Annotated in this window: 52 protein-coding genes, 1 tRNA gene, 1 pseudogene and 2 riboswitches (1 of these 56 only partly in view); of the genes and pseudogenes, 37 read left to right on the top strand and 17 right to left on the bottom strand. The window is 69.3% G+C overall.

What is annotated here, in order from left to right:
- Positions 1–172: 172 nt before the first annotated feature.
- A complete protein-coding gene (locus M3U25_RS18270) occupies positions 173–556 on the bottom strand; it encodes a MerC domain-containing protein (protein WP_242160123.1) in 384 nt (127 codons plus the stop codon).
- A gap of 75 nt (positions 557–631) precedes the next feature.
- On the opposite strand from M3U25_RS18270, the gene M3U25_RS18275 reads away from it, so the two are divergent.
- A complete protein-coding gene (locus M3U25_RS18275; RefSeq protein WP_355503211.1) occupies positions 632–1,957 on the top strand; it encodes a GTP-binding protein in 1,326 nt (441 codons plus the stop codon).
- Between the two features lie 176 nt (positions 1,958–2,133).
- Here M3U25_RS18275 and M3U25_RS18280 read toward each other — a convergent pair whose 3' ends face one another.
- Entirely contained in the window at positions 2,134–2,997 is an 864-nt protein-coding gene (locus M3U25_RS18280; protein ID WP_355503209.1) for an EamA/RhaT family transporter, read from the bottom strand.
- An 86-nt stretch (positions 2,998–3,083) separates the two neighbouring features.
- On the opposite strand from M3U25_RS18280, the gene M3U25_RS18285 reads away from it, so the two are divergent.
- Positions 3,084–3,749, top strand: coding sequence for an alpha/beta family hydrolase (locus M3U25_RS18285; protein WP_355503207.1), 666 nt, complete (start codon positions 3,084–3,086; stop codon positions 3,747–3,749).
- Positions 3,746–4,843 (top strand): cell division protein ZapE, encoded by a 1,098-nt coding sequence (gene zapE, locus M3U25_RS18290; RefSeq protein ID WP_242160126.1) that lies wholly within the window; start codon positions 3,746–3,748, stop codon positions 4,841–4,843. The genes M3U25_RS18285 and zapE overlap by 4 nt, the downstream gene beginning before the upstream one ends.
- A gap of 22 nt (positions 4,844–4,865) precedes the next feature.
- Here the strand turns inward: zapE and M3U25_RS18295 are convergent, their stop codons facing one another.
- On the bottom strand, positions 4,866–5,252 hold the full coding sequence (locus M3U25_RS18295; protein WP_355503204.1) for a hypothetical protein: 387 nt from the start codon (positions 5,250–5,252) through the stop codon (positions 4,866–4,868).
- 144 nt (positions 5,253–5,396) lie between these two features.
- Here M3U25_RS18295 and M3U25_RS18300 point away from each other — a divergent pair, with 144 nt between their 5' ends.
- The 3 genes from M3U25_RS18300 to M3U25_RS18310 all read left to right on the top strand — a co-directional run bounded on the left by M3U25_RS18300 (position 5,397) and on the right by M3U25_RS18310 (position 7,307).
- A complete protein-coding gene (locus M3U25_RS18300) occupies positions 5,397–5,855 on the top strand; it encodes a MarR family transcriptional regulator (RefSeq protein WP_355503202.1) in 459 nt (152 codons plus the stop codon).
- An 87-nt stretch (positions 5,856–5,942) separates the two neighbouring features.
- Positions 5,943–6,374: an organic hydroperoxide resistance protein gene (locus M3U25_RS18305; RefSeq protein ID WP_019800967.1), complete on the top strand. Its 432-nt coding sequence runs from the start codon at positions 5,943–5,945 to the stop codon at positions 6,372–6,374.
- 162 nt (positions 6,375–6,536) lie between these two features.
- On the top strand, positions 6,537–7,307 hold the full coding sequence (locus M3U25_RS18310; protein ID WP_355503199.1) for an NAD-dependent deacylase: 771 nt from the start codon (positions 6,537–6,539) through the stop codon (positions 7,305–7,307).
- A 30-nt stretch (positions 7,308–7,337) separates the two neighbouring features.
- Here the strand turns inward: M3U25_RS18310 and M3U25_RS18315 are convergent, their stop codons facing one another.
- The 3 genes from M3U25_RS18315 to ompR form a co-directional block, all read right to left on the bottom strand.
- A complete protein-coding gene (locus M3U25_RS18315; RefSeq protein WP_355503197.1) occupies positions 7,338–8,261 on the bottom strand; it encodes an alpha/beta hydrolase in 924 nt (307 codons plus the stop codon).
- Between the two features lie 76 nt (positions 8,262–8,337).
- Entirely contained in the window at positions 8,338–9,606 is a 1,269-nt protein-coding gene (locus M3U25_RS18320) for an ATP-binding protein (RefSeq protein WP_355503195.1), read from the bottom strand.
- Positions 9,603–10,331 (bottom strand): two-component system response regulator OmpR, encoded by a 729-nt coding sequence (ompR, locus tag M3U25_RS18325; RefSeq protein WP_242160132.1) that lies wholly within the window; start codon positions 10,329–10,331, stop codon positions 9,603–9,605. Before ompR ends, M3U25_RS18320 begins: the two co-directional genes overlap by 4 nt.
- A gap of 177 nt (positions 10,332–10,508) precedes the next feature.
- Between ompR and M3U25_RS18330 the strand changes: the two genes are divergently transcribed.
- From M3U25_RS18330 to M3U25_RS18350, 5 genes are all read left to right on the top strand, one after another.
- Positions 10,509–11,036, top strand: a complete 528-nt coding sequence (locus tag M3U25_RS18330) for a hypothetical protein (RefSeq protein WP_355503192.1) — start codon at positions 10,509–10,511, stop codon at positions 11,034–11,036.
- Between the two features lie 186 nt (positions 11,037–11,222).
- Positions 11,223–11,444: riboswitch (cobalamin riboswitch) on the top strand.
- Positions 11,445–11,624: 180 nt separating this feature from the next.
- The gene (locus tag M3U25_RS18335) at positions 11,625–14,036 is read left to right on the top strand and encodes a ribonucleoside-diphosphate reductase subunit alpha (protein ID WP_355503190.1); all 2,412 of its coding nucleotides are present in this window, start codon (positions 11,625–11,627) and stop codon (positions 14,034–14,036) included.
- A 108-nt stretch (positions 14,037–14,144) separates the two neighbouring features.
- Positions 14,145–15,185, top strand: a complete 1,041-nt coding sequence (locus M3U25_RS18340) for a ribonucleotide-diphosphate reductase subunit beta (protein WP_010340146.1) — start codon at positions 14,145–14,147, stop codon at positions 15,183–15,185.
- An 87-nt stretch (positions 15,186–15,272) separates the two neighbouring features.
- Positions 15,273–15,833, top strand: a complete 561-nt coding sequence (locus M3U25_RS18345; protein ID WP_355503187.1) for a flavodoxin — start codon at positions 15,273–15,275, stop codon at positions 15,831–15,833.
- 85 nt (positions 15,834–15,918) lie between these two features.
- Positions 15,919–16,251, top strand: a complete 333-nt coding sequence (locus M3U25_RS18350) for a thioredoxin family protein (RefSeq protein WP_019798422.1) — start codon at positions 15,919–15,921, stop codon at positions 16,249–16,251.
- A 210-nt stretch (positions 16,252–16,461) separates the two neighbouring features.
- Here M3U25_RS18350 and M3U25_RS18355 read toward each other — a convergent pair whose 3' ends face one another.
- The gene (locus M3U25_RS18355; protein WP_355503185.1) at positions 16,462–17,367 is read right to left on the bottom strand and encodes a LysR family transcriptional regulator; all 906 of its coding nucleotides are present in this window, start codon (positions 17,365–17,367) and stop codon (positions 16,462–16,464) included.
- A gap of 99 nt (positions 17,368–17,466) precedes the next feature.
- On the opposite strand from M3U25_RS18355, the gene M3U25_RS18360 reads away from it, so the two are divergent.
- A complete protein-coding gene (locus M3U25_RS18360) occupies positions 17,467–18,720 on the top strand; it encodes an MFS transporter (RefSeq protein WP_355503183.1) in 1,254 nt (417 codons plus the stop codon).
- 34 nt (positions 18,721–18,754) lie between these two features.
- Positions 18,755–19,135: a VOC family protein gene (locus M3U25_RS18365; RefSeq protein ID WP_355503181.1), complete on the top strand. Its 381-nt coding sequence runs from the start codon at positions 18,755–18,757 to the stop codon at positions 19,133–19,135.
- A gap of 31 nt (positions 19,136–19,166) precedes the next feature.
- Here the strand turns inward: M3U25_RS18365 and M3U25_RS18370 are convergent, their stop codons facing one another.
- Together M3U25_RS18370 and M3U25_RS18375 are read right to left on the bottom strand one after the other, a co-directional pair.
- Positions 19,167–21,119, bottom strand: a complete 1,953-nt coding sequence (locus M3U25_RS18370; RefSeq protein ID WP_355503179.1) for a S8 family peptidase — start codon at positions 21,117–21,119, stop codon at positions 19,167–19,169.
- 66 nt (positions 21,120–21,185) lie between these two features.
- On the bottom strand, positions 21,186–23,537 hold the full coding sequence (locus tag M3U25_RS18375) for a YadA-like family protein (protein WP_355503177.1): 2,352 nt from the start codon (positions 23,535–23,537) through the stop codon (positions 21,186–21,188).
- Between the two features lie 137 nt (positions 23,538–23,674).
- Here M3U25_RS18375 and M3U25_RS18380 point away from each other — a divergent pair, with 137 nt between their 5' ends.
- Positions 23,675–25,075 (top strand): ATP-binding protein, encoded by a 1,401-nt coding sequence (locus M3U25_RS18380; RefSeq protein WP_355503175.1) that lies wholly within the window; start codon positions 23,675–23,677, stop codon positions 25,073–25,075.
- Here the strand turns inward: M3U25_RS18380 and M3U25_RS18385 are convergent.
- Positions 25,056–25,796, bottom strand: coding sequence for a response regulator transcription factor (locus tag M3U25_RS18385; RefSeq protein ID WP_355503173.1), 741 nt, complete (start codon positions 25,794–25,796; stop codon positions 25,056–25,058). The two genes, M3U25_RS18380 and M3U25_RS18385, sit on opposite strands and share 20 nt — an antisense overlap.
- Positions 25,797–26,037: 241 nt before the next feature.
- On the opposite strand from M3U25_RS18385, the gene M3U25_RS18390 reads away from it, so the two are divergent.
- The 5 genes from M3U25_RS18390 (at position 26,038) to purU (ending at position 30,907) form a co-directional block, all read left to right on the top strand.
- The gene (locus M3U25_RS18390) at positions 26,038–26,919 is read left to right on the top strand and encodes an NAD-dependent protein deacetylase (protein WP_355503171.1); all 882 of its coding nucleotides are present in this window, start codon (positions 26,038–26,040) and stop codon (positions 26,917–26,919) included.
- Between the two features lie 87 nt (positions 26,920–27,006).
- Positions 27,007–28,104 carry an NADH:flavin oxidoreductase/NADH oxidase gene (locus M3U25_RS18395; RefSeq protein WP_355503169.1) on the top strand — a complete coding sequence of 366 codons (1,098 nt, stop codon included), beginning with the start codon at positions 27,007–27,009 and terminating at the stop codon, positions 28,102–28,104.
- Positions 28,105–28,158: 54 nt separating this feature from the next.
- Entirely contained in the window at positions 28,159–29,037 is an 879-nt protein-coding gene (locus M3U25_RS18400) for an NAD(P)-dependent oxidoreductase (RefSeq protein ID WP_355503167.1), read from the top strand.
- A gap of 123 nt (positions 29,038–29,160) precedes the next feature.
- Positions 29,161–29,601, top strand: a complete 441-nt coding sequence (locus tag M3U25_RS18405) for an XVIPCD domain-containing protein (protein WP_043093636.1) — start codon at positions 29,161–29,163, stop codon at positions 29,599–29,601.
- Between the two features lie 454 nt (positions 29,602–30,055).
- Entirely contained in the window at positions 30,056–30,907 is an 852-nt protein-coding gene (gene purU / locus M3U25_RS18410; RefSeq protein WP_355503164.1) for a formyltetrahydrofolate deformylase, read from the top strand.
- A gap of 122 nt (positions 30,908–31,029) precedes the next feature.
- Here the strand turns inward: purU and M3U25_RS18415 are convergent, their stop codons facing one another.
- The gene (locus tag M3U25_RS18415; RefSeq protein ID WP_355503162.1) at positions 31,030–33,024 is read right to left on the bottom strand and encodes a choice-of-anchor X domain-containing protein; all 1,995 of its coding nucleotides are present in this window, start codon (positions 33,022–33,024) and stop codon (positions 31,030–31,032) included.
- A 245-nt stretch (positions 33,025–33,269) separates the two neighbouring features.
- Between M3U25_RS18415 and M3U25_RS18420 the strand changes: the two genes are divergently transcribed.
- Entirely contained in the window at positions 33,270–34,379 is a 1,110-nt protein-coding gene (locus M3U25_RS18420; RefSeq protein WP_355503160.1) for a PDZ domain-containing protein, read from the top strand.
- 369 nt (positions 34,380–34,748) lie between these two features.
- Here M3U25_RS18420 and metE read toward each other — a convergent pair whose 3' ends face one another.
- The gene (gene metE, locus M3U25_RS18425; RefSeq protein WP_355503158.1) at positions 34,749–37,040 is read right to left on the bottom strand and encodes a 5-methyltetrahydropteroyltriglutamate--homocysteine S-methyltransferase; all 2,292 of its coding nucleotides are present in this window, start codon (positions 37,038–37,040) and stop codon (positions 34,749–34,751) included.
- 210 nt (positions 37,041–37,250) lie between these two features.
- Positions 37,251–37,504: riboswitch (cobalamin riboswitch) on the bottom strand.
- Positions 37,505–37,852: 348 nt separating this feature from the next.
- On the opposite strand from metE, the gene M3U25_RS18430 reads away from it, so the two are divergent.
- From M3U25_RS18430 to M3U25_RS18465, 8 genes are all read left to right on the top strand, one after another.
- Entirely contained in the window at positions 37,853–38,176 is a 324-nt protein-coding gene (locus M3U25_RS18430) for a hypothetical protein (RefSeq protein WP_355503156.1), read from the top strand.
- 280 nt (positions 38,177–38,456) lie between these two features.
- Positions 38,457–39,320, top strand: a complete 864-nt coding sequence (locus M3U25_RS18435; protein WP_355503154.1) for a hypothetical protein — start codon at positions 38,457–38,459, stop codon at positions 39,318–39,320.
- Positions 39,321–39,950: 630 nt separating this feature from the next.
- The gene (gene dusA, locus M3U25_RS18440; protein WP_355503152.1) at positions 39,951–40,964 is read left to right on the top strand and encodes a tRNA dihydrouridine(20/20a) synthase DusA; all 1,014 of its coding nucleotides are present in this window, start codon (positions 39,951–39,953) and stop codon (positions 40,962–40,964) included.
- A 537-nt stretch (positions 40,965–41,501) separates the two neighbouring features.
- Complete coding sequence (locus M3U25_RS18445) at positions 41,502–41,762, top strand: hypothetical protein (protein WP_355503216.1); 261 nt, start codon at positions 41,502–41,504, stop codon at positions 41,760–41,762.
- Positions 41,763–41,835: 73 nt separating this feature from the next.
- Positions 41,836–42,519: a response regulator transcription factor gene (locus M3U25_RS18450; RefSeq protein WP_003469280.1), complete on the top strand. Its 684-nt coding sequence runs from the start codon at positions 41,836–41,838 to the stop codon at positions 42,517–42,519.
- Between the two features lie 82 nt (positions 42,520–42,601).
- A complete protein-coding gene (locus M3U25_RS18455; protein WP_184502808.1) occupies positions 42,602–43,972 on the top strand; it encodes a sensor histidine kinase in 1,371 nt (456 codons plus the stop codon).
- Between the two features lie 212 nt (positions 43,973–44,184).
- Positions 44,185–45,771, top strand: a complete 1,587-nt coding sequence (locus tag M3U25_RS18460; RefSeq protein ID WP_355503149.1) for a DUF1800 domain-containing protein — start codon at positions 44,185–44,187, stop codon at positions 45,769–45,771.
- Between the two features lie 29 nt (positions 45,772–45,800).
- On the top strand, positions 45,801–46,991 hold the full coding sequence (locus M3U25_RS18465) for a DUF1501 domain-containing protein (RefSeq protein ID WP_355503147.1): 1,191 nt from the start codon (positions 45,801–45,803) through the stop codon (positions 46,989–46,991).
- 337 nt (positions 46,992–47,328) lie between these two features.
- Here the strand turns inward: M3U25_RS18465 and M3U25_RS18470 are convergent, their stop codons facing one another.
- Positions 47,329–48,117, bottom strand: a complete 789-nt coding sequence (locus M3U25_RS18470; RefSeq protein WP_355503145.1) for a M90 family metallopeptidase — start codon at positions 48,115–48,117, stop codon at positions 47,329–47,331.
- The gene (locus M3U25_RS18475; RefSeq protein ID WP_242160154.1) at positions 48,084–48,365 is read right to left on the bottom strand and encodes a hypothetical protein; all 282 of its coding nucleotides are present in this window, start codon (positions 48,363–48,365) and stop codon (positions 48,084–48,086) included. Before M3U25_RS18475 ends, M3U25_RS18470 begins: the two co-directional genes overlap by 34 nt.
- 155 nt (positions 48,366–48,520) lie before the next feature.
- On the opposite strand from M3U25_RS18475, the gene birA reads away from it, so the two are divergent.
- From birA to M3U25_RS18495, 4 genes are all read left to right on the top strand, one after another.
- Positions 48,521–49,486 (top strand): bifunctional biotin--[acetyl-CoA-carboxylase] ligase/biotin operon repressor BirA, encoded by a 966-nt coding sequence (gene birA / locus M3U25_RS18480; RefSeq protein ID WP_355503214.1) that lies wholly within the window; start codon positions 48,521–48,523, stop codon positions 49,484–49,486.
- Positions 49,483–50,220 carry a type III pantothenate kinase gene (locus tag M3U25_RS18485; protein WP_355503142.1) on the top strand — a complete coding sequence of 246 codons (738 nt, stop codon included), beginning with the start codon at positions 49,483–49,485 and terminating at the stop codon, positions 50,218–50,220. Before birA ends, M3U25_RS18485 begins: the two co-directional genes overlap by 4 nt.
- A gap of 97 nt (positions 50,221–50,317) precedes the next feature.
- The gene (locus tag M3U25_RS18490) at positions 50,318–51,160 is read left to right on the top strand and encodes an SPOR domain-containing protein (protein ID WP_355503140.1); all 843 of its coding nucleotides are present in this window, start codon (positions 50,318–50,320) and stop codon (positions 51,158–51,160) included.
- Between the two features lie 102 nt (positions 51,161–51,262).
- Positions 51,263–51,338: transfer RNA gene (locus tag M3U25_RS18495), tRNA-Thr, on the top strand.
- 59 nt (positions 51,339–51,397) lie between these two features.
- On the opposite strand, the pseudogene M3U25_RS18500 reads toward M3U25_RS18495, so the two are convergent.
- Together M3U25_RS18500 and M3U25_RS18505 are read right to left on the bottom strand one after the other, a co-directional pair.
- A pseudogene (locus M3U25_RS18500) lies at positions 51,398–51,547 on the bottom strand (IS5/IS1182 family transposase); the annotation flags it as partial.
- A 60-nt stretch (positions 51,548–51,607) separates the two neighbouring features.
- Entirely contained in the window at positions 51,608–52,666 is a 1,059-nt protein-coding gene (locus M3U25_RS18505) for an alpha/beta hydrolase family protein (protein ID WP_355503138.1), read from the bottom strand.
- A 134-nt stretch (positions 52,667–52,800) separates the two neighbouring features.
- Between M3U25_RS18505 and M3U25_RS18510 the strand changes: the two genes are divergently transcribed.
- From M3U25_RS18510 to M3U25_RS18530, 5 genes are all read left to right on the top strand, one after another.
- Complete coding sequence (locus M3U25_RS18510) at positions 52,801–53,400, top strand: TetR/AcrR family transcriptional regulator (protein ID WP_355503136.1); 600 nt, start codon at positions 52,801–52,803, stop codon at positions 53,398–53,400.
- Between the two features lie 346 nt (positions 53,401–53,746).
- On the top strand, positions 53,747–54,670 hold the full coding sequence (gene rocF, locus M3U25_RS18515; protein ID WP_355503134.1) for an arginase: 924 nt from the start codon (positions 53,747–53,749) through the stop codon (positions 54,668–54,670).
- 141 nt (positions 54,671–54,811) lie between these two features.
- A complete protein-coding gene (locus tag M3U25_RS18520) occupies positions 54,812–54,964 on the top strand; it encodes an entericidin A/B family lipoprotein (RefSeq protein ID WP_010341023.1) in 153 nt (50 codons plus the stop codon).
- Positions 54,965–55,017: 53 nt separating this feature from the next.
- Positions 55,018–55,152 (top strand): entericidin A/B family lipoprotein, encoded by a 135-nt coding sequence (locus M3U25_RS18525; protein ID WP_010341024.1) that lies wholly within the window; start codon positions 55,018–55,020, stop codon positions 55,150–55,152.
- A 185-nt stretch (positions 55,153–55,337) separates the two neighbouring features.
- A complete protein-coding gene (locus M3U25_RS18530) occupies positions 55,338–55,553 on the top strand; it encodes a CsbD family protein (RefSeq protein ID WP_010341025.1) in 216 nt (71 codons plus the stop codon).
- 71 nt (positions 55,554–55,624) lie between these two features.
- Here M3U25_RS18530 and M3U25_RS18535 read toward each other — a convergent pair whose 3' ends face one another.
- On the bottom strand, positions 55,625–56,145 hold the 3' portion of the coding sequence (locus tag M3U25_RS18535; protein ID WP_355503131.1) for a hypothetical protein. Its footprint extends 424 nt past the window's final position; only the last 521 of its 945 coding nucleotides appear in the window; its start codon lies off the right edge, out of view — the gene reads right to left on this strand; it ends in the stop codon at positions 55,625–55,627.

Genomic DNA, 56,145 nt, shown 5'->3' on the forward strand with positions numbered 1-56,145 from the left:
ATCAAAAGCCCGAGCAACAGCAACAGCAGAAGCAGCGGCAACTGCCAAAGCGTCAGCAACAGCAGAGGCAACGGCAACTGCCAAGGCGACAGCGACAGCAAGCTGCGCCTCGACCCTACTTGCCGCTCGGCGACCGCACGCTATGCAGCATGTCCCGCGCCCGCGCCTGCACTCAATGCTGGCAACGCTGCCGATGCCGCCGCCAGTTCCACAGGTGCGCACTGGCCAGGGCCAGACTGCCGCTGACCGTCATCGCGGTTTCGCTGGCCTCGTCGGGAATGCCGAAGGCGCCGGCCAACAGACCGAGCAGCCCCAGCGCCGCCAGCGTCCACAGCGGCCAGGGCAGCGCATCGCGCTGGTGCCCGCGCCACAGCGCCAACCCCGCCAACGGCGCGGCGATCGCCACGAACACCACGTGCACCCACTCGGCCTCGGCCCAGACGCCGAACAGCGGCAACGCCGCGGCCAGCAACGGCAAGGCCAGGCAGTGCAGCAGGCACAGCCCGGACAACACCATCGCCGAGGCGTCGAAGAAGGATTGCGGCAGGGATTTCATGGGCGGTCGCTCCAATGCATCAAGTGTTATATAGTAACATTTATAGCCCGCCACGCCTCCGCGCCGATGCCCGCCATGCCTACTGCCGCCGTTTCCGATCGCCGCCTCCCCGTCACCGTCCTGTCCGGCTTCCTTGGCGCCGGCAAGACCACCCTGCTCAACCGCGTGCTGCACAACCGCGATGGCCGCCGGGTGGCGGTGATCGTCAACGACATGAGCGAGGTCAACATCGACGCGGCGCTGATCCGCGACGGCGGCGCCGCGCTCAGCCGTACCGAAGAGACGCTGGTCGAGTTCAGCAACGGCTGCATCTGCTGCACGCTGCGCGACGACCTGCGCCAGGAGGTGCAGCGCCTGGCCGAGAGCGGGCGCTACGACTACCTGCTGATCGAATCCACCGGCATCTCCGAGCCGATGCCGGTGGCGGCGACCTTCGCCGTCCGCGATGCCGACGGCCGCGGCCTGGCCGATGTCGCGCGCCTGGACACCATGCTCACCGTGGTCGACGGGGTCAGCTTCCTGCGCGACTTCGGCTCGGCCGAGCGCCTGGCCGACCGCGGCCTGCAGGCCGGGGCCGACGACGAGCGCGGGTTGGTCAACCTGCTGGTGGAGCAGATCGAGTTCGCCGACGTGATCGTGATCAGCAAGGCCGACCTGGCCGATGCGGCCACCCTCGACCGCACCCGCGCGGTGCTGCGCGCGCTCAACCGCGATGCGCGCATCGTCGAGGCCAGCCGCGGCGACGTGCCGCTGGAGCTGGTGCTGGATACCGGCCGCTTCGACTTCGTGCGCGCGCAGCTGGCGCCGGGCTGGATGCAGGCGCTGCGCGGCGAACATGCACCGGAGACCGAGCAGTTCGGCATCGGCAGCTTCGTCTATCGCGCGCGCCGGCCGTTCCACCCGTTGCGCTTCGCGCGGCTGGCGCAGCGCGGCCTGCGCGACGTGATCCGCAGCAAGGGCTTCTTCTGGCTGGCCAGCCGCATGGACTGGGTCGGCGAACTGTCCATCGTTGGCGCGGCCACTCAGACCCAGGCGGCCGGCTTCTGGTACGCGGCACGCGAGCGCGTGGACCGCGGCCTGCTGGAGACGCCGCTGGTATTGCCGCCGTCGCCGCTGCCGTACACCGAGCTGGGCTGGCAGCGCCAGCAGACCGCGTGCTGGAACGCGCCGCCGCCGCAGGCCGAGGAGGTCGGCGATGCGCGCGAGTACGCGGCGTTGCGCGCGATGTGGCATCCGCTGTGGGGCGACCGCCGCCAGGAACTGGCGGTGATCGGCGTCGGTCTGGACGAGGCGCGGGTGCGCGCCGAACTCGATGCCTGCCTGCTCGACGATACCGAGCTGCGGCAGGGGCCGGTGGCGTGGCAGGGGTTGGAGGATCCGTTTCCGGTGTGGAGGCGTTGAGGGGCCGGGAATCGGGAATCGGGAGTGGGGAATCGTAAGAGCGGGCTGCGGGCGCCGAGGGATGGTTGCCAGCGCCAGGGCCGACGATTCGCGGTGAGCGGTGTCCAGAGCGGATAGGCGTTGAGCGGCCTGGAATTCGGGAGTCGGACCTGGGACGCGCAGGCGCGCGCTGCAGGTTAGCCGCGCGCACCCAGCGCGATCAGCACGATCGCCGGCACCGCCAGCAGCAGGCCGAGGCGGTTCCAGCGGTTGGTGCGTTCGCCGAAGACGGCCACGCCGAGCAGGGTGCCCAGGCCGATCACGCCCAGGTTCATCGCCGCGAACACGCTGGCCGGGCTGTCCGGCAGGGCCTGGTGCGCGCGCACGTAGAACAGGATGTTGCCGAAGTTGAGCGCGCCCAGCAGCAGGCCGGCGCCGAGGTTGCGCCAGGCCAGCGGCGCGGTGCCGCGCAGGTGGCGGCACAGCTGCACGCCCAGCAGCAGCACGAAGGCCAGCGCGAAGGCGACCAGCAGCGAGGCGGCGAACGGCGTGCCGGCCTGGGCGATGCGCTTGAGCAGCACGTCGATCGTGGCGAAGCCGACCCACACCAGCAGCAGCCACGGCGCGGTGCGTGCGGCGCCGTGCGGTGCCGGCGCAGGCCGCCGCACGATGCCGGCGATCGCCAGCAGGCCCAGCGCCAGGCCGGCCAGTTTGGCGGCGTTGCCGCGTTCGCCGAACCAGAGGAAGGCCGCCGCCAGCGACAGCAGCAGCGACAGCCGTTGCGCGGCGTCGGTGCGCACGATGCCCGCGCTGGCCACCGCGCGGCCCAGCACCAGGAAGATGCCCGGCAGCAGCACGCCCAGGGCCAGCAGCGCCGCCCATGGCGTATGCGCGTCTTTCAGCGCGGCCAGCGGCGGGTGCAGCAGGGCCGCGCACAGCGCCAGCGCCGCCAGGTAATTCCAGGTCACCGCCTGGGCCAGGTCGATGCGCCGCTGCGGCGCCAGCTTCAGCAGCGCCGAGACCAGCACGCTGCACACCACACTCAACAGGACGAAGACCACGCGCAGCATCCGGATCGGGAGGAAAAAGAACGCTGCGTGCACCGCTTCGGCATGTGGCCGCGACCCAGCCCCGGTATTATGACCGCATGACCTCTCCCGCTTTCCCCACCGCCTCCGGCGCGTTGACGCTGCAAGGCCCCGCCGGCCCGATCGAGGCCGCGGTCGATCTGCCCGACGCCGACGTGGCCGCGCTGCCGGTCACCGCCATCGTCTGCCATCCGCTGTCCACCGAGGGTGGCAGCATGCACAACAAGGTGGTGACCATGGTCGCGCGCGCGCTGCGCGAACTGGGCGTGCGCGTGGTGCGCTTCAATTTCCGCAGCGTCGGCGCCTCCGCCGGCAGCTTCGACCACGGCGACGGCGAGCAGCAGGACCTGGCCGCGGTGGCCGCCTGGGTGCGCGCGCAACGTCCGCACGACGCGCTGTGGCTGGCCGGTTTCAGCTTCGGCGCCTACGTCTCGCTGCGGGCCAGCGCGGCGCTGCAGCCGCAGGTGCTGATCTCGATCGCGCCACCGGCCGGGCGCTGGGATTTTTCCGACATGGCGCCGCCGCCGCAGTGGCTGGTGATCCAGGGCGAGGCCGACGAGATCGTCGATCCGCAGGCCGTGTATGACTGGCTCGAAACCCTGGAGACGCAACCGCAACTGGTGCGCATGCCCGACACCAGCCACTTCTTCCATCGCAAGCTGATCGACCTGCGCGGCGCGCTGCAGCACGCGGTCAAGGCCTGGCTGCCGGCGGCGCAGGCGTGAGCGCGGCGACATTGCCGTCGCAGCGCTACGCCGAGGGCGTGGCGCGCGGCGACTGGCGCGACGATCCGGCCCAGCATGCGGCGCTGGCCGAACTGGACCGCATCCACGTCGCCATCGTCGATGGCGACCAGGAGGGCTGGCTGGACCGCCTGTCGGCGTTCTGGAAGAAGCCCGAGCCGGTGCGCGGCCTGTACTTCTGGGGCGGGGTCGGCCGCGGCAAGACCTTCCTGGTCGATCTGTTCTACGACGGCCTGCCGATCACGCGGAAGTACCGCACGCATTTCCACCGTTTCATGCGCGGCGTGCACGAGCGTCTGCGCGAGCATGCCGGGCAGAGCGATCCGCTGGCGAAGATCGCGCAGGAGTGGCGCAGCCGGCTGCGCGTGCTGGTGCTGGACGAGTTCTTTGTCACCGACATCGGCGATGCGATGCTGCTCTCGCGCCTGCTCGAGCGCCTGTTCGCCGAGGGCGTGACCCTGGTCACCACCTCCAACACCGCGCCGCAGAACCTGTACCTCAACGGCCTGCAGCGCGACAGCTTCCTGCCGGCGATCGCGCTGCTGCAGACCTACTGCGTGGAGCTGTACGCCGAGGGCACCGAGGACTACCGCATGCGCGCGCTGACCCGTTCGCCGGTGTACCGCGCGCCGCTGGCCGAGGACAGCGACGCCTGGCTGGGGGAACGCTGGGGCGCGCTGACCGGCAAGGCCGAGGCGCGCCGCGGCAACATCGAGATCGAAGGGCGCAAGATCCCGGTGCGTGCGCGCGGCAAGAGCATCGTCTGGTTCGATTTCGTCGCCTTGTGCGAAGGCCCGCGCGGTCCCAGCGACTACATCGAGATCGCGCACGAGTTCACCACCGTGCTGCTCGGCGGCATCCCGCACTTCGACCGCATGAACGAGGATGCGGCGCGGCGCTTCGTCAACCTGATCGACGAGCTGTACGACCGCCACGTCAACCTGGTCTGCACCGCACAGGATCCGCCGCCGCTGCTCTACACCGGCGAGCGCCTGGCCGGGGCCTTCGAGCGCACCGCCTCGCGGCTGATCGAGATGCAGAGCGCCGAGTACCTGTCGGCCGCGCATCGGGTCTGAGCGCGACAGCGGCCACGCGCGCTCAGCGCACCGCGCCGGGCCGGCACAGCCCGGCGACGAAGCGCGGCATCAGGCCCGCGCCTGCAATCTCTTCCAGATAGGTGGCCGCCAGGCAACTGGCGCCGCCCTCGCGGTGTGCGCAGCGGGCCGGCCCGGACGCGCCGTCCTGCGGCAACTGCCGATCCATCGCCTGGCGCTGCGCCGCGGCCAATCCGTCGCGAAAGCGCTCCTCGGCATCGAGCAGGTCGGCGGGGGTCAAGCGGTCGGTCGGCACGTCGGGGCACTGGCGGCGGGTTTCGCGGGCCAGTGCGTCGGCGCCGGCACCGACCAGCACCGGGCCGTGGGGCAGGATGTTGGGCACGATGGGGGCAGCGCCGAGCGCGGCCAGCAGCAGGAACGATGCGCGCATGCGGAAGCTCCTCGGGGATGCGCGGCAGCGTAGTCCTGCGCCGGCGGCGGCAGGTGGCAGGACGCGGCGCTCGCTTCAGCAGGGAGTTAGTGCGGGGCAAAATATCGCTTGCTATTGAATAGCGCACGATGTAATTTACCACCCATGGACCGCACCTCTCCCCCTGACGCCACCGCCCTGCTGAAGCTGGACACCCAGCTGTGCTTCGCGCTGTATTCGGCCAACCTGGCGATGCACAAGCTCTACCGCGGGCTGCTGCGCGACCTCGGCCTGACCTATCCGCAGTACCTGGTGATGCTGGTGCTGTGGGAGCAGGACCAGCGCAGCGTCTCGGACATCGGCGAGCGCCTGTTCCTGGACTCGGCCACGCTGACCCCGCTGCTCAAGCGCCTGGAGGCGGTCGGCCTGCTGACCCGCAGTCGCGCCGCCGACGACGAGCGCCGCGTGCTGATCGCGCTGACCGCCGAGGGCCAGGCCCTGCGTGCGCGTGCGCAGGCGGTGCCGGAAGGCGTGCTGTGCGCGGTCGCCTGCGACCTGCAGCAACTGACCCGGCTCAAGCACGACCTGGAAGAGGTCCGCGGCAAGTTGCAGGCTGCGGCCTGAGCGAATCCCGCCCGATCGCGCATTCCCTCTATCCCCATTCCCCTCTACCCCATGGCGCCGCGGCGCCGCCCTGCTAGGAGAACCACCATGGCTTCACCGACCACCATCGTCTACACCGCCACTGCCACCGCCACCGGGGGCCGCGACGGCCGCGCCGCCACCCCGGACAAGGCGCTGGACGTCAAGCTGTCGACCCCGCGCGAGCTGGGCGGCGCCGGCGGCGACGGCACCAATCCGGAGCAGCTGTTCGCGGCCGGCTACTCGGCCTGCTTCATCGGCGCGCTGAAGTTCGTCGCCGGGCAGGAGAAGGTGAAGCTGCCGGCCGAGCCGAGCATCGAAGGCCATGTCGGCATCGGCCAGATCCCGGGCGGCTTCGGCATCGCCGTGGAACTGCGCATCGCGGTGCCGGGCCTGGAGCGCGCCACGCTCGAATCGCTGGTGGAGAAGGCGCACCAGGTGTGCCCGTACTCCAACGCCACCCGCGGCAACATCGACGTCAAGCTGGTCGTGCTCGACTGAGCCAGCGGGATGTCCGGGCCGGCGCCTGCGCCGGTCCATGGCGACACGCGACGGGCGGCCACTGGCCGCCCGTTCGCGTTGCAGGCCCGCGCGTGTTGCCGCGCACATTGAGGCTGCCTTGCGTCAATGCAATAGTGTGCGCTTCATCAAAGCGGGCGCGCCATGCTCAGTTCCGCCTACAACGCCGAGACCGTCGCCGCCTTCCTGCAGGGCGCGCGCCGCGTGCTGGTGCTGACCGGCGCCGGCATGTCCGCCGAGAGCGGGGTGCCGACCTTCCGCGGCCAGGACGACAGCCTGTGGTCGCGCTTCGATCCCGAGCAACTGGCCACCGAGGACGCCTGGCGCGCCGACCCGGCCCTGGTCTGGGGCTGGTACCGCTGGCGCATGGCGATCGTGGCGCAGGCGCAGCCGCATGCCGGGCACCTGGCGCTGGCGCGCCTGGCCGAGATCCGCCACACCACCCTGGTGACCCAGAACGTGGACGATCTGCACCAGCGTGCCGGCAGCGAGGTCGCCGCGCACGTGCACGGCCGCCTGTCGGCGCTGCGCTGCAGCGACTGCGGCCAGCCCTGGCGCGGGCTGCTGCCGCCGATCGACGTGCAGACGCCCAGCCAACGGTTGCCGCCGCCGGTGTGCGCGGCCTGCGGCGGCACGGTGCGCCCAGGCGTGGTGTGGTTCGGCGAAGCGCTGCCGCCGGCGGAGTGGGCGCGGGCGCAGACCGCGGCGGACGCCGCCGACCTGGTGCTGGTGATCGGCAGTTCCGGCCTGGTCTATCCGGCCGCCGGCCTGCCGCTGCAGGCCAAGGAGCGCGGCGCCTGCGTGGTCGAGATCAATCCCGAACCCAGCGCGCTGTCGGCGCGCGCCGACCTGCACTGGCGCGACAGCGCCGCGATGGCGCTGCCGTTGCTGCTGCAGCAGTGCATGGTGACCTGAGCCCGGTGTCGCGGGGGCCGTGCGCCGCGCTCAGCGCAGCGTGCGCAGGAACGCGTCCACCGCCGCGGTATAGGCCGAGGGCAGGCCCAGGTCGCGGTTGAGTTCGGCGTGGCTTGCATCCTGCGGCAGCACCTCGACACGGATGCCGCGGGCGTTGGCCTTGGTGGCCAGGCGCCGCGCCTGTGCGCAGGCATCGGCGCGGCGACTGGAGCACACCGCCAGCAGCGGCGGCGCGCTGGCGCCCATGACGTGGTACGGCGAGTCGGCGATCCAGTCGCTGGGTGCGCTGCCGAACGCGCGGTCGTACAGCGGCAGATGCCGTTGCTGCATCACCTGCTCCACGTCCATCGCGGCGCTGTCCAGCGCCACCGTGCCCAGCGGTCGGCGCGCCCCGGCCTGCGCCAGCAGGTCCGGCGACAGGTCCAGCAGGCTCACCAGGTGCGCGCCGGCCGAGTGCCCCATCAGCACCAGCCGCGCCGGATCGGCGCCCCACTGCGGCGCCAGGTGCTGGATCCGCGCCACCGCGCGCGCCACGTCCTGCGCCTGCTGCAGTGGCGTCGCCTGCGGCAGCAGGCGGTAGTTCACCGACACCAGCGCTTGGCCTTGCGGCAGCCAGTGCGCGACCTTGTTGGCGGCCACGCCCGGGTTGTCCTTGTCGCCATCGGCCCAGCCGCCGCCGTGCACCATCACGATCAGCGGGGCCTGGCGCGCGCCGGCCGGCAGGTACACGTCCATGCGTTGCGCCGGGTCCGGGCCGTAGGCGACGTCGCGCAGCACCTGCGCCCCGGCTGGCAGTGGCGCAGGCGCGGTGTGGGCGCGGTCGCCCTGCAGGCGCTGCAGCAGGCGTGTGCGCAGGCGCCCGTCCTGGGCTTGGCCGGGGGCGGCGGCGAGCAAGGGCAGCAGCAGCGCCAGGGCGAGCAGGCCATGGGCGGGCGAGGGGCGGGACAGGCGCATGGGCGGAGCACTCCTTGAAGGACGGCGAGCGAGGTCGTGGCGCGGCCGGCCCATGTGGGCGCCGGCACGCGCCGGGTCATGCCGGGCGCAGGTGCAGGGTGGCGCACAAGCCGTGCGGGGCGATGGGCTGCAGCAGCAACTGGCCGCGATGCTGGCGCGCGACCCGCTCGACGATCGCCAGGCCCAGTCCGCTGCCGCCGTGGCCGCCGTGCACGAACGGCTGCAGTGCACGCGCGGCCAGCGCCGGGTCCAGGCCGGGGCCGTGATCGCGCACCTCGATGCGCCAGCCATCGCCGCCGTCGCCGTGCAGGCGCAGCTGGAACGGCGCGGCGCCGTGCCGCTCGGCATTGCCGATGAGATTGCCGAGCGCGCGCTGCAGCGCCAGCGGCCGCCCGTGCAGCGGCGCCTGTGCGGGCAGTTCGCAGTCCCAGCCGGGCTGCGCCGCGGCCAGCGCCTGCCGGCAGAGGTCGGCCAGGTCCAGGGCCACGGCGGGTTCGTCGCGGCCGTCGCGGGCGTAGGCGATGAATTGCGCCAGGATCGCGTCGATCTCGCCGATGTCGCGCTCCATGCCCTCGCGCAACGCCGGCTCCACCTGCGGCAGCAGTGCCAGCGCGTACTGCAGCCGGGTCAGCGGGGTGCGCAGGTCGTGGGAGATGCCGGCCAGCAGCAGCGCACGCTCGGCCGCGGCGTGGCGCACCTCGGCGCTGGCTTCGGTGAGCGCCTGCGCCAGCGCGGCGACTTCGCGCGGGCCGCCGGTGGCGATCGGGCCGGCCTGTTCGCCGCGCACCAGGTGCGGCGCGGCTTGCGCCAGTTGCCGCAGCGGTCGCACCAGCCGCCGCGCGACCAGCGCAGCGGCGAGCCAGACCAGCAGCGTGCAGGCGGCCAGCATCGCCACCGAGAATCGGCGCAGGCCGTGTCCGCGCGGCTGGCTGGAGAACGCGATCCACAGCGGCGTGGGCGTGGCCAGCTGCAGCCACAGGGTGCCGTCGGCGTCGCGGCGCAGCGCGCGCCCGGGGCCGAGCTGGTCGGCCGCGCGGCGCTGCACGGCGTCGGCCAGCGGGCCGACGGCGCTGGCCGTGGGCGGCGCGGTGCGCACCTGCTGGCCGGCCTCGCGCAACGCCGGCGCCAGCGCGGCGGCGGCCGGCGAACGCTGCAGCGCCTCGGCGACATTGGCGAAGCCGTGCAAGACCCGCAGTTGCTGCTGCGCCGCCGGCCGCAACGCCAGTTCGCGGCCGAGCAGCAGCGCCAGCAGGCCGGCGCCGGCCAGCACCAGCGCGATCACCAGGGCCAGTTGCCCGAACAGACTGCGTGGCCAGCCGGCGGCGCGGGAGGCAGGCGCGCTCATGCCTGCGGTTCCGGCGGCACATACACGTAGCCCACGCCCCACACGGTCTGGATCAGCCGTGGCGTGCGCACGTCGTCCTCCAGCAGCTTGCGCAGGCGCGCGACGATCACGTCGATGCTGCGGCCCAGCGGCTCGTGCTCGCGGCCGTGCGCCAGGCTGGACAGGCGGTCGCGGCTCAGCGGCTGCTGCGGGTGCCGCAGCAGCACCGACAGCACCGCGAATTCGGCGGTGGTCAGCTTCAGCGGTGCGTCGTCGCGGCGCAGTTCGCGCCGTCCCAGGTGCAGGCGAAAGCGGCCGAAGCCGATCTCGCCGCCGTCCGGCTGCGGCGCGCCGGCGCCGCCCGGGCGGGTGCGGCGCAGCACCGCGCGGATCCGCGCCAGCAACTCGCGCGGGTTGACCGGCTTGGGCAGGTAGTCGTCGGCGCCGATCTCCAGGCCGACGATGCGGTCGATCTCGTCGCCCTTGGCGGTCAGCATCACGATCGGGGTGGCGTCGCCCTGGCCGCGCAGGCGTCGGCAGATCTCCAGGCCGTTCTCGCCGGGCAGCATCAGGTCCAGCACCACCAGGTCGTAGTGGCCGCGCGCCAGCGCCTGCTGCAGTTGCACGCCGTCGGCCACCGCCTTGACCGCGAAGCCCTGGCTCTCCAGGTAGCGGCACAGCAGGGCGCGCAGGCGGTCGTCGTCGTCGACCAGCAGCAGGCGGGGAGCGGGCGCGGCATCGTGCATGGATGCCACTATCGGCTGCGCCGGCGCCCTACGGCAACGGCGGCCGCGGCGCAACTGTAAGCGGATGTTTCCGCCGCGGGCTGCGGCAACATCTGCTGGCCGATGCGGTGCCCCGCGCGCCGGCGCCGTGGCTACGGTGACCTCGGCAGCATGCCGCTGCCGTCACCGGAGAACGCCATGTCGCTGTCCCCTCGCACCACCTGCTTGCTGCTGGCGCTGGCCGCCGGCGTCCTGGCCGCGCCCATCGCCCACGCGCGCGAGCACACCCGCACACGCAGCGCCGGCGCCACCGATGGCATCCGCCACGCCGCCGTTCAGGCCAGCGCCAGCGGCGCCCACGGCAGCGTGCAGCGGGCCCGGCAGTGGCAGGCCGACGGCCAGGGCAACGCCAGCGCAAGCAGTGCCGCCACCCGCGCGACGACCGCCGGCGGCAGCGCCACGCGCCAGGGCAGTGCGTACCGCGATGCCGACGGCAGCGCCAGCCGCCAGGGCAGTGCCAGCGTGCAGCGCGCCGACGGCGCCAGTGCCAGCAGCAGCGGCAGTCTGGTCCGGGCCGCCGACGGCACCCTCAGCGGCAGCCGCCAGAGCAGTGTCGACGGCGCGCAGGGGAGCTACCAGGGCAGTACCAGCGTGCAGGACGGCAGTGTCGTCCACACCGGCACCTGCACCGACGCGGGCGGCACGGTGGGGCCGTGCCGCCCGTAAGCATCGGCGCGGCGCGAGGTGTCGGCGGGGGCGGAAGGTCTCCGCCAGCGGCCGGCTTCACAGCCCGATCACGGCCGAGAATGGCCTACGCGGACGGGCCGGCGCTGCCGGAAATCGGCAAACCGTTGCCAGGCTTAGGTTTTCGTAATTTGACCCATATTTAGCGTTGACGCCGTTGGCCGACCACACTATCTTGGGGTGGTCGGTTCCTGCGGCCCCAAGCCGCGGGATCAAAAGGGAAGCCGGTGCGGCGTGCCAACGCCAATTCCGGCGCTGCCCCGCAGCGGTAATTGGGAACGAACCCGTCATCCGCACTGAGGCGCCCGCCTTGGGAAGCGACGGGCTAGGAACCGGCCACGCGGCCGTCGCCCATCAGCCCGAAGACCTGCCGACAGCCGCGCGAAGCACACCGCGCGGCGCCGACCGTGCGATCTCCGGGGGGAGAGGGTCGGTGCAGCGTGGACCGCCCGCAGGCCTGGTGCCTGCGCCGTTTGCAGTCTTCGCGACACCGCCTGCCCACCCGCCGATCCGGTCGGACCGCTGCCTGCGAGGGTCGGGCGGCCGCGTGCACCACGCTTGGAGACCTTCATGAGCCAGACCCACAGCCTGCCGGCCACCGCGTCCGTCGACGCCGCCGTCGACCCCACGACCGCTGCCGCCACTGCCCAGCCGGAACCGGCCAGCAGCGAGCCGAGCAACGACCAGCGCGCCGTGACCTGGATCGTCAAGGACGGCGGCAACCGCCGCATGGCCTTCGACCGCTCGCGCCTGCAGCGCACCCTGGACCGGATCCACGCCGAGTTCCCGCAGCTGGACGTGAGCGACTACGAGCGCAAGGCCTTCGCCTTCATCGAGAAGAAGGAAAGCCTGTCGGCCGACGACATGGTCGACTACCTGATCCGCGAGGCCGAGTCGCGCGTGGACATCGCCACGCCGGAGTGGGAGTACTTCGCCGCGCGCCTGTACCTGGACCGCCTGTACAAGCGCGCCAGCAAGAACCGCTTCTACGATGCCGGCGAGAAGTACGGCTCCTACGTCGGCCTGCAGGAAAGCCTGGCCGACCGCGGCGTGTACTCGATCGACATCCTCAAGAACTACTCCAAGGACGAACTGGCCGAAGCCGGCCGCATGATCGATCCGGAGCGCGACAAGCTGTTCGCCTACAACGGCCTGTACCTGCTGGCCACGCGCTACCTGGCCACCGACAACTCGCGCAAGGTGTACGAACTGCCGCAGGAGCGCTGGCTGACCATCGCCCTGTACCTGATGCAGGACGAGAAGCCGCGCGAGCGCCGCATGCAGCTGGTCGGCGAGGCCTACTGGGCGCTGTCCAACCTGTACATGACCGTCGCCACGCCGACCCTGGCCAACGCCGGCAAGATCGGCGGGCAGCTGTCGAGCTGCTTCATCGACACCGTCGACGACAGTCTGCAGGGCATCTACGACTCCAACACCGACGTGGCGCGCGTGTCCAAGCACGGCGGCGGCGTCGGCGCCTACCTGGGCTACGTGCGTTCCTCCGGTTCGGCGATCCGCGGGGTGAAGAACTCCAGCGGCGGCGTGGTGCCGTGGATCAAGCAGCTCAACAACACCGCCGTGTCGGTGGACCAGCTCGGCCAGCGCAAGGGCGCCATTGCCGTGTACCTGGACATCTGGCACCGCGACATCGAGGCGTTCCTGGACCTGCGCCTGAACAACGGCGACCAGCGCCTGCGCGCGCACGACGTGTTCACCGCGGTGTGCGTGCCGGACATCTTCATGGAAGCGGTGGAACGCCGCGGCGAGTGGTACCTGTTCGACCCGCACGAGGTGAAGGAGGTCAAGGGCTGGTACCTGCAGGACTTCTTCGACGAGAAGCGCGGCGAAGGCAGCTTCCGCGCCCGCTACGAGGAAGTGGTGGCCGACGAGCGCATCGGCCGCAAGGTGGTCAAGGCCATCGACATGTTCAAGCGCATCATGGTCAGCCAGCTGGAGACCGGCAACCCGTTCATGTTCTATCGCGACGAAGTCAATCGCATGAACCCGAACAAGCACCAGGGCATGGTCTATTCCAGCAACCTGTGCACCGAGATCCTGCAGAACATGAGCCCGACCCGGGTCATCCAGGAGATGATCAGCGGCGATCAGATCGTCACCACCAAGCAGGCCGGCGACTTCGTCGTGTGCAACCTGTCCTCGGTGAACCTGGGCCGTGCGGTGACCGCGCAGCCGGACCTGCTGTCGCCGGACATCCTGGAGCGGCTGATCCGCGTCCAGGTGCGCATGCTCGACAACGTCATCGACCTCAACGAACTGCCGGTGCCGCAGGCCACCATCACCAACCAGAAGTACCGCGCGATCGGTCTGGGCACCTTCGGCTGGCACCACCTGCTGGCGCAGAAGGGCATCGACTGGAATTCGCCGGACGCCGAGGCGTACAGCGATTCGCTGTACGAACGCATCAACTACCTGACCATCCAGGCGAGCCTGGCGCTGGCCAAGGAGAAGGGCGCGTACAAGGTGTTCAAGGGCAGCGACTGGCAGAACGGCGAGTACTTCACCAAGCGCGGCTACGACAGCGCCGAGTGGCAGGAACTGGCCGCGCAGGTGAGCGTGCACGGCGTGCGCAACGCCTGGATGGTGGCGGTGGCGCCGAACATGAGCACCGCGCAGATCGCCGGCTCCACCGCGTCGATCGACCCGATCTACAGCGCGTTCTACTACGAAGAGAAGAAGGACTTCCGCCGCCCAGTGGTGGCGCCAGGGCTGACCGTGGACACCTATCCGTACTACGAGAAGGGCGCCTACAAGGTCGACCAGTTCGCCAGCGTGCGCCAGAACGCGCGCCGCCAGCGTCACGTCGACCAGTCGATCAGCTTCAACTTCTACGTGCCCAGCGGCATCCGCGCCAGCACCCTGCTGGACCTGCACATGACCGCGTGGAGGGAAGGCCTGAAGACCACGTACTACGTGCGCTCCAACGACATCGACATCAGCGAGTGCGAGTGGTGCTCGAGCTGATCGCGGGCGCCTGAGCCCAGCGCCGCGCGGCAGGCCGCTCCTGCCGCGCGCTTCCCGCATTCCCGCGCCGTCCGCCGGCGCCGTTCACCCGACTACCGAAGCACATCCATGGCCATCGCGCTCGACCGCATCAAGATCCTCGAACCGCTGCACCCCAACCGCTCCACCGGCATCATCAACGGCACCACCAGCGGCATCCTCAACTGGAACGACATCCCGTACCCGTCCTTCTACCGGGCGTACAAGGAGCTGTCGACCAACTTCTGGATCCCCGACGAAGTGGACATGAAGGGCGATGCCAAGCAGTACGGGGAGCTGTCGGCGCGCGAGAAGAACGCCTACGACTCGATCATCGGCCTGCTGGCCACGCTGGATTCGCCGCAGACGCGTTTCATCTACAACGTCGCCGAATACATCACCGACCCGGCCGCGCACGCCAACGCCGCGATCATCGGCCAGCAGGAAGTGATCCACAACGAGAGCTACTCGTACGTGCTGGCGTCGATCGCCGGCCTGGCCGACCAGAACCGCGTGTTCGAGATCGCCCGGACGCATCCGACCATCATCGCGCGCAACCAGCCGATCATGCAGGCCTACGACGACTTCATGCGCGAGAAGACCGCAGAGACCCTGCTGCGCTCGCTGATCCAGTCCTCGATCCTGGAAGGCATCAACTTCTATTCCGGCTTCGCGTATTTCTACAACCTGGTGCGGCAGAACCGCATGACCGGCACCGGCAAGATCATCAGCTTCATCAACCGCGACGAGCTGGCCCACACCAAGTTCATCAGCGAGCTGATCCGCGCCATCATCGGCGAGAACGCCGAGCTGCAGACCAACGAGCTGACCGACTACGTGCACCAGGCCTTCGAACACGCGATCCGCCTGGAGACCGAGTGGTCCTCGGAAGTGCTCGACGGCATCGAGGGCATCGACGTGGACGAAATGATCCAGTACGTGAAGTACCGCGCCAACAAGATGTCCGGCATGCTCGGCATCGAGAAGCTGTACAGCGGCGCCAGCGACAACGTGATGCCGTGGATCAAGGCCTACGCCGACAACTTCACCGAGACCAAGACCGACTTCTTCGAGATGCGCAACGCCAGCTACAAGAAGACCAACTCGGACAACGGCTTCGACGATCTCTGAAGAGCCGGGATTGGGGAATCGGGAATGGGGATTGGTAAAGGCAAGTCTCCGCGCTCTGACGAATCCCCAATCCCGAATCCCCGCCTCATGAAAATCTTGCTCGCCTACGCTTCGCTCAGCGGCAATACCCGCGACGTCGCCCGCCGCGTGCATGCGCAGTGCGAGGCGGCGGGGCACGCGGTGACCTGGATCCATACCGACCTGCAGACGTTGCGGGGTGCGCTCGGCGATGCCGCGAACGCGGCGCAGTTCGATCTGCATCTGCTCGGCAGCTGGACCGACAACGCCGGGCGCACGCCGGCGGAGATGAAGCGCTACATCGCCGAACTGGTCGAGGCGGTGGGCAAGACGATCGAGGTGGCGGCGTTCGGCACCGGCGAGACGCAGTGGGGCTTGGAGTATTACTGCGGTGCGGTCAAGCGCATCGCACGGTTCTTCGACAGCGTCTATCCGTTGCTGGAGATCGAGCAGATGCCGCATGGCGACCGCGACAACGCGGCGATCGACGCCTGGTGTGCGCAGGTGCTGGCGTTGCGCGCGGCGCGGGCGTCTTCGGCAGGCGCATCGGCAGCGGCCGCTACCGAGCCCCCGTCCGCCGGTGCGGGCGGGTTCGCTGCGATGGGGTTGCCGCTGCATGGCAGCGGCTGACGCCGTCGTCCATCCGTTTTCCTGGTAGCACCGGCGTCGTCATCACACGCCGTGTTTCCTCCGACATCAGACAAGGTTCCGTCCCATGCTCACCACCATCACCGTCTCCAGCGCCGAACAGTTCGCCGATGCGCTTGCCGCGCACCCGCGCGTGCTGGCCGATTTCAACAAGGACAACTGCCCCGGTTGCCGCATGCTCGACAAGTCGCTGGAGCGCTTCGCCGAGAGCGACACGGCGCAGGGCGTGACCCTGCTCAAGGTGAAGATGGAGGACGTGGGCGAGGACTTCTTCCGCGCTCAGGGCCTGCGCCAGACGCCGACGCTGATGCTGTTCCGCCAGGGCGAGGAAGTGGCGCGCGTGCCCGGCTTCGTGCCGCCAGCCAAGATCGACGAAGCGGTCCGCACGCATCTGGGTTGAGCGCTCGCGTTCCTCGTATCTCGTATCTCGTAGGAGCGGCTTCAGCCGCGACGGGCTTTCCCGATAGAGCCTGTCGCGGCCGAAGCCGCTCCTACGGTTCTTCGTCTCGTCCGACAGGCAAATCTCAAGCGAAAGCCTTTGCTCTCGTCTACCGGGAAAAGCTCGCGGCTAAAGCCGCTCCTACATTGCAGCTAGGGAAGTGCAGCACCCCTACCCACGCCCGCCCGCCGCATGCCCCTGCGCCAGCTGCCACAGGTGGCGCACGATCGGCATCGCCTGCGCGGTAGCCGGCAGCGCGGCCAGCGCCAGGCGCGCCATCGGCACGCGGCCGTCGATGTCCAGGTAGCGCACGCCGGGCAACTGCACCTGCGCGGTGGAGGCCGGGACCACCGATACGCCCAGTTCGGCGGCGACCAGGTTGACGATGGAGGACATCTGCGGCGCTTCCTGTTCGATCTTCAGTTCGAAGCCGGCCTGGCGGCAGGCATCGAGGATCTCGTCGTACAGGCTGGTGCCGAAGCTGCGCGGGAACAGGATGAAGGGTTCGCCGGCCAAGGCCGACAGTGGCGCGCGGCGCCGCTTGGCCAGGCGGTGCGCGGCCGGCACCGCGATCTTCATCGGCTCGTCGGGCAACTTGAGCAACTGCAATTCCGAGGGCGTGGCCACGCTGTAGCGGATGAAGGCCGCATCCAGCCGTCCCTGCAGCAGCGCGGCGAGCAGGCCGGCGGTGTTGGTCTCCTCCAGCGCCAGCGTCACCGCCGGCCAACCGCGGCGGAAGCCGCGCACCAGGGTCGGCACGATCGGGTTGAACGCGGCCGAGGCGGTGAAGCCGAGCCGCAGCACGCCGCTCTCGCCGCGCGCGGCGCGGCGCGCGGCGTCGCCGGCGCGTTCCAGGTCGGCGAGCACGCGCCGCGCTTCGGTGCGGAAGGCGCGGCCGGCATCGGTGAGCTCGGCACCGCGCGGCGTGCGCACGAACAGCGGCGTGCCCAGTTCCTCCTCCAGCGCGCGGATCTGCTGGCTCAGCGGCGGTTGCTGGATGCCCAACTGCGCGGCGGCGCGGGTGAAGTGTCCGGCCTCGGCCACGGCCAGGAAGTAGCGCAGATGGCGCAGTTCCATGTCATATCCAGAACATATGGAAGGTCGGTCGATCATATATTGGACGCCGGGTGATGACAGGCGAATACTGACCCTCCGTTTCCCGCCACCCCCCACACCGTGAACGCCTCCAGCCAATGCCCGCCGGTGCACGCCGTGGACGATGCGCCGCTGTTGCGCATCCGCCTGGCGCTGTTCCTGGCCGGCTTCGCCACCTTCTCGCTGCTGTACAGCGTGCAGCCGCTGCTGCCCGCGTTTGCGCGCGAATTCGGGGTCAGCGCCGCCGCCAGCTCGCTGCCGCTGTCGCTGGCCACCGGCGGCCTGGCGATCGCGATCTTCTGCGCCGGCGCCGTGTCGGAAACGCTGGGCCGACGTGGGCTGATGTTCGTGTCGATCGCGCTGGCGGCGCTGCTCAATTTGCTGGCGGCCTGCCTGCCGCACTGGGGCGCGCTGGTGGCGGTACGCGCGCTGTCGGGCATCGCCTTGGGCGGCGTGCCGGCGGTGGCGATGGTGTACCTGGCCGAGGAACTGCCGGTGAGCCGGCTCGGCGCGGCGACCGGGCTGTACGTGGCCGGCAACGCGTTCGGCGGCATGATCGGCCGCATCGGCATGAGTCTGCTCACCGACCACTTCGACTGGCGCATCGCGCTGGCCACGCTGAGCGCGGTCGATCTGCTGGTCGCGGTGGGCTTCGTATGGCTGCTGCCGCCGTCGCGGCACTTCGTGCGCCGCCAGGGAGTGAACCTGCGCTTCCACCTGCGTGCCTGGGGTGGGCATCTGCGCGATCGCCATCTGCCGTGGCTGTTCGCGATCCCGTTCCTGGCGATGGGCGTGTTCGTCAGCGTCTACAACTACGCCGGCTTCCGCCTGGGCGGCCCGGAGTTCGGGCTGAGCCAGAGCCAGCTCGGCATGATCTTCAGCGCCTACGTGTTCGGCATCGTGTCCTCTTCGGTCGCCGGCGCCGCTTCGGACCGCTTCGGCCGCGGCCCGGTGGTACTGGCCGGCATCGCCACCGCGGCATTCGGCGTGGCGCTGACCCTGGCGCACGCGCTGGTGACGGTCATCGCCGGCATCGTGCTGCTGACCATCGGCTTCTTCGTCGCGCACTCGGCGGCCAGCGCCTGGGTCGGGCGCCTGGGCGGCCAGCACAAGAGCCATGCCGCCTCGCTGTACCTGCTGGCCTACTACGCCGGTGCCAGCCTGATCGGCTCGCTCAGCGGGGCGGCCTGGCAGCACGGCGGCTGGAACGCGCTGGTGGCCTGCTGCCTGGTCCTGCTGGGCATCGGCCTGGTCGCCGCGCAGGTGCTGCGCCGCGGTGCCGACGACAGCCGTCCCTACGGCCGCTTCGGGCCGCATCCGCCGCGCGGCGAGTGAGCCGCACGCCGTCATCCAACGGGAGCGTCTCGCGATGCAGATCGACCACCTCGACCATCTGGTCCTCACCGTCGCCGACATCGACGCCACCTGCGCGTTCTATGCGCAGGTGTTGGGCATGCGCGTGGTCACCTTCGGCGAAGGCCGCAAGGCGCTGGCGTTCGGCGCGCAGAAGATCAACCTGCACCGGCATGGCCACGAGTTCGAGCCGAAGGCGCGGGTGCCCACGCCGGGCTCGGCCGACCTATGCTTTCTCACTGCCACGCCGCTGGGGCAGGTGGTCGAGGAACTGCGTGCCGCCGCCGTGCCGATTGAGCAGGGCCCAGTTCAACGCACCGGCGCCCGCGGCCCGATCCTGTCGGTGTACATCCGCGATCCCGACGGCAACCTGATCGAGATCGCCAACCCCTTGTGAGCGCAGGCGCCGTAGCGCCTGCACGGCGCGGTCATTCCGAGTAGCTGACCGACAGGGTGACGTTGGCGTAGCCGCCGCTGCCGCCGACCAGGCGGAAGAAGTAGCTGCCCGTGGCCGGCAGCGCCATCTGCACGTTCTGCGTGGTGCCGTTGCGCAGCGAACTGTAGTCGGCATTGCTGCCGTCGGCGCCGGGCGCGCGCACCGCACGCACGTACAGCTTGAGCTGGCCGCTGCCGCCGAGGGTGCGCAGTTGCAGGTTGCGGGCGTTGACCGGCACGTCCAGGCGGTACAGCGCCCCCTGGCCGGCCGCGGCCGACAGCTTGGCGATGGTGCCGCGGCCCACGCTGATCGCCGTGGCCTCGTCGCCGCCGCCGCTGGCGCCGGCGGCACGGGCGACGGCCTTGGCGGCGTTGAGGATGCCGGCGCCGATGTACGGCGTCTGCTTGCTCGGGAAGGGGTTGGAGGTCTGGGTCAGGATGTCGCGCAACTGCGCCTGCGAGGGCATCGGGCGGTTGGCGTTGAGCGCGGCGCTGATCGCCAGCGCAACCACGCCGGCCACGTGCGGCGAGGCCATCGAGGTGCCCGCATAGCCGGCGTAGGCCGGCTGGTCCGGGCCCTTTTCGCCGGTGTTGAGCGTGGACCAGATCAGGCCGGTGCGCACCGAGCCCGATCCGCTCGCGGCATCGTTGGCATAGACGCCGCCGCCCGGGGCCGACAGGGTGATGGTGGTGCCGTAGTTGGAGTAGTAGGCGCGGCCGCCGGTGATGCCATTGGCCGCCACGTTGATCACGCCCGGGCAACTGGCCGGCGAATAGCCCGCGGCGTCGGCGTTGTCGTTGCCGGCGGCCACCACCACCACGCTGCCGCGCGCGATCGCGCTGGCGATCGCGTTGGAGGTCACCGAGTCCTGCGCGCACGCGCCGCCGCCGCCCAGGCTCATGTTGATGACTTCGGCCGGGTTCGGATTGTCCGGCACGCCGTCGACGTGGCCGCCGGACGCCCAGACGATGGCATCGGCGATGTCGGCGGTGGTGCCGCCGCAGTGGCCGAGCGCGCGGATCGGCAGGATCTTCGCATCCGGCGCCACGCCGGCCATGCCGATGCCGTTGTTGGTGCGCGCGGCGATGGTGCCGGCGACGTGGGTGCCGTGCCAGGAACTGGTTTTCTGCTCCTCCGGCTGCGCGCAGCCGCCATTGGCCACCAGGTACTTGTCGTCGGTGGTCCAGTCGCCGGTATCCCAGCCGCCGGCCACGCGCCCGTTGCTGGCACGGCCGGACAGCAGCGCATCGCTGATGAAGTCGTAGCCGGCGTCGGCCAGCGTGGTGTCCAGATCCGGATGCGCGGTGATGCCGGTATCGATGACCGCCACCACCACGCCCTGGCCGGTGCCGTACTGCCAGGCCGGCACCAGGTCGATGCCGCCGCGGTTGGGATAGCCGGTGGTGTCCGGCGCCAGCGTTTCCAGGTGGCCATCGGGCGTGCGCAGGTGCCACTGCACGGAATAACCCGGATCGTTCGGCGCGGTCGCCGTGGCCGTGGCATGGGCGGTGCTGCGCACCGGCTTGAGCAGCAGATTGGGTTCGACGTGCGCGATGGCGGGGTCGGCCTTCAGGCTGGCGATCAGCATCTGCAGTTGCGACGGTGTCAGCGCACGGCTGGGCCGCACCAGGTCGGCGCCGATGGCGAGCCGGCGTACCCGGTTCAAGGCCGGGGCGGCCTGCCGGTAGGTGCTGGTCCAGGTGCTGGCGGTGCTGCGCGCGGCCATGATCTGGTTGAGCGTGGCGCTGGCCGCGCGCGCATCACGGACGGCGCTGCTGCCGTCGCGGTAGGTCACGATCAGGCCGTCGTAGACGGTGGCTTGCCCAGGCGCGGCCTGGCCCAGGACCGAGAAGCGCGGGGCGCTCTGCGCCTGTGCGGTGCCGGCGAGCGCCAGGCCCAGCGACAGGGCGAGCAGGTTGCGGGACAGCGGGGTGGCATGGGTCATGGCGATGTCTCTGGAAAGATCGATGAGGGCGTGGAACGCACGAAAGGGGCGGCCGCGGCGGCCGTGTCACCAACTGAAGCCGGCGCCGGCGGACACGCTCTTCTCGTTGCCGGAGAAGGCGCCGCCGAGCGAGACGCTGGCGCGGTTGCCGATCGCGCGTTGGTAGCCGACCGCCAGCGCGCTTTCGCCGCCCTGCGAACCGACACCGACGCCGATCCGGTTGGCTCCGGCCAGGCCGGAGGTGTTGGTCGCCATGCCGGCGTAGGCGGCGCTGACCGCGCCCATCCGGTCGATGCGCCGGTCCAGGTGCTGGAAGCGCTGGTCGGTGTCGTTGCGCAGGCGGGTCAGGTTGTCGTCCCAGCCGGCCATGCGGCTGTCGGTGTAGGCCTTGGCGTTGCTCAGCGTGGCGCTGTCGCCGGCCTGCATCTGCGCGACGTTGACCGCATCGGTGGCGGCGCTGCCGGCGGCGACATTGCTGATCTGGCGTTCGTTGCCGGCGCTGCCCACCGAGACGGTGTTGGCGCGGGTGGCGGACGAACCCCGGCCGATCGCCACGGCGTTGTTCGCCGAGACCGAGGCGCCCTGGCCGACGGCGGTGCCGGACGCGGCGGTGACCGTGGCGCTTTCGCCCACCGCCACGGCATTGGTGGCGCTGGCACTGATGCTGGCGTTGGCGCCGACCGCGGTGCTGCCGTCGGCGTTGACCTGCGCGTTGCCGCCCAGCGCCGTGTCGTTGGGCCCGTAGGCCAGCGCATTGGAACCGATCGCCGTGCCGTTCTGGCCGTTGGCGGTGGCCTGCGCGCCGACCGCCACCGCATTGGTGCCAGTGCCGACAGTGGGACCGCCAGTGGCGCCGCTGCCCACCGCCACACCTCCGCCACCGCTCTGCACCAGGTTGCCGACCCGGGCATCCAGCGCCGAAAACGCGCCGTCCAGCGCCGACAGCGCCGAGCCGACGTTGCCGTAGCTGCGGCCCTGAATCAGGTAGCTGCCGCCATTGAAGCTGCCATCGCCGCCCACCGCACTGCCGGCACCGAGCGCACTGGCGATGCTGCGCAACTGCAGCACGTTGACCGCGTCGGTGTCGGCGGTGCCGGCGGCCACGTAGGTGAGCTGGCGCAGCGCGCCGTCGTTGCCGAAGGCGACCGCGTTGTCGCGGTCGGCCATCGCACCTGCACCGATCGCCACGCTGTTGGCGCCGGTGGCGGCGCTGTTGTAGCCGAGTGCGACGGTGCTCGCGCCCATCGCGGTCGCACCGCTGCCCAGTGCAGTGGCGCCGTTGCCGTTGGCGCTGGCGATGCTGCCGAAGGCGCTGGCATCGACACCGTCGGCGTAGGCCTGACCGCCCACCGCCATGGCGTTCTCGCTGGTCGCCAGCGCCTGCGCGCCCAGCGCCACGCTGTGGATCGCATCGGCATGGCTGTCGAAGCCCAGCGCCACGCCGTAATCCGACAGCGCCCAGCTGCCGGCGCCCACGTTCACCGCGCCCAGGCCGTTGGCTTGGGTGGGAACGCCGCTGTTGCTGGCGCCGATGCTCACGCTCTGCTGGCCGGAGGCCGAGGCGCCTTCGCCGATCGCCACACTGCCGTCGCCGCTGGCGGTGGCGGTGTAGCCCATCGCGGTGCCGAAATAGCCGGAGGCGGTGCTGTAGCCGCCGGCCGCGGTGGCACCGACGTTGGACGCCAGGGCGGCGTAGCCGACGGCGCTGGCCTGTTCGCTCTCGGCACGCGACGAACCGCCGACGGCGGTCGCATAGATCCCGCTGGCCGCGGAGGTGGACCCCACCGCGGTGGCGCTGTCGCCATCGGCGCTGGCGTTCCAGCCCAGCGCGCTGGCGTTGCCGGCGGTGGCGGCGGCGGCCGTGCCGATCGCCAGCGCACCGAAGCCGGTGCTCTGCGCGCCGGCGGAATCGCCGTTGGCGCTGCCGAAGAAGCTGCCGCCGATCGCGATGGCCGAGGTGCCGCTGGCCACCGCACCGTCGCCCATGGCGATGGCGGCGCTGTCCGATGCCACGGTGTGGTGGCCGATGGCGATGGCGAAGGCGCCGGAGGCATCGGCGCGTGCGCCCATCGCCACCGCGCGCAGGCCGGCGGCGCTGGCGTAGTCGCTGCCGTCGTTCAGCCCTTCGGCCAGGAAGTAGTGGGTGGTGTTCTGGCTGCCCGGTTGCACGTCCTGGGCGGTGGCGTCCTGCGGCGTGGTGTCGGCGGTGTCGGCGGTGTCGGCGCTGTCGGTCTCGGCGCCGGTATCGCGTTGTGGCGTCTGCGCGGCCGCGGCCGCGGCGGCGAAGGCGCTGGCGGGCAGGCTCAGCGCGAGCAGCAACGCGGCGGTCAACAATCGGTCAGACGCCTGCGGGAGGATGGACGAGGACGACGACAGCGGGCGCGCACCGGCGCGCAGGGCGTTGGGCAGAAAAGGCATGGTCGGTTCCGGGGCTGGGGCCGGGAGCGTCGTCCCGACAACGAGTCAGGCCCGATTAAGGCCGTAAGCCCTGCGGCCCTTCAATGCACGCAGATTCACCGCTTCCTCACGGTAGACTCACCGTCATGGGAGTCCGGGTGAGATGGGGTGCGCACGCTCCGCCGGTCGCGCTCGCCGCGCGGCTGTGGCGGCGCCTCTCGCTGTGGCTGCGCCGGGTGCCGATCGCCGACCCGCTGGACCGGCGCAACGCGCCGGCGCTGCAGGTGCTGTTCGTGTTCCTGGGCAGCGAGATTCCGCTCAACAAGCTCTATCACCTGCTGACCGCACCGCGCATCGAGATGGGCACGGTGCAACTGGCGGTGGACGTCGGCACCGATGCGGCGATCGCCGCGGCGGCCTGGGCCGCGGTCTGGATGATCCGCCGCGGCCTGCTGAAACAGGCCACGGCCATGTTCATCGCGGTGGTGCTGTGCTCGGCGGTCGCCGCCAACCTGGCGTTCGGCTACCAGCTGCAGGCCTTCGATCCGTATCCGATGATGATGCTGACCCTGGCCGCGCTGGTGATCGGGCGCCGTGCGCTGTGGCTGGTCTACCTGTGCATCCCGCTGATCTTCTGGCTGGGCATGGAAAGCCCCTGGGGCCAGGACCCGCACGGCACCCGCAGCCCGTTCCAGAACCTGCCCTCGCTGGCGCTGAGCTACCTGATGATCACCCTGGTGCTGGACCGCACCGTCGCGGCGCTGCGCGAGAGCCTGTGGCGTGCGCGGCGCAGCGCCGCGCGCCTGCGCGTGGAGATGCGCGAACGCGCCCAGGCGCAGCAGCGCCTGCTGCATCTGCAGAAGATCGAGCTGGTGGAACAGCTGGCCAGCGGTGTGTCGCACGACTTCAACAACATCCTCAGTGCGATCCTCGGCTACACCGAGCAACGCCACTGCGTGCACGAACTGGACTATCACCCGCCGCGCGATGCGCTGGTGCTGGCCGAGGCGCTGGAAGGCGTGGCGCTGGCCGCGCACCGCGGCGTGGCGGTCAGCCGCAAGCTGCTCAGCTTCAGTCGCCGCGAGGCCAGCGTGCCCGAGCGCTTCGATGCCGGCGAAGCGCTGCGCAGCCTGCAGCCGATGCTGCGGCAACTGTTGGGCGCCACCGTGCAGGTGCGGCTGGACCTCACCGCCGACCCGGCACCGGTGTTCCTGGACCGCAGCCGCTTCGACCTGGCGCTGCTCAACTTCGCCGCCAACGCGCGCGATGCGATGCCTGGCGGCGGCGGTTTTTCGCTGCAGCTGCGCCGCGACGGCGAGGCCATCGCCATCGCCATCGCCGATACCGGCGTGGGCATGAGCGAGGCGGTGCAACGGCACATCTTCGAGCCGTTCTTCACCACCAAGCCGGCCGGGCAGGGCACCGGGCTGGGCCTGGCGGTGGCCTTGGAGATGGCGCAACAGGCGCAGGGCAGCCTGCAGGTGCGCAGCACGCCCGGCGCCGGCACCTGCTTCGTGCTGCGCCTGCCGCTGGCCGGGCTCAGCGCTCCTGCGGCATGAGCAGATAGCCTTCGCCGCGCACCGCGCGCAATGGCAGCGCGCCGCCGGTGCGCTCGTGCACTTTCTGCCGCAAGCGGTGCAGCAACGCGTCCAGCCGGTGCGGGTCGATCTCCAGCCCGGCATTGCCGCCGAGCATGCCGATCAGCGCATCGCGGCTGACCAGCCGCCCGCGCGCCTGCCACAGGCTCTGCAGCACCTTGCGCTCGGAGGCGGTCAACGGCACCGCCTGCCCGTCCGGCGCGAACAGGCACCAACCGTCGTCCTGCAGCTGCCATTCCTCGCTGGCCGGCACCGCCGGCCGCTGCATGCGCCGGGCCACGCTGAACAGGGTGGCGGCGAGGATCTCGATCTGCACGGGTTTGATCAGGTAGGCATCGGCGCCCTGGACCAGCCCGCGCACCAGATCCGGCTGCTCGCCGCGGCCGCTGAGGATGACGATGCCCAGCCCGGGGCGGCGTGCCTGCAGTTGCTGGGTCAGGGTGAAGCCGTCGCTGTCGGGCAGGCCGATGTCGAGCACGATCAGGTCGAAACGCTGCGCCTCCAGCGCCGCCCACAGGGCTTGCGCGGTGCGCAGCGGTGTCGCCTCGAAACCGTGCCGCAGCAAGCCCGGCAGCAGCACGCGGTCGCGCAGCACATCGTCGTCCTCCAGCAACGCCACCCGCAGCGGGGTGTTGGCGGCGGCGGCGAACGGGGGCGGGGTGGGATCGGGAACGCGGCTCACGAGGCGGAATCGGCGAAGGGACGGCATTCCTCACGGAGCAGCGTGCGGCGCGCAGGACGCCGTGATCGCTGAGCATCCTGCCGCGTCCCGGACAGTAGCCAGTTTCCTGCGGGCTTTCAATGCGCGCGGCAACGCTTCAGCGGCCGCGTCGGCCCGGGCTTGCGTTGCCGTCGCACGCGCCCAAGATAGGAGGGCGTCGCGCCATCGTGCGCGCGTCTCCACCACGACCGGGATCTTCACGATGTCGCAGTTGCTGCAGGATCACGCCGCGTCCGCGCAGGCCGCGTCTTCCGCGCTGGAAGCGTTCGTCGAGCGCCATCGGCGCCTGTTCGTGCTGACCGGCGCCGGCTGCAGCACCGACTCGGGCATTCCCGACTACCGCGATGCCGCCGGCGACTGGAAGCGTGCGCAGCCGGTGACCTACCAGGCCTTCATGGGCGAGTTGGCGACGCGGCAGCGCTACTGGGCGCGCAGCCTGCTCGGCTGGCCGCGCTTCGGCCACGCCCGGCCCAATCCCACCCATGCCGCGCTGGCGCAGCTGGAAGCGCGCGGCCAGGTCGACGTGCTGCTGACCCAGAACGTGGACGGCCTGCACCAGGCCGCCGGCAGCCGCGCCACCATCGACCTGCACGGGCGCCTGGACGTGGTGCGCTGCATGGGCTGCGAGCGGCGCATGCCGCGCGAGGCGTTCCAGCAGCACCTGCTGCAGCACAACCCGCAGTGGACGACGCTGCAGGCCGCGCCGGCGCCCGACGGCGACGCCGACCTGGAGGGCGAGGATTTCGCCAGCTTCGTGGTGCCGGCCTGCGCGCACTGCGGCGGCGTGCTGAAGCCGGACGTGGTGTTCTTCGGCGAGAACGTGCCGCGCGAGCGCGTGGCCAGCGCGTTCGCGCATCTGCAACGCGCCGACGCGGTGCTGGTGGTCGGTTCGTCGCTGATGGTCTATTCCGGTTTTCGCTTCGTGCAGGCGGCGGCCAAGGCCGGCCTGCCGATCGCCGCGGTCAACCTGGGCCGCACCCGCGGCGACGACCTGCTGAGCCTGAAGGTGGAGCAGCCCTGCGCGCAGGCGCTGGCGTTCCTGCTGCCGGCAGCCGCGCGCGTTCCGAATCCCGGCACGAACTGATCCACCGGTAGTGGTTGATCGCGCTGCGTGGCAGGAGTGCAATGGCTGCCTCCCGCGCCGCGCGCGGCGTTTCCACGGATCCGCATCGTGAGTCAGTTGTTCTCGCCCCTCGCACTGGGGCCGCTGTCGTTGTCCAACCGCATCGTGATCGCGCCGATGTGCCAGTACTCGGCCGAGGACGGCCGTGCCAGCGATTGGCACACCCAGCACCTGGGCCAACTGGCCCAATCCGGCGCTGGTTTGCTGATCCTGGAAGCGACGGCGGTGGAGCCGCGCGGGCGCATCAGCTACGGCGACCTGGGCCTGTGGGACGACGCCACCGAGGCGGCGCTGGACACAGTGCTGCGCGCCGTGCGGCGCTGGTCGCCGATGCCGCTGGGCATCCAGCTCGCGCATGCCGGGCGCAAGGCGTCCACGCACAAGCCCTGGGACGGCGGCGGCGCGATCGCGCCCGACCAGCCGAACGGCTGGCAGACCGTGGCGCCGTCGGCGCAGCCGTTCGCCGCCGACGGCGTGCCGCCGCAGGCGCTGGACCAGGCCGGCATCGACGCCATCGTCGAGGCGTTCGTGGCGTCGGCGCGGCGCGCCGAGCGCCTTGGCATCGAACTGATCGAACTGCATGCCGCGCACGGCTACCTGCTGCACCAGTTCCTGTCGCCGCTGAGCAACCAGCGCGACGATGCCTACGGCGGCAGCCTGGAGAACCGCATGCGCCTGCTGCTGCGCGTGCATGCGGCGGTGCGCGCGGCGGTGGCACCGAGCATCGCGGTGGGCGTGCGTATCTCCGCCACCGACTGGGTCGACGGCGGTTGGGATCTGGCGCAGAGCGAAGCGCTGGCGCAGGCGCTGCAGGCGCAGGGTTGCGATTATCTGCACGTGTCCAGCGGCGGGCTCGACCGGCGCCAGCGCATCCCGGTGGCGCCCGGCTACCAGGTGCCGTTCGCCGAGGCCTTGCACCGCGCGGTGCGGATGCCGGTGATCGCGGTCGGCCTGATCACCGAGCCGCAGCAGGCCGAGGCCATCCTCGCCGAGGACCGCGCCGATGCCATCGCGCTGGCCCGCGGCATCCTCTACGATCCACGCTGGCCGTGGCACGCGGCCGCCGCGCTGGGCGCGCGGTTGCGCCCGTCGCCGCAATACCTGCGTTGCGAGCCGCATGCGGCGCGCGGCGTGTTCGACGCCTGACCGACGCGCCGCACGGTTGGCGGCCTCCACTTCGATTTCTTCAGGGAGCATGCAATGACGACGATTGGATTTCTCGGCCTGGGCACGATGGGCCAGCCGATCGCGCTCAACCTGCTGCGCGCCGGCCACGCACTGACAGTGTGGAACCGCAGCGCCGCGGCGGCGCAGCCCCTGCTCGAGGCCGGCGCACAGCAGGCCGCGCAACCGGCCGATGCGGTGCGCGGGCCGGTGTTGTTCTCGATGCTGGCCGACGACACCGCGGTGCGCGAGACCCTGCTCGAGCGCGGCGCACTGGACGCGCTCACCGCCGGCAGCGTGCACGTCAACATGGCCACGATTTCGGTGGCGTTGGCGCGTGAGCTGCACGCGCTGCATGCCGAGCGCGGCGTCGCCTACCTGGCGATGCCGGTGCTGGGGCGAATCGAGGTGGCCGCGGCTGGCCAGCTCAACCTGCTTGCCGCCGGCGACGCCGCGGCCCTGGCGCGGGTCCAGCCCTTGCTCGATGTCATCGGGCGCAAGACCTGGTACTTCGGTACTGCGCCGGAACAGGCCAACGCGGTCAAGCTCGCCGCCAACCTGTGCCTGGCCAGCGCCATCGGCACCATGGCCGAGGCGTCGGCGCTGGTGCGCGGGCACGGCGTGGACGCGGCCGATTTCCTCGACATGCTCACCAGCACCGTGTTCGCCGCACCGGCCTACCAGACCTACGGCGGCATGATCGCCGAGCAGCGCTACAGCCCGGCCGGCTTCAAGGCCACACTGGGCCTGAAGGACGTGCGCCTGGCGCTGAATGCCGGCGAGACCCGGCACGTGCCGATGCCGCTGGCGGCGGTACTGCGCGACGCCTTCATCGAGGCGATCGCGCACGGCGACGGCGAACTGGACTGGGCGGCGCTGGCCAAGGTCGCCGCGCGCCGCGCCGGCCAGGCCTGAGCGGCGCCGGCGGATCTTCAGCGGACCTTGGCGGCACCTGCGGCACACTGCGTGCCCGCTTGAGCCTGGCGCGCGCTTGCCGCTAAGGTGCGGCGATTTGCTGGCGCATCACAGGAGGATGCCATGAGTCCGAATTCGTCCGATCCCGGCGACAGAGCGCCGATCCAGCCGCCGCGCGCGGTGGTGCGCGAGGCCGTGCCGGGGCCCGATCATCCGGACCATCCCGACCACCTGCTGTACGCGCAGATCCGCGAGGGCGTGCATGCGTTGGACGCGGCCTGCGGCCGCGCGCCGGACGCGATCAGCGAGCGCATGGTGGCGCGGCTGCTGCCGCTGGCGAAGGAATACGGCTTCGACCAAGTCGACCACGTGGTGCTCAGCCGCGAGATCGGCGACGTGGAGGATGGCGAGAACGTGTTCCTGGTGCGCGGCGACCTGGACGATCCGGCGCACCTGCGCGCGCACATCACCACCCACGAAGCGGTCGGCATGTCGGTGGAGGATTCATTGGCGCGCTTGGAAAAGGTCAATCGCCGCCTCGCCCTGCGCCTGCGCCCGGAGTGAACGCAGGCGAGTGAGCAACGTCCTGGATGCGGCGTCAGCCGCGACCGGATTCCAATACGGACATGGCCGAGCCCCTCTCCCCCCGGGAGAGGGGTTGGGGTGAGGGTACGGGCGCATAGCGCACCCGGCGTGTTTCGACTGCACGAGGCTTCGCCCGCACCCTCATCCGCCCCTTCGGGGCACCTTCTCCCGAGGGGAGAAGGGGAAGCCCGCTTCGGCTGGATGGCTCTAGCCCCTCTCCCCCCGGGAGAGGGGTTGGGGTGAGGGTACGGGCGCGCAGCGCACCCGGTGTGTTTCGACCGCGCGAGGCTTCGCCCGCACCCTCATCCGCCCCTTCGGTGCACCTTCTCCCGAGGGGAGAAGGATCGGTCGTCGCTGCATGACATTGGCTGTCCCCAATCCCCAATCCCCAATCCCCAATCCCCAATCCCAGCCTTTCCTCTATCATCGGCGGATGCGCCCCGACTACATCCTGACCCTGTCCTGCCCGGACCGTACCGGCATCGTCTACCGCGTCAGCGGCCTGCTCTTCGAGCACGGCTGCAACATCCTCGATGCGCAGCAGTTCGGCGACGAGGAAAGCGGCCGCTTCTTCCTGCGCGTGCACTTCGACGTGCCTGCCGACGGCGTCGTCGCCGCGGTGAAGCTGCAATTGGAACCCCTGGCCGCCGACTACGCGATGGACTGGCAATTGCACGACGCACGTCGTCGTGCGCGCCTGCTGGTGCTGGTCAGCAAACAAGGCCACTGCCTCAACGACCTGCTGTTCCGCGCGCACAGCCGGCAGCTGCGGGTGGACATCGCCGCGGTGGCCTCCAACCATCCCGATTTCGCCGCGCTGGCCGGCTCTTACGGCGTGCCGTTCCATCACCTGCCGGTGAGCGGCGCCAACCGTGCCGAACAGGAAGCGCAGCTGCTGGCGTTGGTCGAACGCGAACACATCGACCTGGTGGTGCTGGCCCGTTACATGCAGATCCTGTCGCCGACGCTGTGCGCGGCGCTGGCCGGCCGCGCGATCAACATCCACCACAGCTTCCTGCCCAGCTTCAAGGGCGCGCAGCCGTACCACCAGGCACACGCACGCGGGGTCAAGATCATCGGCGCCACCGCGCACTACGTCACCGGCGACCTGGACGAAGGCCCGATCATCGAGCAGGACGTGGCCCGCGTGGACCACGCCATGACCCCGCGCGAGCTGGTGCGCCTGGGCAGCGACACCGAGTCGCAGGTGCTGGCCCGCGCCGTGCGCCGCCACGTCGAGCATCGCATCCTGCTCAACGGGCATCGCACGGTCGTGTTCCGGTAAGGGGGGAGTGGGGAGCCGGGAACCGGGAATGGGCAAAAGCAAGAGCAGCGCACCGCTTTTCCAAATCCCCAATCCCGACTCCCCGGCTTTTCAGCAGCCGAATGGCTGATCATCCCGGCCCCTCAGCGCGCCGCGTTGGCGTTCATCGTCGCGTTGCGGCTGGCGTCCAGGTACTGCGCCGGATCGCGCATGCCGGTGGTGTGGCACTCGCCGGTGGTGTGGCCGCGGTTGACGCCGCCGGGCAGCTGGCCATTGACCTGCTCCACGGTGCCGTCCTCCGGGTCGCTCAGCACCAGGTCCGAGGCCGCATTGCAGTAGTCGTTGGTGTACCAGTTGGTCTTGGCGAAGGAGGTGGTGTAGTAGTTCACCAGCGCCCGCGCCGAGTTGGGGATGCCGGCCAGCCAGGCCTTGGCGCCGTCGTAGGTGAGGTCGTTGTTGGTGCCGCAGCCCACGCCGAACCACGAGCCCACCGCGGCCAGGATGCCGGCCAGGTTGGTGCCCTGGTACGGGGTGCCCACCGACTGCATCACGCGCCCGCCGCTGGCGTTGTCCAGGCCGCTCCAGTAGTACACGTACAGGTGCAGCGCGGCCATGCCGCCCTGGCTGTGCGCCACGGTGCCGAACGAGTTCCACTGGCTGCCGAACTGCGCCAGGCGCTGCGCGAACTGGTCGTTGCTGCGGTTCTGGTTGACGTCCAGGAACGCGGAGGCGTTGGTGAACTGCGCCACCGGCCACACCCCGCCCGAGCAGTAGCCGTGCACCAGCACCAGGCGCTTGCCGGTGGCCTGCGCCTGCATGTCGGTGGTGGCGGCTGCGCTCAGCTGCGCCGGGCGCTCGCCCATGCGCATGCTCTCGTCGATCGCGCCGGTGCTGCGCGCCACGCTGCTGCGGCGCAATGCCGGCAGGCTCAGCGGCAGCGTCGCGCGCGTGGCCAGCGGCACGAAGTTGTCCGGATCCTCCACGCGCAGGTTGCGCAGGGTGAACGGCGCGCGGGCGCCAGCGCGGACGATCCAGCGTTCGTCCACGCTCAGCGGCAGGCGCCCGTCCTGCGGCGCAAGCATGCCGCCGAGCCAGGCCACCGGCACCGCGCTGCCGTCGCGGCCGGTGCCCCACAGTTCGCCGAGCACGCGGTAATGCGCCGGCGCCTGGCCGCCGCCGATGCGCACCGGGATCGGCAGGGTCAGGCGGGTGCCGGGCTGGGCGCTGGCGGCGACCGCATCGGCGTTGATGCGCAAGGTGGTGTCCAGTACCGGCAGCACGTGCTCGCTGGTGCGCACGAAGGCCTGGCCGCCGGCGTCGTGGCCGTGCACCACCACCTGCGCGATGTAGGTCCCGGTGGCGGTCGCCGGGAAGTCGCCGGCATACACGCCGTCGCCCGCGGCGCCGTCGCCGTGGCGGCCGTCGTCGGCCATCGGCCACTGGCGGATGGAGCCGTCCGGCGCGATCACCCGCAGCTGCGCGGTGTCGATGCGGCCGCTGCCGGTGCTGCGTGCCAGGCTCACGTTGCCCTGCGCATCGATGCCGCCGAGCATTGCGGTCAGGCCGATGCGCTGGCCGCGCTGCAGTTGTGCGCGGTCGCTGGGATAGGACGCCAGTTGCGTGCGCGGATCGCCTTCCATCAGGACGTAGCCACGTTGCGGCGTGCGGCTGCCGTCTGCCTGCAGGGTCAGGGTCCAGTCGCCGTTGGCGGCGCTGTCCACGCGGTACTCGCGGGCCGGCAGTGCGGCGCCGCCGGCGCCCAACTGGGTGGCCTTAGCGCTGGGCGCGAGCATCGGCGTCGCGGCGGCGGTGCCCGCGCGTGCGCTGGCCGTGGCCGGTGCGCTCAGGCGCGGCTGCCAGTCGTGCTCGCCGGACAGCACCACGAAGCGCAGCTTGCCGTTCTCCACCGGCAGCGTGGTCTGCCATTGTGCCGGGCCGCCGCTGCGCGCGGCGGAGAATTCCACCGGCAGCAGCGCGCTCTTGGACAGGATCGCCGCTTCCGCCGGGGCGGGTGCGCGCATCTGCGCGAACTCCTCCGGCGGTCCTGCCAGTTGTTTCGGTACCAATTCGGCCGCCTGCGCGAGCAGCGGCGACAGCAGCAGCGTGGACAGCAGGGACAATGTCGGCAGCGTGGACATGACGGCTCTCTCCTTGAACAGCGGAAGCCGAACAGGCAAGCCATCGCGGCGGCTGCCTGACCAGCGGATGCAGCGCCCCCTCGCTACGACGTGCCTGCGTTATACCCCGCTGCGATGACAGTTCCACTCTGCGTTGCAGCACCGCTGCCTGCGGCAGGCTGCGGCCAGCCAGTAGATGGGATAGTGTGCACAGTGGGGCGGCGCCGTGGCGCCGATGGCAGTACCGAGTACAAAGGGGATTCCAGATGCTGCGCAATGCGGTGTATCTCGCTGTGGTCTTTTTCGCCGGCCTGGCGCCGGTCGCGGTTCGCGCGCAATCGCTTGCGCCGAGCCAGCCCGGATTCGCCTTCTGTAGCGTGACCGATACCGGCAGCGTGCCGGCCAAGATCTGGGCCTCGCCGGTGTTCGCGCTGTCCTATCCCGTCGACGTCAGCGAGCAGATGCAGCGCAGCAACACGTTGGCCAGCGCGTTCCTGCGCCACGTGGGCGCCCTGGGCGGTGCCGGCGACAAGAGCTGCTTGCTCGCTGCCGGACGCGACGAAGTGCAGGCGTTCCGCGAACAACAGCTTGCGATATGGAGCAAGCGCCTGTTGTTGATGAAGGCAGGCAGCTGGCGCGACGTGGACTGGACCCCGTCGGCCGAGGATGCCGTCAGCCAGGCGCCGGCGCAGCGCACGGGCTATTTCTACTGCTACGCCACCCAGGTGGACATTCCCGACCGCAGCGACCGCGCGCGCACCGTCGTCAGTCAGGTCTTTGCCATGCCGGTGGGCGCCGATCCGATGGCGGTCTATGCCCAGAACCAGGCCTATGCCGAGGCGTTCAAACAAGTCGTTCGCGCGCACGGGCAGCCGGAGGACGGCACACTGTGCACGGCGTACGACAGCCAGGGCGAGGCGGACAAGGCCAGTCGCGACTATCGGAAGCTGATGGGCGGCTTCAACACGAAGTTCGTCGAGGTGCCATGGCGGCCGAGCGAGGCGGCGCCTGTCGCGCTCGCAACTACGCTGGCATTGCCGGCGATGCCTGCCGCAGCGCCTGCGGCGCCCAGGCTGCTGGGCGTGCGCATCGTGCCGGTCACGGCGGAACTGGTGCTGGCAGCGGGATTGCCGTCGCCGCGCGGAGCGTGGGTGGTGGAAGTGTTCGATGGCAGCGTCGGCGCCCGCGCCGGCATCAAGCCGATGGACGTGTTGCTGGAGATCGCCGGCCAACCGGTTGCCGGTTTTGAGGACGTGCCGCGGCTGGTCGCTGCAGCGGCTGCGGATGTTCCCGTGCCGGTGACACTATGGCGCGATCGCCGCGCGCAGGAACTCAGCGTGGTATTCCCGGCAGGTGCGGCGCCGGCTGCCCAGTAGACGTGTTGCCACCCATGGCGTCCGCGGCAACAGCACAGGTCTTTCATCGCTGCAGCGCCTCGCCGGAGGGGGCGCTGCACGCGTGGCCTCATGTCGCCGGCAGGCGTGGCAAAGCACACCCATGCCGCGCGAGCCTGGGGATTCACGATCGGCTGCGATGCTGCGACCCGTAGCGGACGGCGTGCAATCGCATTCTGTAGGAGCGGCTTCAGCCGCGATGAACGCAGCGGTGGCCCCGACGCGTGCAAACCGCGTCGGGGGCGATGTCCTCCACCACGCAGCCAGCCTGACGGCGTGCACCTGCATGGCCCTCTTGCAATAGCGATGCCCGGCTGTTCATGCCGGGCATCGCGTGCGCAACCGGCTTGATTACGCCGCCTGCGCCTGCTGCGTGCGCAATTGCCGCGCCGCGGCGACCATCGCTTCCAAGGCGCTGCGCGTCTCCGCCCAGCCGCGGGTCTTCAGCCCGCAATCCGGATTGACCCACAGTTGCTGCGGATCCAGCACCGCACGCGCCTTCTCCAGCAACTCCACCATCTCCTGCGTGCTGGGCACGCGCGGCGAGTGGATGTCGTACACGCCTGGCCCGATCGCGTTCGGGTAGCGGAAGCGCACGAAGGCATCGAGCAGTTCCATGCGCGAGCGCGAGGTCTCGATCGAGATCACGTCCGCGTCCATCGCCGCCACCGCCTCGATGATGTCGTTGAACTCCGAGTAGCACATGTGGGTGTGGATCTGCGTGGCATCGCGCACGCCGGCCGCGGCGATGCGGAAGCACTGTACCGCCCAGTCCAGGTACGCCTGCCAGTCGGCGCGGCGCAGCGGCAGGCCTTCGCGGATCGCCGGCTCGTCGATCTGGATCACGCCGATGCCGGCCGCCTCCAGGTCGCGCACCTCGTCGCGCAGCGCCAGCGCGATCTGCCGGCAGGTCTGCGCGCGTTCCTGGTCGTCGCGCACGAACGACCACTGCAGCACCGTCACCGGCCCGGTCAGCATGCCCTTCATGGGCCGCTCGGTCAGCGACTGCGCGTACTGGGTCCAGCGCAGCGTCATCGGCGCTGGGCGCTGCACGTCGCCGTAGATGATCGGCGGCTTCACGCAGCGCGAGCCGTAGCTCTGCACCCAGCCGTGCCGGGTGAAGGCGAAGCCGTCGAGCTGCTCGCCGAAGTACTCGACCATGTCGTTGCGTTCGAACTCGCCGTGCACCAGCACGTCCAGCCCCAGTTGCTCCTGCGCACGCACGCAGCGTTCGGTCTCGGCAGCCAGGAACGCGTCGTAGGCGGCGTCGTCGAGCTTGCCGGCCTTGTGCTGCGCGCGCGCCTGCCGCACCTGCTCGGTCTGCGGGAACGAGCCGATGGTGGTGGTCGGATACAGCGGCAGCCGCAGCGCCGCCTGCTGTGCCTGGCGACGCTGCGCATACGGCGACTGCCGGCGGCCGGCGTCGTCGGTCAGCGCTTCCACCCGCCGCGCCACCTCGGCGCGGTGCACGCGGGCCGAGGCGCGCCGGCTGGCCAGCGCATCGCGCGCCGCATCCAGCCCCGCCTGCGCCTGCGGCTGATCGTCCAACGCATCGGCCAGGGTGCGCAGTTCCTGCAGCTTCTGCCTGGCGAACGCCAGCCAGCCCACCAGTTCGCGATCCAGCTTGGTCTCCTGCTGCAGATCCACCGGCACGTGCAGCAGCGAGCACGAGGGTGCCAGCCACAGCCGCTCGCGGCCGACATGGCCGGCGGCGTAGCGGGCCAGGGTCAGCGCGTTGTCCAGCGGCGTGCGCCACACGTTGCGGCCGTTGACCAGGCCCGCCGAGAGCACGCGCCCGGCCGGGAGGGCCTGCAGCACCGCGTCCAGTTGCGCCACGCCGCGCACCAGGTCCACGTGCACGCCATCCACCGGCAGCGCCATCGCCAGCTCCAGGTTGTCGCCCAACTCGCCGAAGTAGCTGGTCAGCAGCAGCTTCGGCCGCGGCGCCTGTGCCAGGACGTCATAGGCGCGGCGATAGGCGGCGCGTGCGGCCTCGTCCAGATCCAGCACCAGCGCCGGTTCGTCGAGTTGCACCCAGCCGGCGCCGGCCGCATGCAGGCGCTGCAGCAGTTCGGCGTACACCGGCAGCAGGCTGTCCAGCAGGGCCCAGCGGTCGCTGCCGTCCACGGTCTTGGACAGCGCCAGGAAGGTCACCGGCCCGATCAGCACCGGCCGGGTCTGGATGCCCTGCGCCTTGGCTTCCAGGAACTCCACCACCGGCTTGTCGCCGCGCAGGCGGAAGTGCTGGCGCCGCGCCAGCTCCGGCACCAGGTAGTGGTAGTTGGTGTCGAACCACTTGGTCATTTCCAGCGCGTGCAGGTCCAGGCCGTGTTCCTGCGTGCCGCGCGCCATCGCGAAATAGCCGGCCAGTGGATCGGCATCGGCCAGCGCGCGATAACGTTGCGGGATGGCATCGAACAGGAACGCGGTGTCGAGCATCGCGTCGTACAGGCTGAAGTCGTTGCTGGGCGGCACGTCCACCCCGGCGTCGCGTTGCAGTTGCCAGTGGCGCAGGCGCAGGTCGCGTGCGGTGTCCTGCAGTTGCGCGCCGTCGATGTCGCGGCGCCAGTAGCGTTCCAGCGCCTGCTTGAGCTCGCGCCGCGCACCGATGCGCGGGAAGCCCAGGTTGGTCACGATCGTCATGTTGCGTTTCCTCATTGCGTTCAAGGGCATTGAGGAACGAAGGAACCGCGCGCCGCGCGTCCCGTTCGCACGGACCGCCCGCCACGCCAGCGACCTTCGCCCCCGCGGGCGAACCGGTACCGCGCGGGCAGGCGGACGGCGCGGCGCGGCGCAAGGCCGGGTCGCGGTCCGGCCGCCTCCCCGCGGAGGCGCCAGGTCGAATCGGAGGACGCACGGTCCTCCGGCCGGGGCCGGTATTCGGGCTGATGGACACGCGCACCGTGCCGGCTGCGCACCTACTGTCCGTCGCTTCCCAGGCCGGCATGCGCCGGCCCAGTGCCATTGACGGAGGTCGTTTCCATTCACCGCTGCGGGGCAGCTCCGGAATGGGCAGGCGCTTGTGGCGCCGGCCGTCACCGGATTCCCGTTTAAATTCATCCCTTCATCCGAATGAAGCGATGAATACCTTCGGCGAGCGCACGATAGGCCGGATGCGGTGGCGGGTCAAGCGCCAGGGCGATGCGCCGCGGTGCGTTTCACATCACGGGTGCGCCGGCGTTCCTGGTCACCGGCATCGGCAAATACGGATACGCCTGATTGCGCCGCGGCGTGGCGTGGCGGCGTAGTGCGTCAGCGCCGATCCCACTCCCATCCAGCCAAGGACATCGTCATGCCCATCTACAACCACAACGGCACCTTCGGTCATCCAGTGAACATCAGCCGCTTTGTCACGGACGTGCAGAACGGCGTCGTGGCCGGTCTTTTGCCTTATCTGGCCGGGGGCCGGCAACGACCTGGGCGTCAACGCATCGGCGGCCCAGGTCATCGGCCCGGTGCCCGGCATCACCCGCGCCTTCGGCCTGATCACCTGCGCCGCGGTCATCTACGTCTCCACCGACCCGAATGTCGTGCCTGCGGCCTGGGTCAACCATTCCAATGCAGGCCACGTTTCCGCAGCCGATGTGGCCGCCGCGCTGGTCAGCCTTGGTGGGCCGCCGCCGGCCAGCGCGCTGGTGATCTTCGCCCATCCCGGGGCGTCCGATCCGGGCTATCTGGCTTCGATCGGCACCATCGGCGCGTCGGGCATTCCCGCAAACAACATCGTCGAAATCCCCAACCTGCTCGTGCCGCAGTTCGGCATCAACAACCTGGGTTAGATCGGCTGAGGCGGTCCCGCCCGCGTGTCACTGTGCGCGGGCTATCGGGTAACGTCTACGCGCTCCGTTCGTGTCTGCTGCCGGCTGTGCCTCTAGAAGGCGTAGTCTGAACGACCGCTAGATCGACCACGACTACGTTCGCCACCTTCAGCCGCTGGTCTCTAGCGGCACGATATTTGCATGGTTAATTCTGTACCAGACTTAGCTGCAGAACGCTGATAAGCTCGCATCGCAAAGAGTTTTCGTCTCATGGAATGGTGAGATTGACAGGGTGGGAAACATGGAAGAATTATCTAATTACATCAATTACGCGTTAACTTATCAGTGTAAAGAAGTCGAAAAATACTTTAGCAGCCCCGTAATGTCTTATGTTGGTCAAATTCATCCGTCCGTTCTGCAAACGTATATAGATGCTGTGGAAAGAGTTGCAGATGCTAAGGATGAGTATTCTGAGAAAGATAGGATAATTATTGCGTTAACTACACCAGGTGGCGTAGTAGAAACTGTTGAAAAAATGGTGGAGGTCACTCGCCACCACTTTTCGGAAGTCTATTTTCTAGTTCCAATGTCTGCAATGTCCGCTGGGACTATTTTTTCTATGTCTGGCGACAAGATATTCATGGACTATACTTCTTCGTTAGGGCCGATTGATCCGCAAGTCCAGAATCCAGATGGGCATTTTGTACCTGCTCTTGGCTATATCGATAAAGTTGATGAATTAATTGGAAAGTCTGCAGATGGGACTATAACAGATGCAGAGCTAATGATGCTTCAGAGATTGGATCTCGCCACTTTAAAGCGTTATGAGCAAGCGAAAGAGCTATCAATTAGTCTTTTGAAAAAGTGGTTGGTTAAATATAAGTTCAAAGACTGGGTTTTGCATAGCTCAACCGGCGAGGTTGTAACGGAAGATGAAAAGATTGCGCGCGCAGAGGAAATTGCTCGTCAGCTTAGCGACAACAAGCACTGGCATTCACATGGCCGTATGATTAGCGCAGATACTTTGACAGGGTCCTTGAAGCTAAGAATTGAGGACTACAGTGCGATTGATGAGATTCGGAAGCCTCTACACGCCTACACGCGCTTGTTGCTAGACTACTTGGATCAGCAGCGAGCTTCGTTCAGAATTCACCATAGACATTGAGACTAATCATGGATATTGCAAATCGCACAAATGAGGCAATCGCGCAAGCGGTTAAGAGGCTTGAGCCCGCTTCTGCTGCGCGTGTCAATGAGCTTAACGTGAAGTTCGATCGAATGGTTAAGCAAGGTTTAATAACAGAAGATTCTTATGGTATCGCTGTAGGTTGGGTTGGAGTCGCACAAGCGCCAATGCACAGACGCTGAGCTAGAGCACTAAATGGATAATTTTAAGGCCGCCTCTAAAGGGCGGCCTTTTTGCTCCAGTTTTCAGAATGTCTATTAGCCGATTGAAGCCGTCAGTCACCAGAACGTTTTTGCTTGCTTGATTGCATATTTTGATCTGGCTTGCCGTTTGCCTTCAATCGCTAGTTTTTGGGTGCTTTCGCGGCTTGTTCCCCACTATCATTTAGTTGGTCAACTCGCGTTCGATTCGGTGGGCCTAGCTTGCTGCAGTCTTTGGGTCGTCTTGGTTGGAATGCACGCTTCTTGCGGCGCACAATGGCGCGCAAGTTCATGCTGCAAGATTGCAGGTGGTCATTGCCGTGCGTTGTACCAATTTGTGTAGTGGTGACACCATGGTAAAGGTCGCCGAAGCGGGTGATCTCAATGTTTGCTAGGGGATTGGTGGGACATGCAAGTGACTGAGGTAAAATTTAAACCTTTGATCCATAAAGCTTCACTTATTGCCGTTGCGCCCATGATGGACTGGACCGACCGGCATTGCAGGGTGTTCCACCGGCTGCTGGCGCCGTCGGCGCGGCTGTACACCGAGATGGTGCACGCCAATGCGGTGGTGCTGGGCGATCGCGCGCGGCTGCTGGATTTCGATGCGTCCGAGCATCCGCTTGCCTTGCAGCTCGGCGGCAGCGAGCCGGCGCTGCTGGCGCAGGCGGCGCGGATCGGCCAGGACTGGGGCTACGACGAGATCAACCTCAATTGCGGCTGTCCGTCCGACCGGGTGCAGGCCGGGCGCTTCGGTGCCTGCCTGATGCGCGAGCCGGCGCTGGTCGCCGAATGCGTGGCGGCGATGGTCGCGGCGGTGGACATCCCGGTGACGGTGAAATGCCGCCTGGGCGTGGACCAGGACGACGACTACGCGGTGTTCCTGGCGTTCGTCGACCAGGTCGCCGCGGCCGGCTGCGGGCTGTTCGTGGTGCATGCGCGTAACGCCTGGTTGCAGGGCCTCTCGCCGAAGGAGAACCGCGAAGTGCCGCCGCTGCGCTACGACTGGGCGCACCGGCTCAAGCGCGAGCGGCCGCAGTTGCAGGTGGTGCTCAACGGCGGCCTGGCCGACGTGGAGACGGCGCAGGCGCAATTGCAGGCGGTGGACGGGGTGATGCTGGGTCGCGCCGCCTACCACGATCCCTACGTCCTGCACCGCCTGGACGCGGCCCTGACCGGTGCGGCGCTGCGCCCGCGCGCGGAATTGCTGCGCGCGCTGCGCCCCTACGTCGAGGCGCGCCTGGCCGAGGGTCTGGCGCTCAAGCACATCACCCGGCACCTGCTCGGCCTGTTCCACGGCCAGCCCGGCGGCCGTGCTTTCCGCCAGGTGCTCAGCGAAGGCGCGCACCGGCCGGGCGCGGATTGGGCGCTGCTGGAGCGGGCGTTGGCGGTCACCGAAGGGGCGGCGCGCGCGGCGGCCTGACCTGTCCGGCGGGCGCTCAGCCGGAATGCCGCGGGACGCGTTTGCCCTGCTCGGCGGCCGATCGCCCTCGTCTCCTCATGGGGGCGCCGGGAGCGGCGCAGGCGTCACCGGCGATGGACTCGTCTCCCGCTTTCTGCATCTCGTTCAGGGATTCCGTTCAGGATCTTGCGACGAGTCTCTAGCCGTCGGGAGACGCCGCGAAGCACCTGCCGAAGGGCCTCTCCAGAGCGTTGGCGCGGCCTTTGCATTGGCCCTCCGCAGGTTCATTTGACTGAATGTCGCCCGTGGCGCCCGGAAAAGTTCAGACCGGATTCACCCCGAAAAATCAAGAATTTGCCTCCATTTCTCGAGGTCGTCTTCATTCCCGAGAGGTGTCGCGCTTCACAAGTTTTGAACGTTTCCGATCAGTCCGTTAGGATGCCCGTCGTGACTTCTTCCGCTTCCCGCCACTACCGCTTTGCCGCTGTCCTCGCGCTCGCGCTGGCGTCGGTCGCGGCTGGGCACGGCCGTGCGCAGCAGCCGCCCATGCCGGGGGTGATGGCGCCGCCGGAGCGCGATGCGGGCCGCAACCGCGACTATGCCGGCAGCTCGCTGTCCGACGCGGTGCGCCGGGTGCAGCGTTCCACCGGTGGGCAGATCCTCGGTGCCGAGCGCGTGCCGTTCGACGGGCGCGACATCAACCGCGTCAAGTACATGGATGGCCGCGGGCGGGTACGCTATATGGACGACCCGCAGCCTGGCCGTACGGCGCCGCCCTCGGGCGAGCCTCCCGAGCCACCACGCGACGATCACCCGTGAGTCCGGATAGTTCGGTTCAGGTTCCACACACCGCCCCGGCCACCGGCCACCTGTAAGTTACTAGGGAGAGTTCATGCGTATCCTTCTGGTCGAAGACGAAGCTCCGCTGCGAGAGACCCTGGCCGCTCGCCTGAAGCGCGAAGGCTTTGCGGTGGATGCGGCGCAGGACGGCGAGGAAGGCCTGTACATGGGCCGCGAAGTGCCCTTCGACGTGGGCATCATCGATCTCGGCCTGCCGAAGATGTCGGGCATGGAGCTGATCAAGGCGCTGCGCGACGAAGGCAAGAAGTTTCCGGTGCTGATCCTGACCGCGCGTTCCAGCTGGCAGGACAAGGTCGAAGGCCTCAAGCAGGGCGCCGACGACTACCTGGTCAAGCCGTTCCACGTCGAAGAGCTGCTGGCGCGCGTCAACGCGCTGCTGCGCCGCGCCGCCGGCTGGAGCAAGCCGACCCTGGAATGCGGTCCGGTCGCGCTGGACCTGGCGGCGCAGACCGTCAGCGTCAGTGGCAGCAACGTGGATCTGACCAGCTACGAGTACAAGGTGCTCGAGTACCTGATGATGCACGCCGGCGAACTGGTCTCCAAGGCCGACCTGACCGAGCACATCTACCAGCAGGATTTCGACCGCGACTCCAACGTGCTCGAAGTCTTCATCGGCCGCCTGCGCAAGAAGCTGGACCCGGACGGCGAGTTGAAGCCGATCGAGACCGTGCGCGGCCGCGGCTACCGGTTCGCGATTCCGCGCACCGAAGGCTGATCGCAGGCGCCGGCGAGCACACCGAGGAAGCGACCGCGTGGCGGCACGACCCAGGTGGTACAAGCGCTGGCGCCCGCGTTCGCTGCAGGCGCGCCAGCTGCTCGCCGCCAGCCTCAGTCTGCTGGCGTTCCTGGCCGCCGCAGGTTATGCGCTGGACCAGGCCTTCGCCGACACCGCGTTGAGCAACCTGCGCGAGCGTCTGAAGAGCTACGCCACGGCCTACGCCAACAACATCGACGTCGCCCGCGATGGTTCGCTGTACATCAACAACGACAAGCCGCCGCCGGACCCGCATTTCGACCGGCCCGGCAGTGGCCTGTATGCGCAGATCGTGATGCCCAACGAGCGCTGGATCTCGATGTCCAGCGAAGGCCCGCTGCCGCCGCGCGGCGGCATGCTCGAACCGCGCCAGGAAACCTTCGACGGGCCCTGGCCGATGACCCAGATCGACGGCAGCGAAGGCGAGGTCTACCGCTACGGCATCGGCCTGGCCTACGTGCGCCGCGACAAGGAAACCCCGGTCACCATCTACATCATGGAGGACACCCGCGCGCTGGGTGCGCAGCTGCGCGTGTTCCGCGGCCGGGTGTGGTTCAACCTCGGCGGCGCCGGCCTGATCCTGCTGGTGCTGCAGGCCTTCATCCTGCAATGGAGCCTGCGCCCGCTGCGGCGGGTGATCAACGAACTGACCAAGGTGCAGCGCGGCGAAGCGGTGCGCATGGGCGATCGCCATCCGCGCGAGCTGGAACCGCTGACCGACAGCATCAACGCCTTCATCGAGAGCGAGCGCGAGAACCTGGACCGCCAGCGCAACACCCTGGCCGACCTGGCGCACAGCCTGAAGACGCCGCTGGCGGTGCTGCGCACCCAGCTCGACAGCGGCGCGCAGGGGCCGGAGTTGCGCGAAGAGCTGGACGTGCAGCTGCGGCGCATGAACAACCTGGTGTCCTACCAGTTGGCCCGCGCCGCCTCCAGCGGCCACAAGCTGTTCGCCGCGCCGCTGCCGATCGAGCCCAATGCCGAGGAGATCGTGCGCGGCCTGGAGAAGGTCTACGCGGCCAAGGGCGTGCTGTGCGAGTTCGACATCGAGCCGAGCGCGCGCTTCCATGGCGAACCCGGCGACCTGCAGGAACTGCTCGGCAACCTGCTGGAGAACGCGTTCAAGTGGGCGCGCCGGCGGGTGCTGCTGAGCGTGCGCCCGGAACCGGCCGCCGGCAGCCGCCGCGCCGGCCTGATCATCGCGGTGGAGGACGACGGCCCCGGCATCGCGCCGGAGGAAGTGGCGCACATCCTGCAGCGCGGCGTGCGCGGCGACGAGCGCGTGCACGGCCACGGCATCGGCCTGGCGATCGTGCAGGACCTGGTCAAGGGCTACCGCGGCGAACTGCAGGTCAGCCGCTCCGAGGAACTGGGCGGGGCGCGCTTCCTGGTCACCCTGCCGCCGGGGCTGTAGTCACAGCAACGACTCGGTGCCGATCCGGGATCGGCATCCCGCAGCGCCCTGCCAACCGCGCCGGGCTCACCTGGGCCAGCACCGCTGCACCGCAGCAGCAGGTGAATCCCGTGCAAATGTCCGCCGCCTTTCCGACAGTGGCTTAACGCGACCGGCGTCCAGCTGGCGATACTGCGCCGGTCTTCACGCCGCTTTTCGTCCAGGAGCCCCGCATGTCCGCATCCCGGCATCGTCCTGCAGCAACGCGTCTGCGCGTGCGCGGCCGGCGTGTGTTGCGCAACACCCAGCGGCTGCTGTTGTCGCTGCTGCTGGTGCTGTTCACCGTTGCCGCCATCGCCGCCACCGACAAGGTGATCAAGCGCGACGACGCGCGCTGGCTGCAGTCGATGACCATCGGCCTGGACAGCGCCAGCGTGGCGCAGTTCGAGCGCGCCGGCCGCAAGCGCTTCCTGCGCGAGCAACTGCAGGCCGACGACGCGGGCGACGCCAGCCTGCCGGCGCCGGTACGCGCGCAACTGGACGGCTACGCGGCGCTGCACACGCCGGTGCAGGAACTGCTCAAACAGCAGGCCGCCGCGCAGCAGGCGATCAAGGCCATGCCGGACGGCGACGCCAAGGTCGCGGCGAAGAAGGCCGCGCAACAGCGCGGCGACCTGTTGTTGAATCAGGCACGCCAGGCGCAGTTGCTGCGCGCCATCTACGCGCCGGACCAGCTGCGCGAGCAGATGGTGTGGTTCTGGCTCAACCACTTCAGTGTGTTCGCCGACAAGGGTCGCCTGCGCTGGACCGTGGCCGACTACGCCGACAACGCGATCCGCCCGCACGCGCTGGGCAAGTTCTCCGACTTGGTGATGGCGACGCTGCAGAGCCCGGCGATGCTGGAGTACCTGGACAACGCGCAGAACGCCAAGGGCAAGGTCAACGAGAACTACGCGCGCGAGTTGATGGAGCTGCACACCCTTGGCGTCGATGCCGGCTACACGCAGAAGGACGTGCAGCAACTGGCGCTGATCCTCACCGGCGTCGGCATCGCCCCGGTCGACCGCGACGGGCCGCCGAAGCTGCCGCCGGCGCTGCAGGGGCAGTATCTGCGCCGCGGCGCGTTCGAGTTCAATCCCGCCCGGCACCAGCCCGGCGACAAGACCCTGCTCGGCCAGCGCATCGCCGGCGGCGGTTTCGATGAGGTCGAGCGCGCGGTGCAACTGATCGTGCGCCAGCCGGCGTGCGCGCATTTCATCTCGCGGCAGCTGGCCGACTACTTCGTCGCCGACGACCCGCCGCCGGCGCTGGTGGAGAAGATGGCGCGTACCTTCCAGCGCAGCGATGGCGACATCGCCGCGGTGCTGCAGGTGATGTTCACCGCGCCGGAGATGGCCGCCGGCGCGCCGCACAAGTTCAAGGATCCGTACCGGTTCCTGGTCTCCGCGCTGCGCCTGGCCTACGACGGGCAGACCATCGTCAATCCGCAACCGCTGCTGGGCTGGTTGAACCAGATGGGCGAGCCGAGCTTCGGACGCATCACCCCCGATGGCTGGTCGCTGCAATCCAGCGCCTGGAACAGTTCCGGGCAGATGGCGCAGCGCTTCGAGATCGCGCGCGCGATCGGCAACGGCAACACCCAGCTGTTCACCGTCGATGGGCAGCAGCGCGGTGGTTTTCCGCAACTGAGCACCCCGCTGTACTACCACGCGATCGAGCCGCAACTGAGCGATGCCACGCGCCAGGCGCTGGCGCAGGCGCGCTCGCAGCAGGAGTGGAACGGTTACCTGCTGGCGTCCCCCGACTTCAACTACCGCTGACTGCGGCCTTCGCCGCACGGAGATCCGTCATGCACCGTCGTCGCTTCCTGCTCGCGTCCGCCGCCGCCGCGGCGAGCCTGCCGTTCGCCGGGCGCCTGTTCGCCGCGCCTGCGCCGTCGCCGCGCCTGTTGGTGGTTTTCCTGCGCGGCGGCTACGACTGCAACAACCTGCTGGTGCCCTACGCCAGCGATTTCTACTACGTTTCGCGGCCGAGCCTGGCGATCGCCAAGCCGGATCCGGCCAATCCCAACAGCGCCATTGCGCTGGATACGCAGTGGGGCCTGAACCCGCGGCTGCGCGACACGCTGCTGCCGTTGTGGAACGACAAGCAACTGGCGTTCGTGCCGTTCGCCGGCACCGACGACCTGTCGCGCAGCCACTTCGAGACCCAGGACAGCATCGAGGCCGGGCAGCCGGCCGGGCAGCGCAGCGACTATCGCACCGGCTTCCTGGCGCGGCTGTCGCAAGTCGCCACCGGCACGCCGTCGATCGCCTTCACCGATTCGCTGCCGCTGAGTTTCCAGGGCGGCGGCGACATTCCCAATCTCTCGCTCAAGCGCAATCCGACCCCGGCCTTCGACCAACGCCAGGCCGATATTCTCGCCGGCATGTACCACGGCACGCAGTTGGCCAGCGCCGCGCATGACGGCCTGGCGCTGCGCCAGCAGGTCTCGCAGGCCTTGCGCGACGAGATGCAGCAGGCCAACCGCGGCGCCGCCAGCGCACGCACCTTCGCCGACGAGACCCGCCGCATCGCCACGCTGATGCGCGAGCGCTACCGGCTCGGCTTCGTCGATGTCGGCGGCTGGGACACGCACGTCAACCAGGGCAGCACCGATGGTGCGCTGGCCAACAACCTGTCCAACCTGTCCGAGGGGCTGTCGGCCTATGCCGAGGCGCTAGGGCCGGAGTGGCGCAACACCGTGGTGGTGGTGCTGTCCGAGTTCGGCCGCACCTTCCGCGAGAACGGCGACAAGGGCACCGACCACGGCCACGGCACCACGTACTGGGTGCTGGGCGGCGGGGTCAATGGCGGCCGCATCGCCGGCGAGCAGGTGGCGGTGAGCAAGGACAAGTTGTTCCAGGACCGCGACTACCCGGTGCTGACCAACTACCGCGACATGTTCGCCGGCCTGCTCGGCCGCATGTGGGGCCTGTCGCCGACGCAACTGCAGAAGGTGTTCCCGCAGGCGCATGCGCGGGATCTGAAGTTGGTGTGATGCGTTCTTCGCGGCGAAGGTCACCCCATAATCATTCGGGACATGTCCCGTAGGAGCGGCTTCAGTCGCGACAGGATGTCCCGGTAAAGCGCGTCGCGGCTGAAGCCGCTCCTACGGGGCGCCTTGCGTCCGGCGCGAGCGTGACGGATGTGGCCTCTGTGCCCTGAAAGTCGCTCTCACAGCTGCAGCCTGCAGTCGGCATGGTAGGTGCACTGTGGGAGGGACTTCAGTCCCGACGCTGTCCGCCCTCGGCTCCCGTCCCGCGTGCTGCGTCGCGTTCATCGCGGCGAAGGCCGTTCCCTGTCACTGACGCACTGCCTGGAGACGCGATCGCGGCTTAGTCCGCGGCAAACGGGGAGCGCCCATAGAACCGCGCCAGATGCGCGGCCACCTCGGGCATCTCGCGCTGCAGGCGCTCCGGCGCGGAGAAGTGGTATTCGCTGACCACGGCGAAGAACTCTTCCGGCGCTTCGGCGGCGTAGGCGTCGATCTCGCTGGCGCGGCCGCGGTCCACGCGTGCGCAGAAGGCGTCGTAGCTGCGCTGGAAATCGTCGGCCCACTGCCGCTGCCAGGCGCGCGGCAACAGCGGCGTGCCGTCCAGGGCGCCGTCGAGCACGTCGAGCTTGTGCGCCATCTCGTGCACGGCCACGCAGTAGCCGGCACGCGGATCGTCCAGGTCGGCCTGGACGTCGGCCCAGGACAGGACCAACGGGCCGCTGTCCCAGGATTCGCCGATCAACTCGTCTTCCCACTCGTGCAGGACGCCGGCCGCGTCGACATGGCTGCGCTGCACGCGGAACGCGTCCGGGTAGACCAGCAACTGCGACCAGCCGCTCATGCCGCCGACGCCGTACTCCAGCAACGGCAGGCAGCACAGGGCGGCAAGCAGGCCGCACTGCCGGGCATCCAGCTGCAGGCCGCCCAGCGGCGAGATGGTCTTGCGGTGCAGGAATGCGCTGGCCAGCGCGCGCAGCCGCTGTTCGCGCGGCGCATCCAGGGCGGCGACCCAGGCGCAGTCGCGGCGCACGGCGCGCCAGGTCGCATCATCGATGGCGGCGGGCGTCGGCCACAGCCCGCGCAGCCAGCGTGGAATCAGCGGAACATCCCCGGCAGGAAGCTGTGCCACTTCGGCATGCGCATGCGCGGCACCAGGTCGCTGTCGCTGCCGCCGCCCGTGGTGGTCGAGGCCGGCTTGCCGGTGGAGGCGGGCGCATGCGTCGTCGGCGGACGCGTCGGCGTGCTGTCGGCATCGGCCGCCTCGCCGTAGGTGCAGTCGGTGTGCGGCTTCTCCGCCAGCACGTTGGACGCGTGGGCGGCAGCCAGTGGCAGCAGCAACAGGAGCAGGCAGGACAGGGAACGGCGCATCGTCGGCATCCAGGGCGAGCGGCGGTGAATCCCGATTCTAACGCGGTTTTCACCCGCTGCAGGGCCCCGGCCCTGGGCGCCCGGAGGGCGTTGCCGCATACTTTTCGGTTTACGAGGTCGCGCCATTGCGCGCCCGGGGGCGAAACGAGGCGATGGAACCGGCGTTGGACGAGCGCGAACTGTTGGCCAGGCTCAGCCAGGGCCCCGTGTCCGGCGATGCCCTGGCGCGCGCCTGCGGCTTGACCCGGGCGGCGGTATGGAAGCGCATTCAGGCACTGCGCGCGGCCGGGGTGGAGATCGAGGGCCGGGCCGGCGAGGGCTATGGCCTGGCGCGGCCACTGGAACTGCTCGACCCCGCGGCGATCCGGGCCGGGCTGAGCGGGCCGGCTCGGGCCGAGCTGGCCGGGCTGGAGGTTGCCTGGAGCCTGGTCTCCAGCAACACCACCCTGCTGCAGCGGCCGGCGCCGGCGCAGGGCAGCGACGTGCTGCTGGCCGAGCGCCAGACCGGCGGCCGCGGCCGCCGCGGCCGGGTCTGGGCCTCGCCGCTGGCGGCGCACCTGTACCTGTCGGTGGCGCGCAGCTTCCAGGGCGGGCTGGGCCGGCTGGGCGGCCTGAGCCTGGCGGCCGGCGTGGCGGTGGCCGAAGCCCTGCGTGCGGCCGGCTTCGCCACGGTCGGGCTGAAGTGGCCGAACGACCTGCTGGCCGACGGGCGCAAGCTCGGTGGCCTGCTGGTGGAAGGCGGCGGCGAGTTCGCTGGGCCGGCGCGGGCGGTGATCGGCCTGGGCCTGAACGTGGCGATGCCATCGGCCAGCGCCGCGGACATCGACCAGCCGTGGACCGACTTGACGCGGCTGGCCGGTGGCGCAGTGTCGCGCAACGCGATCGCCGCGACAGTGCTGTCGCAGCTGTTGCCGGCGCTGGCGCTGTTCGACGCGGAAGGGCTGGCGCCGTTCCTGCCGCGCTACGCCGCGCTGGATCTGCTGGCCGGACGTGCCGTGCGCATCGACGATGGCGGCCAGGTGCGCGAAGGCATGGCGTTGGGGCTGGCCGAGGACGGCGCGCTGCGGGTGGCGTTCGCCGACGGCGAGCAGCTCGTGCATGCGGGCGACGTCAGCGTGAGGGCGGCATGAGCGACTGGCTGTTCGACCTGGGCAACTCGCGCTTCAAGTTCGCGGCGCTGGAACACGGGCAGGTGGGCGTGGTGCAGGCCTGGCCGCATGGCGCCGAGGCCATGGACGCGGCGGCGGTGGCGGCGCTGCCGCAGGGCGGTACCGCCTACGTCGCCAGCGTCGCCGCGCCGGCCCTGACCGCCACGGTGCTGGAGGCGCTGCGCAGCCGCTTCGCGCAGGTGCAGGTGGCGCGTACCGAGGCCGTCTGCGCCGGGGTGCGGATTGCCTATGCGCGACCGCAGGCGTTCGGCGTCGATCGCTTCCTGGCCCTGCTCGCCGCACATGACGCTGGCGACGTGCTGGTAGTGGGGGTGGGAACGGCGCTGACCGTGGACCTGCTGGACCGCGACGGCCTGCACCACGGCGGCCGCATCGCGCCGTCGCCGACCGTGATGCGCCAGGCCCTGCAACAGAAGGCGGCGCAGCTGCCGGCCGAGGGCGGCGATTACCACGAGTTCGCCACCGACACCGCCGATGCGCTGGCCTCCGGCTGCGACGGCGCCGCGGTGGCGCTGATCGAACGCAGCCTGCAGCAGGGCGAGGCCCTGCTGGGGCGACGGCCGCGGCTGCTGCTGCATGGCGGTGGCGTGCCGCCGCTGTTGCACGCGCTGCCGCCCGCCGAGCAGCGCCCCGCGCTGGTCCTGGACGGATTGGCGCTGTGGGCGCAGGCACACGCCGCGAAAGGCGCCGCCTGAGCGGGCCGGCGCTGGCGGCTGCGGCGAAGGCGCCGTGGCCGGGCGACCTTCGGCCACTGTCTCTCCCAAGCCGTACCGCACGCTCTAGAATCCGGCCATGCTCGTTCGTGCCCTGCTCGTCGTCCTGACCATCCTCAACCTCGGCGTCGCCGTGTGGTGGGCGATGCAGCCGCCCACCCCGCCATCGGCGCCGATGCCGGCCGTGCCGGCCGGGGTGGCGACCCTGCAACTGGTCAGCGAGACGCCGGCGCCGGTCGCCGCGCCTCCTGCGCCCACGGCCGCGCCAGCCCTGGCGCAGGACGATCCCGCGGTCGCCACCGGTGCGGCCGAACCGGCTCCGGCACAAACCGACGCAGCGGCGGCTCCCACGACCGCCGCGCCGGCAACCGCGCCGACACCACCCGCTGCCGCCCCTGCGCCCGCGCCCACCGAGGCTCAGGCCCGGGCCGAGCCTGCGGCCACGCCGGCCGCCGACGCGGCGGTGTGCCTGAGCGTGGGGCCGTACGCGGACCGCGAGGCGGCGCAGGCGGCCATCGCCGCGCTGGCCCCGGGCGCGCCGCGTGCGCGCCTGCGCGAGGCCGCCGACAGCGATGCCACCAGCTTCCGCGTGATCCTGCCGACCATCGGCGGCGAGGACGGCCTCAAGCAGGCCACCGAGCGCATCGTCGCCGCCGGCATCCGCGACTACTACCCGTTGCGCCAGGGCGATGCCGGCAATGCCATCGCCCTGGGCCAGTACCGCAGCCGCGAGGGCGCCGAGCGCCGCCGCCAGGAACTGGCCCGTGCCGGCTTCAACGCCGACCTGATCCCCAACGGCGGCAGCGGCCAGTCACGCTGGTGGCTGGACCTGCGCGCCGACTCCGCGGCGCAGGCCGCGGCCCTGCGCCGCCAGCTCGGCGCCGCGCGCCAGCGCACCGTGGACTGCGCCGCGCTGCGCTAGAATGCCGCGCCTGCCGGTGCGCAGTGCCGCGCCGTAGGGCGTGTCGAGGCCCGCGCCAGCAGGTAGACTGCCCCGGGCCCGCCCACGGGCGTCGTCCATCGTGCCGCTTTAGCTCAGTCGGTAGAGCAACTGTCTTGTAAACAGTAGGTCATCCGTTCGATTCGGATAAGCGGCACCATCTCCCAGCGCCGCTGCCGCGCAGGCCGGCGTGTTTTCTGAGCCCGTCGACGGCAGTCGCGATCGCGCCATCCAGCGTAGCGCATTGAACATCGCCCTCAACTCGTACTTGCCTGGCGGAGCGTGCTCCGTCATCAAGCTCAGGTACGGCGCGGCGAACGCCCACTCTTCATCGGAAATGTCCGTTGGATAGGGGCGTTTGCTCGGCATCCGTCTGCAATGACTGTATCGGATTAAAGTTCATAACATGGTCTAGGCCACATTGCATCTCTATTTCGTCAATTCCAGTGCGGCCAACCACCTCACCATCGCTGGAAAGACAGTGGTTTCGAGTTTCCCGTTTGCGATGGCGCAGTGTCCGGTATCGGGAACTAGGGAAACGAGGGTTTGTTTGCAACGATTAAAGACCATCGTATCTTCGACGGGTACGTGAATGTCGTCTGCGCCGTTGGCGACGAACATCGGACTGTTGGCATTCCGATTAAACAAGGCGCGCAGGGTGAGTGCCGACAGGCCCAGCATCAGTTCGTCGTGCGTGGGCAATGACTCGAAGCCCATGGCGTTGCCGACGATGTGGTCCATCCCAGCCTCAAAGATCCTTCCGGATTCGAATGATTTCTCGACAGGACCACCGATCACGATAGCGGCATCGACCTCGCCGGACAGCGCCGATTGTGCTGAAAAATACCCTCCCATCGAAAATCCGAAGTGAGCAACTTTGCCGTTGCCGAGCTTGCGTGCGATGTCGATCAGTCCTTGGACCATCTGATAAGCCTTCGGATCAAGGGGAATGGCGGACTCGCCGGTGCCTGGAATATCGAATGCAAGCACGCGGTAAGGCAGCGACAGCGCAATACGCGAGAACAGCATGTGCAGATCCATCTTCCAGGTGTCCACTCCGCCGCTTGCTATCAGCACCGGCGCATCGGCGGGAAGGCCGTGTTTGGCCAGTATGTGGATCGGAACAGCCGTGGTGCCCCCTGCATATGGAACATCGAAAACGCGGCGTCTGAAGGTCACATCGAAGGTCGCGGACGCCCGCTCGTATTGCTCGATCTGGTGTTGGAAGGCTTGGCGCCTGGGGGCGTCTGCCAGCACCGGGAACTTGGCCCAGCCGTAGGCGAGAGAGGACCGGTAATGATCGTTCGCATGCGCGTACCGCTCGGCAAGACGGGACCATTCGTATACCCAACCGCCAGGACGGTCCGACCACATGGAAACGATCCTGCTCCGCACTTCGTTCACATCTGCGGATGGAAGGCTGGACAGCATCTGCGGATAGCGCTCGCTGAACAGAGTAGCCGGATCGATTGACCATTCGTATGACATTTGAACTCTGCAAAGGTGGATGAAGCAGCGGCAAGTGTCCCTAGGCTTACAAAAGCAATTGATGTTGCTTTAGTGGGGGAGAGCCTACGTCGCCCTGTCCACTAAAGCAAGTGAAGTTGCGTTATGATGATTGAATGAACTCAATCGAAGATCGTTCGCGCCCGGGTGGGCGTTCCGCACGTGTTCGTAGCTCTGTGTTCGAGGCCGTGCTACACGCCCTCGTCACCGACGGGTTTGAGGGGCTTAAAATCCGGGACATCGCAATGCGAGCCGGAGTCAACGAGACTTCGATCTATCGGCGTTGGGGAACTCGAGAAAGCCTGCTATGCGATGTTCTAATCGCTCATAGTGAGAAGTGCATCCCGATGCCTGACACTGGAGGCGTTCGCGGCGATCTGACAGCACTCGCCAACGCGATTGCTTCCTATCTCGACACGCCCCTGGGGGGCGCACTGATACGCGTACTAGCGGTGGCAGTCGACGACGCTGTCGTCGCGCGAGCGCGCGAGGCGTTTTGGCGCGCTCGCTACGAAGCGGCTTCCGTCATCATCACGCGAGCCATTGCTCGTGGAGAGTTACCTGAGTCCACGAATACCCAACTCGTGCTCGAGGCATTGATTGCGCCGTTGCACTTCAGAACCTTGCTCACACGGCGATCGCTGGACAGATCCCTGCCCGAACAATTGGTTAATCTCGTCTTAAACGGAGTACATGTTGCGGTCGTAAAAACGTAATCGATCGAGAGGACTGCGAGCGCCGCCGGATGGGTTCTGCGGTTCGGGTGGTAAAGGTGGAATCCCGTAAAAAGCTCGCACCAATCTTCGAGGGCGCGCACCAGATGATCTGATGCGATATGACTAGCCACTTGATCCTTTAATCTCAATGCGTCATGAGTAGATTTATTCCATCGGCACGCCAAGAAGCGATGGGATCGCCATGATTTCAGGTGGCAACGAGACGCGTTTTTCGGCGTATCTGGACGTGTTCTGCGCCATCGTTGGCCTAGAGTGTGCGACGCAGCGGGTGGTGCCACGCCGGTGTGGTTAGACTGACGGCCACTTTCCGCTGGAGCGTATGTGCATGAGGTCGTCTTTTCTGCCGGTGTCCCTGATCGGCGTGCCTACCGACATCGGTGCGGGTCATCGCGGTGCGCGCATGGGGCCGGAGGCACTGCGCATCGCCGGCCTGCACGAGGCGCTGGCCAATCGTGGCGTGGAGGTGCGCGACATCGGCAACATCGACGGTCCGCGCAATCCCTGGCAGGCGCCGGTCGACGGCTATCGCCACCTGGTCGAAGTGGTGGCCTGGAACCGCGCGCTGATGGAGGCCAGCTATGCCGAACTGCGCGACGGGCGCATGCCGATCGTGCTCGGCGGCGACCACTGCCTGGGCATCGGCTCGATCACCGCGGTGGCGCGGCATTGCCGCGAGCAGGGCCGCAAGCTGCGCGTGCTGTGGCTGGACGCGCACTCGGACTTCAACACCAGCGAGGTGACGCCCTCGGGCAACGTGCACGGCATGCCGGTGGCCTGCCTGTGCGGGCTGGGTCCGCAGGCGCTGACCGAACTCGGCGGCAGCGCGCCGGCGCTGCGGCCGGAGCAGGTGCGGCAGATCGGCATCCGCTCGGTCGACCCGGACGAGAAGCGGCTGATCAAGCAGCACCGCGTCGACGTGTACGACATGCGCTACATCGACGAGATGGGCATGAAGCGGACCATGGAGGCGGCGCTGGACGGGCTGGATGCCGACACCCACCTGCACGTCAGTTTCGACGTGGACTTCCTCGACCCCAGCATCGCCCCGGGCGTCGGCACCACCGTTCCGGGCGGCCCCAATTACCGCGAGGCGCAGCTGGTGATGGAGATGATCGCCGACAGCGGACGCATGGCCTCGCTGGACATCGTGGAGCTGAACCCGGTGCTGGACCATCGCAACCTGACCGCGGAACTGGCGGTGGACCTGGTGGAGAGTCTGTTCGGCAAATCGACGCTGATGCGCGACTGATCCGGTGGCGTCAGCCTGAATGGGTCGCCGGTTCATTCACGTGAAATCCACAGTCGTGACGGCAGATTCACCGCCAGACGGTAGCGCGGCGACGCCTATCGCCGTCCACCCGACCACCTGCGATTGCCCGAGGAAGACACGATGAAGCGACTGACCACCCTGTTGATGCTGACCCTGTTCTGCGCTGGCGTGCTGACCGGCTGCAACACCGTTGCCGGCGCAGGCAAGGACATGCAGAAGGCGGGCGAGAAGGTGGAAGACAAGGCGCAGGATTGCAGCGCTGGCAAGTGCTGAGTTTCGCGCGGCCTGTGTGCCGCGTCCCATGACCAAGTAAAGGAGTGAAACCCATGAAGCGTACGTTTGCGTGGATGCTGCTGGCGATGTTCTCGGTGGGCCTGCTGTCCGGCTGCAACACCGTTGCAGGTGCCGGCAAGGACGTGCAGAAGGCGGGCGAGAAGGTCGAAGACGCTGCCAAGAACTGAGCCTGGTCTCAGTTCCGAAAACGGGTCGGCTTGCCGGCCCGTTTTTTTTTGCGTGGCCACCGGCTAAAGCGTAACGATTCACCATGCTCATGCATCGCTGACGCTGCGTTGATCGGGTTGCGACACCGGCTGCGCGATGCTGTATGACCGGCGCGCAGCGCCGTTCACACATCACGAGAGATGCCATGAACAAAGACATCATTGCCGGCAAGTGGACCCAGCTCAAGGGCAAGATCAAGGCGCAGTGGGGCGACCTGACCGACGACGATTTCGACGTCGCCGAGGGCAACACCCAGTACCTGGCCGGCAAGCTGCAGGAACGCTACGGCTGGGCGCGCGACCGCGCCGAGAAGGAAGTGCACGCCTTCCGCGACAGCCTGGGCAAGGAATACCACGACTGAGCCGCGCACCGCGGCAGCGTCGTCGACACGGGCCGCCTCGCGGCCCGTGCTTTTTTTGCGGGTGTGCTGGCTCAGCGCGCCGGCGGATCCGGCACGTAGTCGCCGGGAAAGGCGTTCGGCGCGACCGCCACGCGCGGCGGCGGCAGGTCGCGCGGCAGCACGCCGCGGGCCACAAGCCGCGCGCGGCTGTCGTAGCGCACCTCGGTGCGTTGCATCGGCACGTCGCTGGCACGCTGGAACTCGGTGACGCGCGAGGGCGACCATTCGCGCGCGCCGTGGCCGGTGCCCAGACGCTGTTGCATGGCCGCAGGGGCGTTGCCCTCGCGCGCAGATGCCCGCGCGTCGGCCGCCGGGGTCGCGGCGAGCGGCGCGGCCGCACTGCGCTCGGGAATGCCTGCGGCCGCTGCCGGTGCAGGCGCCGCATCCGGCGCCGGGATGCCCGGCGTTGCCGCACGCGCGGCTTCGGTGGTGAGCTTGCCGGTGTCGGCGTTCGCGTCGCCCAAGGCGGCATCGGGCCATGCCCACGCTTCGTCGAACACCGCCATGCCGATCACGCCGACGTTGCGCGGGCGTCCGGTGCGTGCCGCGTAGC

Source organism: Xanthomonas sp. PPL134, assembly GCF_040595915.1.
Classification (GTDB): Bacteria; Pseudomonadota; Gammaproteobacteria; order Xanthomonadales; family Xanthomonadaceae; genus Xanthomonas_A; species Xanthomonas_A indica.

Coding starts and splice junctions, on each gene's coding strand:
- M3U25_RS18270 (WP_242160123.1), bottom strand. CDS start 556: ATGAAATCCCTGCCGCAATCCTTCTTCGACGCCTCGGCGATGGTGTTG.
- M3U25_RS18275 (WP_355503211.1), top strand. CDS start 632: ATGCCTACTGCCGCCGTTTCCGATCGCCGCCTCCCCGTCACCGTCCTG.
- M3U25_RS18285 (WP_355503207.1), top strand. CDS start 3,084: ATGACCTCTCCCGCTTTCCCCACCGCCTCCGGCGCGTTGACGCTGCAA.
- M3U25_RS18295 (WP_355503204.1), bottom strand. CDS start 5,252: ATGCGCGCATCGTTCCTGCTGCTGGCCGCGCTCGGCGCTGCCCCCATC.
- M3U25_RS18300 (WP_355503202.1), top strand. CDS start 5,397: ATGGACCGCACCTCTCCCCCTGACGCCACCGCCCTGCTGAAGCTGGAC.
- M3U25_RS18305 (WP_019800967.1), top strand. CDS start 5,943: ATGGCTTCACCGACCACCATCGTCTACACCGCCACTGCCACCGCCACC.
- M3U25_RS18310 (WP_355503199.1), top strand. CDS start 6,537: ATGCTCAGTTCCGCCTACAACGCCGAGACCGTCGCCGCCTTCCTGCAG.
- M3U25_RS18315 (WP_355503197.1), bottom strand. CDS start 8,261: ATGCGCCTGTCCCGCCCCTCGCCCGCCCATGGCCTGCTCGCCCTGGCG.
- M3U25_RS18320 (WP_355503195.1), bottom strand. CDS start 9,606: ATGAGCGCGCCTGCCTCCCGCGCCGCCGGCTGGCCACGCAGTCTGTTC.
- ompR (WP_242160132.1), bottom strand. CDS start 10,331: ATGCACGATGCCGCGCCCGCTCCCCGCCTGCTGCTGGTCGACGACGAC.
- M3U25_RS18330 (WP_355503192.1), top strand. CDS start 10,509: ATGTCGCTGTCCCCTCGCACCACCTGCTTGCTGCTGGCGCTGGCCGCC.
- M3U25_RS18335 (WP_355503190.1), top strand. CDS start 11,625: ATGAGCCAGACCCACAGCCTGCCGGCCACCGCGTCCGTCGACGCCGCC.
- M3U25_RS18340 (WP_010340146.1), top strand. CDS start 14,145: ATGGCCATCGCGCTCGACCGCATCAAGATCCTCGAACCGCTGCACCCC.
- M3U25_RS18345 (WP_355503187.1), top strand. CDS start 15,273: ATGAAAATCTTGCTCGCCTACGCTTCGCTCAGCGGCAATACCCGCGAC.
- M3U25_RS18350 (WP_019798422.1), top strand. CDS start 15,919: ATGCTCACCACCATCACCGTCTCCAGCGCCGAACAGTTCGCCGATGCG.
- M3U25_RS18355 (WP_355503185.1), bottom strand. CDS start 17,367: ATGGAACTGCGCCATCTGCGCTACTTCCTGGCCGTGGCCGAGGCCGGA.
- M3U25_RS18365 (WP_355503181.1), top strand. CDS start 18,755: ATGCAGATCGACCACCTCGACCATCTGGTCCTCACCGTCGCCGACATC.
- M3U25_RS18370 (WP_355503179.1), bottom strand. CDS start 21,119: ATGACCCATGCCACCCCGCTGTCCCGCAACCTGCTCGCCCTGTCGCTG.
- M3U25_RS18375 (WP_355503177.1), bottom strand. CDS start 23,537: ATGCCTTTTCTGCCCAACGCCCTGCGCGCCGGTGCGCGCCCGCTGTCG.
- M3U25_RS18390 (WP_355503171.1), top strand. CDS start 26,038: ATGTCGCAGTTGCTGCAGGATCACGCCGCGTCCGCGCAGGCCGCGTCT.
- M3U25_RS18400 (WP_355503167.1), top strand. CDS start 28,159: ATGACGACGATTGGATTTCTCGGCCTGGGCACGATGGGCCAGCCGATC.
- M3U25_RS18405 (WP_043093636.1), top strand. CDS start 29,161: ATGAGTCCGAATTCGTCCGATCCCGGCGACAGAGCGCCGATCCAGCCG.
- purU (WP_355503164.1), top strand. CDS start 30,056: ATGCGCCCCGACTACATCCTGACCCTGTCCTGCCCGGACCGTACCGGC.
- M3U25_RS18415 (WP_355503162.1), bottom strand. CDS start 33,024: ATGTCCACGCTGCCGACATTGTCCCTGCTGTCCACGCTGCTGCTGTCG.
- M3U25_RS18420 (WP_355503160.1), top strand. CDS start 33,270: ATGCTGCGCAATGCGGTGTATCTCGCTGTGGTCTTTTTCGCCGGCCTG.
- metE (WP_355503158.1), bottom strand. CDS start 37,040: ATGACGATCGTGACCAACCTGGGCTTCCCGCGCATCGGTGCGCGGCGC.
- M3U25_RS18435 (WP_355503154.1), top strand. CDS start 38,457: ATGGAAGAATTATCTAATTACATCAATTACGCGTTAACTTATCAGTGT.
- dusA (WP_355503152.1), top strand. CDS start 39,951: ATGCAAGTGACTGAGGTAAAATTTAAACCTTTGATCCATAAAGCTTCA.
- M3U25_RS18445 (WP_355503216.1), top strand. CDS start 41,502: ATGGCGCCGCCGGAGCGCGATGCGGGCCGCAACCGCGACTATGCCGGC.
- M3U25_RS18450 (WP_003469280.1), top strand. CDS start 41,836: ATGCGTATCCTTCTGGTCGAAGACGAAGCTCCGCTGCGAGAGACCCTG.
- M3U25_RS18460 (WP_355503149.1), top strand. CDS start 44,185: ATGTCCGCATCCCGGCATCGTCCTGCAGCAACGCGTCTGCGCGTGCGC.
- M3U25_RS18465 (WP_355503147.1), top strand. CDS start 45,801: ATGCACCGTCGTCGCTTCCTGCTCGCGTCCGCCGCCGCCGCGGCGAGC.
- M3U25_RS18475 (WP_242160154.1), bottom strand. CDS start 48,365: ATGCCGACGATGCGCCGTTCCCTGTCCTGCCTGCTCCTGTTGCTGCTG.
- M3U25_RS18485 (WP_355503142.1), top strand. CDS start 49,483: ATGAGCGACTGGCTGTTCGACCTGGGCAACTCGCGCTTCAAGTTCGCG.
- M3U25_RS18490 (WP_355503140.1), top strand. CDS start 50,318: ATGCTCGTTCGTGCCCTGCTCGTCGTCCTGACCATCCTCAACCTCGGC.
- M3U25_RS18505 (WP_355503138.1), bottom strand. CDS start 52,666: ATGTCATACGAATGGTCAATCGATCCGGCTACTCTGTTCAGCGAGCGC.
- M3U25_RS18510 (WP_355503136.1), top strand. CDS start 52,801: ATGAACTCAATCGAAGATCGTTCGCGCCCGGGTGGGCGTTCCGCACGT.
- rocF (WP_355503134.1), top strand. CDS start 53,747: ATGAGGTCGTCTTTTCTGCCGGTGTCCCTGATCGGCGTGCCTACCGAC.
- M3U25_RS18520 (WP_010341023.1), top strand. CDS start 54,812: ATGAAGCGACTGACCACCCTGTTGATGCTGACCCTGTTCTGCGCTGGC.
- M3U25_RS18525 (WP_010341024.1), top strand. CDS start 55,018: ATGAAGCGTACGTTTGCGTGGATGCTGCTGGCGATGTTCTCGGTGGGC.
- M3U25_RS18530 (WP_010341025.1), top strand. CDS start 55,338: ATGAACAAAGACATCATTGCCGGCAAGTGGACCCAGCTCAAGGGCAAG.